The sequence below is a fragment of the Micromonospora sp. MA102 genome, assembly GCF_025460765.1.
Lineage (GTDB): Bacteria > Actinomycetota > Actinomycetes > Mycobacteriales > Micromonosporaceae > Micromonospora > Micromonospora halotolerans.
On sequence record NZ_JAMWEG010000011.1, the window covers coordinates 1 to 57,234 of the forward strand.

50 protein-coding genes and 3 pseudogenes (1 of these 53 only partly in view) are annotated in these 57,234 nt (G+C 70.5%); 24 read left to right on the forward strand and 29 right to left on the reverse strand.

The features are described from left to right. Positions 1-253, forward strand: a pseudogene (locus tag NFX44_RS21550) (hypothetical protein); the annotation flags it as partial. A gap of 130 nt (positions 254-383) precedes the next feature. Here NFX44_RS21550 and NFX44_RS21555 read toward each other — a convergent pair. Next, positions 384-866, reverse strand: a complete 483-nt coding sequence (locus NFX44_RS21555; protein ID WP_262285382.1) for an NUDIX domain-containing protein — start codon at positions 864-866, stop codon at positions 384-386. A gap of 483 nt (positions 867-1,349) precedes the next feature. On the opposite strand from NFX44_RS21555, the gene NFX44_RS21560 reads away from it, so the two are divergent. Together NFX44_RS21560 and NFX44_RS21565 are read left to right on the forward strand one after the other, a co-directional pair. Continuing rightward, positions 1,350-2,546, forward strand: a complete 1,197-nt coding sequence (locus NFX44_RS21560) for a M20 family metallopeptidase (protein ID WP_262285383.1) — start codon at positions 1,350-1,352, stop codon at positions 2,544-2,546. An 11-nt stretch (positions 2,547-2,557) separates the two neighbouring features. Beyond that, a pseudogene (locus NFX44_RS21565) lies at positions 2,558-2,773 on the forward strand (IS5/IS1182 family transposase); the annotation flags it as partial. 126 nt (positions 2,774-2,899) lie between these two features. On the opposite strand, the gene NFX44_RS21570 reads toward NFX44_RS21565, so the two are convergent. The 3 genes from NFX44_RS21570 to NFX44_RS21580 all read right to left on the reverse strand — a co-directional run bounded on the left by NFX44_RS21570 (position 2,900) and on the right by NFX44_RS21580 (position 4,745). Beyond that, positions 2,900-3,337: a VOC family protein gene (locus tag NFX44_RS21570; protein ID WP_262285384.1), complete on the reverse strand. Its 438-nt coding sequence runs from the start codon at positions 3,335-3,337 to the stop codon at positions 2,900-2,902. A gap of 55 nt (positions 3,338-3,392) precedes the next feature. After that, positions 3,393-3,692 (reverse strand): hypothetical protein, encoded by a 300-nt coding sequence (locus NFX44_RS21575; protein ID WP_262285385.1) that lies wholly within the window; start codon positions 3,690-3,692, stop codon positions 3,393-3,395. A gap of 378 nt (positions 3,693-4,070) precedes the next feature. Next, positions 4,071-4,745 carry an HNH endonuclease family protein gene (locus NFX44_RS21580; protein WP_262285386.1) on the reverse strand — a complete coding sequence of 225 codons (675 nt, stop codon included), beginning with the start codon at positions 4,743-4,745 and terminating at the stop codon, positions 4,071-4,073. Between the two features lie 265 nt (positions 4,746-5,010). On the opposite strand from NFX44_RS21580, the gene NFX44_RS21585 reads away from it, so the two are divergent. Further along, complete coding sequence (locus NFX44_RS21585) at positions 5,011-5,955, forward strand: endonuclease/exonuclease/phosphatase family protein (RefSeq protein ID WP_262285387.1); 945 nt, start codon at positions 5,011-5,013, stop codon at positions 5,953-5,955. 84 nt (positions 5,956-6,039) lie between these two features. On the opposite strand, the gene NFX44_RS21590 is transcribed toward NFX44_RS21585, so the two are convergent. Then, entirely contained in the window at positions 6,040-7,173 is a 1,134-nt protein-coding gene (locus NFX44_RS21590) for a DUF4236 domain-containing protein (protein WP_262285388.1), read from the reverse strand. Positions 7,174-7,423: 250 nt separating this feature from the next. On the opposite strand from NFX44_RS21590, the gene NFX44_RS21595 reads away from it, so the two are divergent. Then, complete coding sequence (locus NFX44_RS21595; protein WP_262285389.1) at positions 7,424-7,879, forward strand: lamin tail domain-containing protein; 456 nt, start codon at positions 7,424-7,426, stop codon at positions 7,877-7,879. Positions 7,880-8,939: 1,060 nt separating this feature from the next. On the opposite strand, the gene NFX44_RS21600 is transcribed toward NFX44_RS21595, so the two are convergent. The 5 genes from NFX44_RS21600 to NFX44_RS21620 are packed head-to-tail and all read right to left on the reverse strand — an operon-like array spanning position 8,940 to position 15,806. Beyond that, positions 8,940-9,767, reverse strand: a complete 828-nt coding sequence (locus NFX44_RS21600; protein ID WP_262285390.1) for an SMP-30/gluconolactonase/LRE family protein — start codon at positions 9,765-9,767, stop codon at positions 8,940-8,942. Continuing rightward, positions 9,764-10,486 carry an SDR family NAD(P)-dependent oxidoreductase gene (locus NFX44_RS21605; protein WP_262285391.1) on the reverse strand — a complete coding sequence of 241 codons (723 nt, stop codon included), beginning with the start codon at positions 10,484-10,486 and terminating at the stop codon, positions 9,764-9,766. Before NFX44_RS21605 ends, NFX44_RS21600 begins: the two co-directional genes overlap by 4 nt. After that, positions 10,483-11,379, reverse strand: coding sequence for a dihydrodipicolinate synthase family protein (locus NFX44_RS21610; RefSeq protein WP_262285392.1), 897 nt, complete (start codon positions 11,377-11,379; stop codon positions 10,483-10,485). Before NFX44_RS21610 ends, NFX44_RS21605 begins: the two co-directional genes overlap by 4 nt. Continuing rightward, positions 11,380-12,540 (reverse strand): mandelate racemase/muconate lactonizing enzyme family protein, encoded by a 1,161-nt coding sequence (locus NFX44_RS21615; RefSeq protein ID WP_262285393.1) that lies wholly within the window; start codon positions 12,538-12,540, stop codon positions 11,380-11,382. Next, positions 12,540-15,806, reverse strand: coding sequence for a hypothetical protein (locus tag NFX44_RS21620; protein WP_262285394.1), 3,267 nt, complete (start codon positions 15,804-15,806; stop codon positions 12,540-12,542). The genes NFX44_RS21615 and NFX44_RS21620 overlap by 1 nt, the downstream gene beginning before the upstream one ends. A gap of 114 nt (positions 15,807-15,920) precedes the next feature. Here NFX44_RS21620 and NFX44_RS21625 point away from each other — a divergent pair, with 114 nt between their 5' ends. The 6 genes from NFX44_RS21625 to NFX44_RS21650 are packed head-to-tail and all read left to right on the forward strand — an operon-like array spanning position 15,921 to position 21,974. Beyond that, a complete protein-coding gene (locus tag NFX44_RS21625) occupies positions 15,921-16,727 on the forward strand; it encodes an IclR family transcriptional regulator (RefSeq protein WP_262285395.1) in 807 nt (268 codons plus the stop codon). Further along, entirely contained in the window at positions 16,724-17,671 is a 948-nt protein-coding gene (locus NFX44_RS21630; RefSeq protein WP_262285396.1) for a carbohydrate ABC transporter permease, read from the forward strand. Before NFX44_RS21625 ends, NFX44_RS21630 begins: the two co-directional genes overlap by 4 nt. Continuing rightward, positions 17,668-18,513, forward strand: a complete 846-nt coding sequence (locus tag NFX44_RS21635) for a carbohydrate ABC transporter permease (RefSeq protein ID WP_262285397.1) — start codon at positions 17,668-17,670, stop codon at positions 18,511-18,513. The genes NFX44_RS21630 and NFX44_RS21635 overlap by 4 nt, the downstream gene beginning before the upstream one ends. A 31-nt stretch (positions 18,514-18,544) precedes the next feature. Further along, positions 18,545-19,828 (forward strand): ABC transporter substrate-binding protein, encoded by a 1,284-nt coding sequence (locus NFX44_RS21640; protein WP_262285398.1) that lies wholly within the window; start codon positions 18,545-18,547, stop codon positions 19,826-19,828. Beyond that, positions 19,825-20,790 carry a glycoside hydrolase family 88 protein gene (locus NFX44_RS21645; RefSeq protein ID WP_262285399.1) on the forward strand — a complete coding sequence of 322 codons (966 nt, stop codon included), beginning with the start codon at positions 19,825-19,827 and terminating at the stop codon, positions 20,788-20,790. Before NFX44_RS21640 ends, NFX44_RS21645 begins: the two co-directional genes overlap by 4 nt. Continuing rightward, a complete protein-coding gene (locus NFX44_RS21650; RefSeq protein ID WP_262285400.1) occupies positions 20,787-21,974 on the forward strand; it encodes a mandelate racemase/muconate lactonizing enzyme family protein in 1,188 nt (395 codons plus the stop codon). The genes NFX44_RS21645 and NFX44_RS21650 overlap by 4 nt, the downstream gene beginning before the upstream one ends. Before the next feature lie 65 nt (positions 21,975-22,039). On the opposite strand, the gene NFX44_RS21655 is transcribed toward NFX44_RS21650, so the two are convergent. Beyond that, a complete protein-coding gene (locus NFX44_RS21655) occupies positions 22,040-22,669 on the reverse strand; it encodes a bifunctional 4-hydroxy-2-oxoglutarate aldolase/2-dehydro-3-deoxy-phosphogluconate aldolase (RefSeq protein WP_262285401.1) in 630 nt (209 codons plus the stop codon). After that, complete coding sequence (locus tag NFX44_RS21660; protein ID WP_262285402.1) at positions 22,666-23,487, reverse strand: IclR family transcriptional regulator; 822 nt, start codon at positions 23,485-23,487, stop codon at positions 22,666-22,668. Before NFX44_RS21660 ends, NFX44_RS21655 begins: the two co-directional genes overlap by 4 nt. A gap of 77 nt (positions 23,488-23,564) precedes the next feature. Here NFX44_RS21660 and NFX44_RS21665 point away from each other — a divergent pair, with 77 nt between their 5' ends. Next, positions 23,565-24,554 carry a sugar kinase gene (locus NFX44_RS21665; protein WP_262285403.1) on the forward strand — a complete coding sequence of 330 codons (990 nt, stop codon included), beginning with the start codon at positions 23,565-23,567 and terminating at the stop codon, positions 24,552-24,554. A gap of 69 nt (positions 24,555-24,623) precedes the next feature. Here the strand turns inward: NFX44_RS21665 and NFX44_RS21670 are convergent, their stop codons facing one another. Then, positions 24,624-27,395 carry a hypothetical protein gene (locus NFX44_RS21670; RefSeq protein WP_262285404.1) on the reverse strand — a complete coding sequence of 924 codons (2,772 nt, stop codon included), beginning with the start codon at positions 27,393-27,395 and terminating at the stop codon, positions 24,624-24,626. A gap of 150 nt (positions 27,396-27,545) precedes the next feature. Then, positions 27,546-30,440 (reverse strand): TIM-barrel domain-containing protein, encoded by a 2,895-nt coding sequence (locus NFX44_RS21675; RefSeq protein ID WP_262285405.1) that lies wholly within the window; start codon positions 30,438-30,440, stop codon positions 27,546-27,548. Positions 30,441-31,133: 693 nt separating this feature from the next. Between NFX44_RS21675 and NFX44_RS21680 the strand changes: the two genes are divergently transcribed. Continuing rightward, positions 31,134-31,355, forward strand: coding sequence for a hypothetical protein (locus tag NFX44_RS21680; RefSeq protein ID WP_262285406.1), 222 nt, complete (start codon positions 31,134-31,136; stop codon positions 31,353-31,355). 84 nt (positions 31,356-31,439) lie between these two features. Here the strand turns inward: NFX44_RS21680 and NFX44_RS21685 are convergent, their stop codons facing one another. Beyond that, a complete protein-coding gene (locus NFX44_RS21685) occupies positions 31,440-31,859 on the reverse strand; it encodes a hypothetical protein (RefSeq protein ID WP_262285407.1) in 420 nt (139 codons plus the stop codon). 348 nt (positions 31,860-32,207) lie between these two features. On the opposite strand from NFX44_RS21685, the gene NFX44_RS21690 reads away from it, so the two are divergent. Then, entirely contained in the window at positions 32,208-32,654 is a 447-nt protein-coding gene (locus NFX44_RS21690) for a hypothetical protein (RefSeq protein WP_262285408.1), read from the forward strand. A gap of 159 nt (positions 32,655-32,813) precedes the next feature. On the opposite strand, the gene NFX44_RS21695 is transcribed toward NFX44_RS21690, so the two are convergent. The 8 genes from NFX44_RS21695 to NFX44_RS21730 all read right to left on the reverse strand — a co-directional run bounded on the left by NFX44_RS21695 (position 32,814) and on the right by NFX44_RS21730 (position 40,121). Beyond that, positions 32,814-34,121, reverse strand: coding sequence for an RNA polymerase sigma factor (locus tag NFX44_RS21695; RefSeq protein WP_262285409.1), 1,308 nt, complete (start codon positions 34,119-34,121; stop codon positions 32,814-32,816). Positions 34,122-34,143: 22 nt separating this feature from the next. Further along, positions 34,144-34,515 (reverse strand): YciI family protein, encoded by a 372-nt coding sequence (locus NFX44_RS21700; protein WP_262285410.1) that lies wholly within the window; start codon positions 34,513-34,515, stop codon positions 34,144-34,146. A gap of 13 nt (positions 34,516-34,528) precedes the next feature. After that, positions 34,529-35,188, reverse strand: a complete 660-nt coding sequence (locus NFX44_RS21705; protein ID WP_262285411.1) for a DUF998 domain-containing protein — start codon at positions 35,186-35,188, stop codon at positions 34,529-34,531. Positions 35,189-35,785: 597 nt separating this feature from the next. Then, entirely contained in the window at positions 35,786-36,682 is an 897-nt protein-coding gene (locus NFX44_RS21710) for a hypothetical protein (protein WP_262285412.1), read from the reverse strand. Positions 36,683-36,994: 312 nt separating this feature from the next. Further along, positions 36,995-37,669 (reverse strand): hypothetical protein, encoded by a 675-nt coding sequence (locus tag NFX44_RS21715; RefSeq protein ID WP_262285413.1) that lies wholly within the window; start codon positions 37,667-37,669, stop codon positions 36,995-36,997. Then, a complete protein-coding gene (locus NFX44_RS21720; RefSeq protein ID WP_262285414.1) occupies positions 37,638-38,183 on the reverse strand; it encodes a DNA cytosine methyltransferase in 546 nt (181 codons plus the stop codon). The genes NFX44_RS21715 and NFX44_RS21720 overlap by 32 nt, the downstream gene beginning before the upstream one ends. A 47-nt stretch (positions 38,184-38,230) precedes the next feature. Then, positions 38,231-39,217: a TRM11 family methyltransferase gene (locus NFX44_RS21725; RefSeq protein WP_262285415.1), complete on the reverse strand. Its 987-nt coding sequence runs from the start codon at positions 39,215-39,217 to the stop codon at positions 38,231-38,233. Further along, on the reverse strand, positions 39,210-40,121 hold the full coding sequence (locus tag NFX44_RS21730; protein WP_262285416.1) for a hypothetical protein: 912 nt from the start codon (positions 40,119-40,121) through the stop codon (positions 39,210-39,212). Before NFX44_RS21730 ends, NFX44_RS21725 begins: the two co-directional genes overlap by 8 nt. 745 nt (positions 40,122-40,866) lie before the next feature. Between NFX44_RS21730 and NFX44_RS21735 the strand changes: the two genes are divergently transcribed. Continuing rightward, positions 40,867-41,724 (forward strand): hypothetical protein, encoded by an 858-nt coding sequence (locus NFX44_RS21735; RefSeq protein WP_262285417.1) that lies wholly within the window; start codon positions 40,867-40,869, stop codon positions 41,722-41,724. Between the two features lie 62 nt (positions 41,725-41,786). Here NFX44_RS21735 and NFX44_RS21740 read toward each other — a convergent pair whose 3' ends face one another. Then, the gene (locus NFX44_RS21740) at positions 41,787-42,287 is read right to left on the reverse strand and encodes a dihydrofolate reductase family protein (protein WP_262285418.1); all 501 of its coding nucleotides are present in this window, start codon (positions 42,285-42,287) and stop codon (positions 41,787-41,789) included. Between the two features lie 698 nt (positions 42,288-42,985). Between NFX44_RS21740 and NFX44_RS21745 the strand changes: the two genes are divergently transcribed. The 6 genes from NFX44_RS21745 (at position 42,986) to NFX44_RS21770 (ending at position 50,757) form a co-directional block, all read left to right on the forward strand. Continuing rightward, on the forward strand, positions 42,986-43,363 hold the full coding sequence (locus NFX44_RS21745; RefSeq protein ID WP_262285549.1) for a pilin: 378 nt from the start codon (positions 42,986-42,988) through the stop codon (positions 43,361-43,363). A 2-nt stretch (positions 43,364-43,365) separates the two neighbouring features. Continuing rightward, on the forward strand, positions 43,366-44,286 hold the full coding sequence (locus tag NFX44_RS21750; RefSeq protein WP_262285419.1) for a hypothetical protein: 921 nt from the start codon (positions 43,366-43,368) through the stop codon (positions 44,284-44,286). Continuing rightward, positions 44,283-45,236, forward strand: coding sequence for a PrgI family protein (locus tag NFX44_RS21755; RefSeq protein ID WP_262285420.1), 954 nt, complete (start codon positions 44,283-44,285; stop codon positions 45,234-45,236). The genes NFX44_RS21750 and NFX44_RS21755 overlap by 4 nt, the downstream gene beginning before the upstream one ends. 104 nt (positions 45,237-45,340) lie before the next feature. Beyond that, entirely contained in the window at positions 45,341-47,032 is a 1,692-nt protein-coding gene (locus tag NFX44_RS21760) for a VirB4 family type IV secretion system protein (protein ID WP_262285550.1), read from the forward strand. A gap of 161 nt (positions 47,033-47,193) precedes the next feature. Further along, complete coding sequence (locus tag NFX44_RS21765; RefSeq protein ID WP_262285551.1) at positions 47,194-49,545, forward strand: DUF87 domain-containing protein; 2,352 nt, start codon at positions 47,194-47,196, stop codon at positions 49,543-49,545. Between the two features lie 282 nt (positions 49,546-49,827). Beyond that, positions 49,828-50,757 (forward strand): replication-relaxation family protein, encoded by a 930-nt coding sequence (locus NFX44_RS21770; RefSeq protein WP_262285421.1) that lies wholly within the window; start codon positions 49,828-49,830, stop codon positions 50,755-50,757. Between the two features lie 13 nt (positions 50,758-50,770). On the opposite strand, the gene NFX44_RS21775 is transcribed toward NFX44_RS21770, so the two are convergent. After that, on the reverse strand, positions 50,771-51,283 hold the full coding sequence (locus NFX44_RS21775) for a hypothetical protein (RefSeq protein WP_262285422.1): 513 nt from the start codon (positions 51,281-51,283) through the stop codon (positions 50,771-50,773). 357 nt (positions 51,284-51,640) lie between these two features. Here NFX44_RS21775 and NFX44_RS21780 point away from each other — a divergent pair, with 357 nt between their 5' ends. Next, the gene (locus NFX44_RS21780) at positions 51,641-52,213 is read left to right on the forward strand and encodes a hypothetical protein (RefSeq protein ID WP_262285423.1); all 573 of its coding nucleotides are present in this window, start codon (positions 51,641-51,643) and stop codon (positions 52,211-52,213) included. 67 nt (positions 52,214-52,280) lie between these two features. Here NFX44_RS21780 and NFX44_RS21785 read toward each other — a convergent pair whose 3' ends face one another. The 4 genes and pseudogenes from NFX44_RS21785 to NFX44_RS21800 form a co-directional block, all read right to left on the reverse strand. After that, positions 52,281-52,478: a hypothetical protein gene (locus NFX44_RS21785; protein ID WP_262285424.1), complete on the reverse strand. Its 198-nt coding sequence runs from the start codon at positions 52,476-52,478 to the stop codon at positions 52,281-52,283. Between the two features lie 449 nt (positions 52,479-52,927). Next, positions 52,928-53,935 (reverse strand): hypothetical protein, encoded by a 1,008-nt coding sequence (locus NFX44_RS21790; RefSeq protein WP_262285425.1) that lies wholly within the window; start codon positions 53,933-53,935, stop codon positions 52,928-52,930. A 542-nt stretch (positions 53,936-54,477) separates the two neighbouring features. After that, positions 54,478-54,834, reverse strand: coding sequence for a hypothetical protein (locus NFX44_RS21795; RefSeq protein WP_262285426.1), 357 nt, complete (start codon positions 54,832-54,834; stop codon positions 54,478-54,480). Then, a pseudogene (locus tag NFX44_RS21800) lies at positions 54,831-56,089 on the reverse strand (IS256 family transposase). Before NFX44_RS21800 ends, NFX44_RS21795 begins: the two are co-directional and overlap by 4 nt. A gap of 548 nt (positions 56,090-56,637) precedes the next feature. Here NFX44_RS21800 and NFX44_RS21805 point away from each other — a divergent pair. Further along, positions 56,638-56,994: a hypothetical protein gene (locus tag NFX44_RS21805; protein ID WP_262285427.1), complete on the forward strand. Its 357-nt coding sequence runs from the start codon at positions 56,638-56,640 to the stop codon at positions 56,992-56,994. A 169-nt stretch (positions 56,995-57,163) separates the two neighbouring features. Further along, on the forward strand, positions 57,164-57,234 hold the beginning of the coding sequence (locus NFX44_RS21810; RefSeq protein WP_262285428.1) for a hypothetical protein. It continues 145 nt past the right edge of the window; 71 of the gene's 216 nt are visible here — the first part of the coding sequence; the start codon lies at positions 57,164-57,166; the stop codon falls past the right edge of the window.

Here is a 57,234-nt window from a genome sequence, read left to right on the forward strand (position 1 = left end):
CAGGTACGAAGATCTCGTACGTGAGCCGCGAGCATCCGTCCAGCGGGTGATGGCGCAACTACTGTTGTCCGGGATCACGCCTCGGGTCGACGTGGGCATTCCATCGTTCGAGGAGTTACACGCAATCGATCCGGGGTTTTTTCGACGAGGACAGGCGGGCACCCATCTCGACGAACTGTCGGACGATCTTCATCAGCTCTTCTGGTCACGGCCCGACAATTGCGCCGCGATGACGCTCCTGGGCTACCGCTAGGGACCAGCGGGGATTTACGCAGGCGCCGGTGGACGTCCATGGCCGCTCGTACGCGTCCTCACCCGGTTGCTTACCCACCCACCAGGTGACACTCGACCGACGACAATCCAAACTTGCCTCGTCAGCCAACCTAGGTCTCCGGGGAGCGGACGAACCAAGCGTCAGGCTTGTCGGCCGACGCAAGAGCCAAGCAACGGGCCTGATGAGGGTCGAGCTCCGGTAGGGCGTCAAGGTCGAACCAAGCGACTTCCATCGACTCGTCGTCGTTAACATGAGCATGGCCGCGGCGAAGACGGCAGCGGAAGCCCACATTGAGCCAGTACACCTGGTCGCCGTTGGGCGCGATCGACAGGTCTAACGCTTCCACCGAGACCAGGCGCTCAACTGTGACGTCGACGCCGGCCTCCTCCATGACTTCCCGCGCCGCCCCGGCGGCGGGCTGCTCGCCTGGTTCAAGGCAGCCGGTCACAAGCGCCCATCGACTGTTGTCGGTTCGGCGCACAAGAAGGACGCGACCGAGGTCATCGAACACGACCGCTGTGACGCCCGACAATGGCAGCGGCGCTTGGCCGATCTTGCTACGCAACGCGACGACGAACCCCGGAATCGGCACGAGCAACAACCTACTGGTCCCCGAGCCACATCGGGCTCCCGCGCCAGCCAGACCCCTCGTTTGTAGGTTCTAGGCGCTTCGTCCGGTGGGGTCCGTCCGCGTCCGCGACCTCGGGCGACTGTCCGCGCTTGGCGGCTGGCGGTTGTTCCCGTGCCGAGCAGTTGCTGTCGCTGTTGCCGCCGGGGCCGACGGGCCGAGGCGTTCGAGGCGTGGCAGCGGGAGGTCGAGCACGCCCGCTCCATCGAGCGGGTGGCCGAGTCCCTCGACGTCAGCGCCCACCACGCGCGCTGGCCGGAGGACGTCTCGCTTCGGCTGGTCATGCTGCACGGAGTAAGCCCGGCACAACGGCCACGCCGACTTCCTCCGCGAGGCCGTCGACGGCGTTGTCGGCGTCTGAACAAGGGAGATCGCGCCCACTGTCGGAAGCCCGACCTCGCCGCGCGGGTCCTTGACCGGCCGGTCCGGCGTCGGAATTCTCGACCCATGGCGTCGCCCACTACCGATCGGCCGGAGCTGTTGGCGCACGCGGAACGCCGGCGCGGGTCGCTGACCGAGCTGTACCGGCGGCTGCACGGCCATCCGGAGTTGGGGTTGTGGCTGCCGCGTACCCAGGAGGCCGTGCTCGACACCTTGCGTCCGCTGCCGCTGCAGGTGCGCACCGGCACCACCTCCAGCGCCGTGGTCGCCCGGCTGGCCGGCCGGGGCGACGCCCCGCCGGTGCTGCTGCGCGCCGACATGGACGCGCTGCCGCTGACCGAGCGGACCGGCCTGCCGTACGCCTCGACGGTGGCCGGCGCCATGCACGCCTGCGGGCACGACGCGCACGTCGCCATGTTGGTGGAGGCCACCCACCTGATTGCGGGGGCCGATCCCGGCCCGCCCGGTGACGTGATCCTCATGTTCCAGCCCGGCGAGGAGGGCCACGACGGCTGCCGCACCGTGCTCGCCGACGGGCTGCTCGACGGTGACTTCGCACCGGCCCGCGCGTACGCCCTGCACCAGTTCCCGGGGCTGCCCGCGGGGACGGTGAGCACCCGTCCCGGCGCGCTGCTGGCCGGTTCGGACGGGCTGACCGTCACCGTGCACGGCGCGGGCGGCCACGTGGCCCTGCCGCACCTCGGCGCCGATCCGGTGCCGGTGCTCTGCGCGGTCGTGCTGGCCGTGCAGCAGATGGTGACGCGCCGGTTCGACGTCTTCGACCCGGTGGTGGTCACGATCAACCGGCTGGACGCCGGCGTCTCCGGCGCGGGTGTCATCCCCGACACCGCGACGGCCGAGGGCACCGTGCGAACGTTCAGCGACGCCGCCCGGTCCCGGGTGGCCGAGGCGCTCGCCCAGGTCGCCGCGGGCGTTGCCGCCGCGCACGGCTGCACCGCCGAGGTGAGCGTGCACCCCGGCTACCCGCCGACCGTCAACGACGCGGTCGAGGCGCGGTGGGCGCTGGCCACGGTGGCCGGGGCGCTCGGCTCCGACCGGGTGAGCGAGCTGCCCACCCCGTTCCCGGCCAGCGAGGACTTCGCGTACCTGCTGCACCGCATGCCCGGCGCGATGCTGATCCTGGGCACCCGGCCCGCGGCTGGGCCGGTCGCGCCGGTGCACTCACCGCAGATGCGCCTCGAGGAGTCGGCGCTGACCGCTGGGGTCGCCGCGCTCGCCGCGCTCGCCCTCACCCCGCGCTGACCACCGCGGGCGTCATTCCGTACCGCAAGCCCGCCGACGGCACCGCACTGGCGGCCTGGAAGGAGGGCCTCAACCGCGAACACCGCACCGTCCGCGTCAGGGTCGAGCACACCCCGGCCACGATGAAGAGCTGAAAGATCCTGCGCGACTGCCGCCGCGCCGGCCACACATTGGCCGATGCTGCTTCAGGCATCGCCAACCTGCACAACATCACCCTCGCCGCGTGAGCACCAACCCGGTACCGGGCAACGTCTTCACCGAGTTGCGAGACAACCCTTAGACAGCGGAGCAGAGTTTGTGTCTGGTCACGGGACATTCTTGACGCGCACGTCGGGCTGCGCGGCGGAACGAGCCTAGAGGACATCGAATTCGTTACCCTCGGGGTCGGCCATCGTGACGTGGTCAGGCGTACCGTCCGGTTCGTCCACCCGGAGCGCCGCCCCACCCGCCGCCACCAGTTTGTCGACTACCGCTTGGACTCGCGGCCAGCGGAGCTCGAACGGCTCGTGCCGGCCGCCGCCGACGTGGACGTCGAAGTGCATGCGGTTCTTGATTATCTTCGGCTCCGGCACCTTCAGGAAGGAGATACCGGGCCGGACGCCGTCCGGGTCCTCGATGAAGGCGCCGTCGTCCCACTCGTCCTCAGGAATCTTGAAATGGGTCTGCCATGCCTCCCAGGTGGCGAACCCTTCCGGTGGGGCGGCCAGGACGTACCCCAGCGCGAGGCACCAGAACGCAGCCAGTTCGCGCGGGCGCGCGCAGTCGGCGGTTAACGACCACTGCTCGGACATCGCCCCACCATAGGCCGCCGAACGTCTCACCGAGGGCCGGGCGAGTTTGGTCCGGCTACTCGCATTCACCCGTATGCAGCTGGGCTTCCTCCCACTCCCGCATGCTCGGGTACCGGTCGCGGCAGCACCGCCCCTGCAGGTGATCGACGAACTGGGCCCGCTCGGCGTCGTTTGCAAGCCGCAGTCCACGATCGTGGGCTCCAGCCTGCAACACGACAGCACCGTCGGGCTCAACCGTCATGGTGATCTCGTCGTTGCGCGGCTCAGGCGTTCGAGCGGCCAAGTACCCAAAGTAGATGTAGCGGTAGTCGAACTCGTAGTGGCGGTCGTGCACCCAGTCGAGCCATTGATCCACCTGCGCCAAGGTCCACCGATTCATACGCCCCTCCCCTAGATCCTCACCAGCTCACGGTCACCCCCAACGCCATAGAACCAAGGCTATCTATGTACTGCTATCTGGCCTCCGAGGGCCGGCGCCGCCACATGGCTCGGACCCCCACCTCTCCGCGTGCCGGCAAGCGCAACGCCGCCCGCCGATCACCGAGGTGGGCCCACGTGCGGCAACTGAGTGGTGGACCGGGCGACGAAGCCCGCGAATGAGCCCGCCGCCCGTTCCCCACGTCGATCCCAGCTGCTGCATCACCCCCTCGCCTCGGGCACCGGCACGTGCTTGTGCCGGCTGCCGATCCCTGAGCGGCAGAACGCCCGGCTGAGAGGCAAGCTCCGTGGGAGGTCAGGAGCTGCAGCTGTTCAGCATGCTTTGCAGGGCGGACTTCTCCGACGACTGCAGGGTCAGGCCCCAGGTGTACTTCACGGTGATCCACATCTTGCTGTAGGTGCACCGGTAGGACGACAGCGGCGGCTGCCAGGTAGATGGGTCCTGGTCGCCCTTGGCCTGGTTGACGTTGTCGGTGACGGCGATCAGCTGCGGGTGGGTGAGGTCGTTGGCGAAGCTCTGCCGCCGGCTGGTGGTCCAACCGTTGGCGCCGGAGCGCCACGACTCGGCCAGGGGCACGACGTGGTCGATGTCGACGTCGGAGGCAGCCGTCCAGGTCGCGCCGTCGTACGGGCTATACCAGCGTCCCGATACCGCGGCGCTGCTGCTGTCGGTGACGACGGAGGCGCCGTCGCGCTTGAGGACGGTCTCGCGGGTGTTGCAAATGCCGCTGATGGTGATCCAGTGCGGGAACAGGTCCCGGGAGTACCCGGTCAATGAGCCTTCGGCCCGGACGGTCAGCGTGTTGAGCTGCGACTGGGCGGTCGACTTGGAGGGGATGCCGGGAGGCGTCGCAAGGGCTGGCGCGGTGTCCACGGCGAGTAGGTAGGCGCCGGTCAGGGCTACGGCGGCTGCGGCGGTGACGACTCGCCGCCACAGTACGGGTCGGGTGGACTGTCGGGTGACGGGCATGAAGGCCTCCTCGGCAGGGCAATGGACAGCGACCATCTCCGTCGATCATGTCCATCGATGGTTGCCTCTGCGAGGAGGAGAAGAGCCTTCTGCGAATACTGGTCCCGTGCCAGCCTCCCGGCGCCACGCCAGCAGCCGGCGGGCAAGGCTCTTGGTACTGGCGCTCGCGCGTGTCGACATGGCGACGCAGCGGCAATAGCCGCATCGGCGGCGTCCTACAGTGCAAGTTTCAGGCTGGTAGCACACCTGGATGCAGGGAGCGGCGGTGGCTGACCTGATCGTCATGACCTGGAACGTGGAAAACCTTTTCCGACCCGACGACACCGACACGTCGGCGGCGGAAACCTACGCCGCGAAGCTCGCCTATCTGGCCCTGCTCATCTCTGGCACCGGCGCCGACGTGGTCGCCCTTCAGGAGATCGGCTCTCCGGCAGCCGTTGAACGCCTCCGGGCAGGCCTCGGCGAGCCCTGGCAGGCGGTGGTGTCCTCACACCCGGACGGGCGTGGCATCCGGGTGGCTGTCCTCGCCCGGCACGCCCTCACCGAGGAAGCGCAGATCCTCGCGCTGCCGCAGGCAGGGCTGCCTGCGGTCCCCGACGTCGACGGCGGGACCTTGACCCACCTGGGTCGCGGAGCGATCCAGGTGCACGTCGACTGCGGCGGACCAGGCTTGCGGCTGCTGACCGCCCACCTCAAGAGCAAGCTGCTTACCTACCCGGGCGGGCGGCGCTACCCGCGCACCGAAGACGAACGCGCCCGCGGCGCCGGCTACGCCCTGCTACGCCGCACCGCGGAGGCCGTCGCGTTGCGGGTGCATCTCAACGAGGTCCTTGCCGCGTCCGCCGTCGACGGGCAGCCGGGCATGCCGACGCTCCTGTGCGGGGATCTCAACGACGGACCGGACGCGGTCACGACCGTCCTGCTGGAGGGCCCGGCGGACGGGGACGTTCACCGGCCGGACAAGGGCGACGCGGTCCGGCTGTACAACCTCGGACGACGCCTGCCCCCAGCCCGCGCCTACTCCCGCATCTACCAAGGACGCGGGGAACTCATCGACCACATCATGGCTACCCGCGACCTGCAACTACGGCTGGTCAGCATCGACTCCCTCGTCGACGACATCACCTCCATCGGTGCCTCCACCCGCAGCCGGGAGGCGGTCATCGTGCCGGATCACGCCCCGGTCGTCGCCCGGTTCACCGGCCTGTAGCGCAGGCCGGTGCCCGCGCCAATGCTGGCAGCGTCCGTCGGTCATCCGGCCTGCCGCCTCTAGAGGTCGTTCCGGCTCATCGGCCTACTGCTCGCCGGTTAGCTCGGCGAGGTCGACGGCGCTGAGGAGTTCGGCGAGTGCGGGCTCGGTGGCGAGGTTCAGGGGCTGCAGGTCGCCGGTGCGGGCTCGTTGGTTGAGCACCAGCTCGGTGCTGGTGTCGTTGACGATCCGGGCTGCGTCGGCTGTCTGCCACTGGACGCCATTGAGTGCTCGGCGGTCGAACGTGGCGGCGAGTAGGCAGGAGACACGGGGCCGGCCGTAGCTGTCGGGCCCGTCGTGGCGCAGGACGGCGACGCGGGTGGAGGCGATCGCGGGTGCGACGGCAAGAGCTTCCCTTACGGTGACCAGGACTTGGCCGCACACGAATTGTTTGTAGTAGTCGGCGCGGTCGCGCTGCGGCAGTTTGCGTAGGGACAGGTTGCCCGCCTGGGTGGTGGTGGGCATGCGTTCAGGCACGACCTGGTCCATGTTGGGTACGAGCACCACGAGGGAAACCTCGTCATCGGTGACGCCGACCGCGGCGCTGGGTGCCTCGTTGTCCTCGAAGGCTTCCTCCAGCGTGTCCAGGACGACCTCGGGCGCGTTGGTGCACAGTTGCTGCCACCGCTGGTCGAGGTATTGCTGCCAAGCCGCCTGCTGTTCACATCGGGTCGCCCACTGCCGCTGCATCTCTGCCTCAGCCCACTGGGTGGCCAACTGCTTGGCCCGAGCTCGCTTCGCGCGCTCGAAAAGGCCGATATCGGCCAGGGCGTGCTGTTCGTAGTGCTTGTAGATGCTCGCCCGGTCAGGGGGTGCTGGTTGCGGTGCGATGGGTCGGCTGGCTGCGGGGAAATCGACCCTGTGCAGCTCCAAGATGCGCAGGAAGGTCTGGGCCAGGCGTTGGGCCTCCTCGACTCGCTGCGCGTGTGCCGCTTGCCTCTGCTGAGCCGCCACCTGCCGCTGATATGTCGCGGCCGACGTCGCCCGACCGCCGGAGCGGCTCGAGCGGCGACCACCCCCGAGGGAGGTGTAGAAGCCGACGGGACCCGCGCCAGTGGAGAAGCCGGTGCGACCGGCGCCGAAGTGAACCCGGGCCGCCCGCGGGCCGACGCTGGTGCGGATGCCGCGCGAGGAGGCCCGGATACGCACCCCGGGTGCCAGCTTGATGGAGAACCCCATCAGCCGACGGTAGGCCCCGACGCTTGAGGGACCGTTCAGCCTGTTGCCTGATCACTGCTCCGCCAACTGGCCGCGCCCGTGTCCCTATCGGCCATCCTCGGATGCCCGGCCCGGCACTATCGCCGATGTTGCCGGCTTCGGCTCCCGAAATTGTCGCCGCGCATCCTTACGATCTTGCACGCATGTAATGCCCATGCATCTGCCGGCGATGGGTTCTCGCCGGTTTCTGCCTTTGAGTCAAGGGGACCACTTGAAGAACAAGCCGATCGGTGCCGTCGGGGCGCTCGCCATCGCGGTCGGTGGGTCGCTCGCCGCAGCCACGCCGGCGCAGGCCGCCACTCCGGCCGTCATGATCACGTTGGCGTACTACAACTCTCCGGGCAGCGACACCGGGTCGAACACCAGCCTCAACGGCGAGTACATCCGGCTGACCAACAAGCGCACCTCCGCCATCAACCTGAAGTACTGGACCCTGCGCGACAAGTCCAGCCACATCTACAAGTTCGCCAGCGACTTCAAGCTCGGTGCCGGCGCCAGCGTCTACATCCACACCGGCAAGGGCACCAACACCAGCACCCACCGCTACTGGGGCTCCGGCGCGTACATCTGGAACAACACCGGCGACGCCGCCTACCTCCGTAACTCCGCCGGCACGGCGATCGACTCGTGCTCCTGGGGCAGCACGGGCAGCTACACCAACTGCTGAACCAGCACGGCATGAGCGCCGGCCCGCCATCAAGCGGGCCGGCGCTTCGCTTGCGCTCCTTCACCCCCGTCCCCGGCGTTCCCGGGACGCCCGGGACATGCTCCATCCCTTGATTGGCGGTGAGGAGCAGAAACAGGACCTGGCAACGGTCGGTCAAGATGCTGATACACATGGTGGCCGACCGGCTGGTGCCGAACGTTGACACTGGTCAGCACACCCGGACAGGTGACATACCAGCCTCCGTAGGACCCGTGGCAGGAGCCAACGCCTCCGCCACCCCCACCGCCGTACGAGCCGAAAGCCGGGTACGGCAGCCAGCTGCCGCCGTACCCGACGGCGCAGTTCCCAGCATCTGCCAGCTGGAACCAGGCGCCGCCGCGGCGGAAGGCGTCCAAGGGCAAGATCGCGCTCCTCAGCGCAGGGGTGCTGGTCGTGCTTTGCTGCGGAAGGCCCGGCATTGTCGCCCTTGTCTCCCCCACCAGTTCCGACAAGGACCCCACCACCCCGCCGGCCCCGACTGTCCAGGCCGCGGATGCCCCGTCGACTGCAACGGAGGCAGGCCTCGCCGCCACGCCAGCAGCACCGTCGCCGACTGCGGTGACCCCCGCGGCTGCCGCCACCCCAGTGGTCGAGACCCGAACTGTCGCTGAGACGCAGAAAATTGCGTACCAAACCAGGACCGTCAAACTATTGGACGGATCACGAGGCGGCACGCGGCTGGAAGCAGGTGGCCGCGCATCTTGTCGCTCAGCGGCGAGGTCGCGACGTCTGGTACGAGGACTACCGCGTACGAGTGGCCACGGTCGAGCATGCGTACAGCATGCAATCCTCATCCATCGACAATGACCGTTGATCGCGGCGGGCGCGGCTGGCGACATCGCTACCGGGCGCGTCGGTGACGTTGACGTCGCGCAGGACCCGCGCCCGTGTGGCGCCGGACACGGGAGGCTGAGCCCTCCCCTGCGACGCAGACGCGCGCGTCGGCTCACGGCATCCCGAAGCTCCCGACCCGCTCCCCCGGCATCGGCCAACCGGCTCACCGAGGCGACCGCAGCCGTCTTCAGCGCTGAACGGCGAAGCGGGCGGGCGGAAGGCCGGCTACGCCAACGTCTGCGGTGAGAACGGCTCCGGACAGCTCGGCATCGTCCGACCGGGCGGTCGTGACGAACATCCACCGATAGCCAGGACCGCCGAACGACACGCTCGTCACCAGCGGCGCGGGCACGCACAGCGCGCGGTCCGGTGCGAGGTCTGGCGTATAGCGGAACAGCCTGCCAGATCCCCACGAGGCCACCCAGACTCCGCCGTCAGCGTCGACGGCAATCCCGTCGGGGTGCGCAACTCGCACGGTGTAAACGGATCGGCCGTGCTGTCCGTAGGCGGTGACCGTGTCGGCGAAGCTGTCGGCGTGGTAGAGGAGGCTCCCGTCCGGGCTGGTGTCGACGCCGTTGGATGCCCCCACGTGCCCGGCAAGGACGTGATGGTTCAGGTCCGGCTCCACCACGTACAAGTCGGCGCGTTCGGCCCGGGTTCGGTCGATCGAACCGACGTAGAGGTTGCCGTCGCGCCCGCACACCGCGTCGTTCAGTGCCAGGTCGGACGGCCCGGGTAGGGACAGCAGGGGTTGGAAGGCTCCGTTGTCCGGGTCGAGGGTGCCGACGTCTCGCCCGGAGACGCCGAGCCATCCCCCGCCGGCCCGCGGCACCAGAGCGGTGATCGGCCGGTCGCAGGTCGCGCCGGAGGCGGTGCCGGTGGTGGGATCGAGGGTCCAGAGCCGTTGGCCGCTGATATCCACCAGGTACAAGCGGGCAGAGGTCTCGTCCCAGACCGGGCACTCCCCCAGCTCACAGCGCAGGTCGCCCAGCACCGACCAGTCCTCGGTTGTCACAGCCATCTCGCCCGCAGGTCGGGGCGAAGCCACGCCGCCGGGGAGGCGATCGACAGACCACCGTCAACGGGCAGGACGACGCCGGTGATGAAGTCCGCCGCCGGAGAGGCGAGGAATGTCACGGCGGCGGCGACATCGTCGGGTCGGCCAACCCGCCGCAGTGGATAGCCTTCGGTGACCGAGGGCAGGTCGGCCTTGCCGATCATGCCGGGGGCGACGGCATTGACGCGGATGCCCGCGGGACCGTACTCGAGGGCGAGCTGGCGGACGAGTCCTTCCACGCCAGCCTTCGCGGCCGCGTAGCCGGGCAGGCCGGGCGCGGCGAGGGTGGCGTTGACGGAGCTGACCGCGACGACGGCGCCGCCGCGCGGCAGCAGAGGCAGGGCCGCGCGGACGACGTAGAACATCGAGCCGAGGGTCGCGTCGAGGGCCACCCGCCACTGCGCGTCGGTGGTCCGCGTCGCCGCGGCGACGGGCATGACCGCGGCGGCGGGCACCACCACGTCGAGCTGGCCGAGGGTGCGGTGGGCATCGGCGACGGCGCGGGCCGCAGCGTCCGGGTCGGCGCAGTCGGCCATCAGCTCGGCCGCGAAAGCGGAGTCGCTGTGCTGTTCAAGGGAGACGCCCACTACGCGATCGCCGGATTCGGTGAAGGCACGGGCGATCGCGGTGCCGATCGGCGAGGAGGCACCGATGACGAGGATGCCGCGTCCGCTCACCGGGCAAGTCCGAGGTCAGCGAGGATCGTGGCGAGCGAATCACGGCTGGCCGGGTCGAGCGGGCGGGCCGGTGAGCGTACGGTGGCGTCGGCGATGAGGCCACGCCGCACGAGCACCTCCTTATGCACTGCCCAGGCGATGCCCTGCTGGAGGCCGAACAGGATCAGTGGCAACAGCCGGGCGAACTCCGCGCGGGCATCGGCGTGCCGGTCGGCCTGCCAGGCTGCGAGTACCGGGCCGAGCAGGTCGGGGAACTCGCAGGCCGGCATGGTGCCGATCGCTCCGCGGGCGTACTCCTCCAGGCAGAACTGGGCGTTCTGGCCGCCGAGCACGGCGAAGCGGTCGTCGGCGCGGGCGGCGACCACTGCGGCCACCTTGGGCGCGGTGGGCGGCGATTCCACCTTGACGGAGGTGATGCCGTCGAGCTTGCCGAGCTCGGCGATGAGGGTGGGCGGCATCGTGACGCCGGTGGCACCGGGCGCATCCTGGACCATGACCTCGACCCCGGCAGCGGCGGCCACGTCGCCGTAGAAGGTGAGCAGTTGGTCGGGGGTCGGCTTCACCATGAACGGAGGAAGCACCATCAGCGCGGACGCGCCGCCGGCCACTGCGGCGCCGGCCTGTTCGATCGCGGTCACCGTCGAAGTGCCGTTGATTCCGGCGACGACCGGGACCGCGCCGGCGACCACCTCGGTGACGGTGGTGAGAATCCTGGCCCGCTCCTCGGTGGTGAGCGCGAAGCCTTCGCTGGCCATGCCGAAGACGGCGACGCCGGTGACGCCGCTGGCGAGCTGGAACTCGGTGAGTCGGCGCAGGCTGGGCAGGTCGAGGGCGCCGTCGGGCCTGAACGGGGTGGCGAGGATCGGCACGAGGCCGTGCACGGTGTGGGGCACTCAGGACTCCTTGGCCAGGGCGCGAACCGTCTCGGCGTCGACGTCGACGCCGAGACCGGGTCCCGCGGGCAGACTGAACGCGGCCGGATGCACGGGCACCGGCCGGGTGAGGATGCGGGATCCGACCTCGGTGGAGGTCGGCTGGTACTCGAACGCGGCGAGGTCGGCGACCGCCGCGGCGACATGCAGGCCGGCGGCGAGGGAGACACCCATGCCGACCGAGTGGTGCGGCGCGACGGGCACGTGCCGGGCGGCGCACAGTTCGGCGATCGCCATCGCCTCGGTGATGCCGGTGCGGGCCACGTCCGGCTGGGCGATCCGCAGCGCCCGGGCGTCCAGCCACTGTGCGAACTCGTACCGGTTGCGCAGCGCCTCACCGACCGCGACCGGCAGCGTGCCGCGGGCAGTCAGCTCGGCGTGCCCGGCGATGTCCTCCGGTGCCAGGGGTGCCTCGAGGAACCAGGCACCCCGCTCGGCGAGCCCCCGGGCCAGCGCGACGGCGTCGTCAACCCCATACGCCCAGTGCCCGTCGACCGCGACCCGTAGGTCGGGGGCGGCGTCGCGGACCGCGTCGACGGTGGCGAGGTCGGCGGTGACGCCGTGACCGAGGTGCAGCTTGACCGCCGTCGCGCCCCGGTCGGCCCAGTCGCGGGCCAACGCCGCCCGTTCCGGGTCGGCGGGCCGGGGCAGCCCGGAGACGTACGTGGGCAGCCGGGTGCGGAACGCCCCGCCGAGCAGCTGGGCGACGCCGACCCCGGTGAGCCGGCCGGCGAGGTCCCACAACGCGATGTCGACGGCGGCCAGCGCGTCGGCCTGGTGGCCGACCAGGTGCCCGCGCTCGCGCATCAGGTCGCGCAGCCGGTGCCAGGCCGGCCGCGGGGCGGTGGCGTCCATGCCGAGCAGCACGGGCGCGAGCAGCAGGTCGACGATCGCGGCGGGCACCTCGGGCGCCACCGGTGCCAGGGCCTCGCCCCACCCCGTGGTGCCGTCGTCGGCCACCACCTCCACCAGCAGCGTCTCGTACCGCGACGAGTACAGGCTGCGCCACGGCTCGCGAACCTGGTATCCGTCCGCGATGGCACTTCCGTCGCGTAGCGGCCCCAGGTACGCCTCGTCGGCGCGCACCTTCAGCACATGGGTGTGCACCTCGCGGATGCGCATCAGGCTTCCTTCCCGCAGGCCAGCCGGATCGGTGGGCTCCACCGGTCACCGACCTGCACCCGGTAGGTGAACGCGGCGGTGAGATCGTCCACCGCCACGGTCCATTCGTTCGGACCGGTCGCCCGGTGCTGGTGCCGCCAGGTGACGCCACCATCCAGCGACCAGTGCAAGGTCGCGGGGGCGCGGGTGGCCGCCTGCACGTAGGCGTGGTAGCGGCTGCCGTCTGGCTTGGGGATCAGGATTCCCCGCACCGGGCCGACGGGGCCGTCGCCGAAATGGTGCGCGCCGACCGGGGCGGCGGCGGAATGCAGCGCTACGTGGAGTGGGCCGACGCCGTGGATGACGACGGCGGTGATGCCGTGCCCGGAGACGTTGACGGTGAGCCGGTGGTCCACCATGCTGGCCTGCTCCGCCGTGCCACCGTCGCGGATCACGGTCGCCCGGTACGGCACACCGGGGCGCATCGGCACCTGCGCGGCGTCGAGCGTCACGGTCACGGTGGTCGCGGTCGAGGCGGCGTTGGTGAGGCTGAGGCACAGTCGGTCACCGCCCTCGGCGGCGATCCAATTGACCTGCTCCGTGTCCAGTCGTACCAGGCCCTTCGGGAGCCACAGCCACACGCCGTCCTCGCCGTAGAAGCGGCCGGGTGCGTGGCCGTAGACGCGGTAGGCGAACCAGACGTAGTTCTGCTCGAACTCGCCCGGGAAGCGGATCGCGCCGCCGGAGCGGGTCTCGTGCTCGGCGATCAGATAGTCGATGGCCATGCCGAGCTGGGCCGGCGCGTGGTGGTAGTAAATGGTGGTGTTGCCGAACGGCCCGGTATGAGGGAAGTCCGGACGCAGATGGTGCACGGTGAACTGCCGGTAGTAGTAGCCGGGGTAGCTCGTGAACCGGCCGACCAGCGCGTTGTGCGCCACGTCCCGCAGCAGGTCGTCGCCGGTGTGCGTGGCGAGCCGGAGCAGGAACGGCGCCCACGCCGGGTTGAGCGTGAACCCGTTGAACCGGTAGGTGTTGAGGGCCTCGATGCTCAGCCCGGTCGGTGACACCTGCCAGGCCGGCACCTCCTCGTCGGGCACGTCGGTGACCGGATACGGGAACAGGGCGGCGGGATCCCACCAGCCGGTGAGTTCGATCTGCCGGTCGACGAAAAGCGGCCGCTGCGGCACCGTAACGGTGGCGTCGGGCACCGGTCGGGCGAAGACCATGGTGACGAACCGTTTCGCCTCGGCGTACGCGGCGTCCAGGTAGCGGCGTCGGCCCGTCTCCTCGTACATCTCGAGCAGGTCGACCCAGGCGCGGCAGTAGTAGATGGCGAAGTCGTGCGGGTCGGCCTCGCCGTCGTACGGCTGGTCGAGTTCCTCGGCGACGTACCGGTCGGCGGCTTCCTCGGCCTGCTGCCGCCACTTCGCGTCGCGGGTCATCCGGTACGCGGCCAACGGCGCGCTCATCGGGCTGCGCTTGAGCCAGTAGTCCTGTCGGTCGAGTGAGGACAGTGCCAGCTCGTGGGCGGCGGTGAGGGCACCTCGGGACAGCGTGTGCAGCGGGGCGAGAGCGGGCGCCCCGAACGGGGTGCCGCAGAGCACGTTCTTCGTCGGGTCGCCGTAGACCGTGGCGTCCGCACGCGGCGTCCAGCCGTACGCGTTGCGCGACAGGTGGAACTCGGCGGTCGGCAGCGCCCTTGTCTCGTACAGCTCGTCGTCGCCGGTCAGCAGGTAGGCACCGAGAAGCACCGAGGTGGTGGTAGCGCGGACGGCCTGGTCGTTCTCGATGTCGATGAACCCCTTGGCGCGGCTCCACCAGCCACTCGGCGAGCCCTGATAGTCGACCCGGTCGTCGGTGGTCGGGCCGGCCTTCATCAGGTCGATGAGGTGGTGCACCGTGTCGGTGAGCGAGGCGTGGACGTTGCGCCGGTACGCGGCATAGGCGTACTCGCCCCGCAGCAGGTCGCGGTAGGCGTCGTAAAGCTCAGTGCGGGCGGCGTACACCCCGACGGTGAACCGGTAGGGCTCGCCGGCGCGCAGGTCGGCCCGCCGTCCGTACTGCGGGGCGTAGAGGGTCGGCTGGACCCCGCCGTCGGGGGTGCGCAGCGCCATCCCGAACGGCTGGTCGTCGTCGCCGCAGGCCGACTCGTACTCGAACGGCAGCTCGGCGGCGGGGGCGAACAGGCCGGTGGTGACGGGGCCGCGCTGCACCAGGCACATCGGCGCGAACAGCTCGTCGCGGCCGACGGAGGCCGGCCCGCCGATCATCCGGGCATGCCGCAACGGCCCGCACAGCACCTCGTCGATGTCGTCCTCGGGCGCGGCGGCGAACGCTCGGTAGGCGACCACGAACCGGCCGTCGACTCGCGGGGTCAGCACGATGTCGACCAGGGGGCACGGCCCGGTCAATCGCCAGGTGACCGTGAGGGTGAACAGCTCGCCGCCGCCGCGCAGCCGCACCGTGTCCCCGCCGAGCGGTTCGACCGCGTCGAACCACACGGGGTGGGCGTCGAGGGTCCGCTGGAGATCGCGTCGACTGCCGCCGTCGCCGTGCAGCACCAGCCACCGCTCGCCGAGCGGCTCGGCGGCGGGTTCCCAGCCGTGTTCGCCCCGGATCAGGAGCTGCGCGGCGTACCCCGACCGGTCGTACCAGCGCACGGCCGCGACCTCGAGACGGTACGCGGCGCCCTCGACCGAGGTGTACGGCTCGACCAGTGCGGCGGCCGCGTCGACGGCGGTGGCCGGACGTCGGTTGTCGGGCGTCCTGCGGGGGCCCAGCGCGACCACCTCGACCGGGCCGAAGCCGGCGACGGTCCCGGTGGCCGCGACTCCGACGCCGCCACCCTCGAGCTGGTCGGGATCGGTGGCCGTCGCCGCCGTCCGTCCGTCGACCGTGACCGTGATCCGGCCGTCGACGACGGTCACCTCGACCGGGAGCCACCGGTCGAAGTCGAAGGCCAGGATGTCGTCGGCGAGCAGCTCGTCGCGGCCGTCGGCGTGGCGGAGCACCGACAGGTACCGCACTCCGGTGCGGACCCGCAGGCGGACGGCGTACCACTGCGCGGTGTCCGCGTTGAGCCGCAGTTCCGCAGTGCTGACGTCGGTGCCGTGCCGCGGCTCGGGCAGTCGCACTGCGGTGCGGATCGTGTGGTTGCCGATCATCGCCAGCAGCGGCGCCCCGAGCAGATGCCGCCCGTCCGGGTGGCCGCGACCGTCGAGTTCGACGGCCTGGTCGAACCGGTCGGCAGCTTGATCGACAGTTGGAAATGCGCGATCAGATGCCATGAGGGCACCTTAGCGGCACGGTTCTGCAACTCATATGCAATCGGCGGTTGACACGATGCAGCATGGGGGCCACTCTGGCACAGCAATGGATGGGACGTCCAGAAGGAGATGCCGGTGGCGAGTGATCAGGGCACCAACCAGAGCGTCGAGAAGGCCGCCGCCGTGCTGAACGCCTTCCTCGCCGGTCAGCCCGCGCTGCGGGTCTCCGACGTCGCCCGTCACGCCGGCCTCGGCCAGTCGACCGCGTCCCGCCTGCTGGCCACACTGGAGGCCTGCGACCTTGTGCAGCGCGACCAGGTCAGCGGTCTCTACCAACTCGGGCCCGCGCTCATCACGATGGCCGGCGTCGCCCTGAACAGCCACCCGGTGCACCGCGAGGCTCGCCAGCGGGCGCAGAATCTCGCCGCCGAGCTCGGCCTCGGCGCCAACGTGGCCGTCCGCAGTGGCGCGACGCTGTTCTACCTGTGCAACTTCGAGGGCACCCTCGCCCCGCGGTCGTTCGTCCTCATCGGCCAGCACAACCCGCTGCACGCCACGGGAATCGGGAAGTGCCTGCTCATCGACACCGACCCCGAACAGCGCCGGGCGCTCCTGCCGGAGCTGCGTGCATACACCCCGTCCACCATCACCGATCACGCCGCGCTGGACGAGGCCGTCGCTCAGGCCGCGCAGCGCCGATACGCCACCGAGGTCGAGGAACTGTCGCTGGGCCGTGCCTGCATCGCGTCCCCGATCCTCGACCACACCGGCACCGTCTGCGCAGCACTGTCGGTCTCCGGACCGCTCTCCGCGATCGCCCTGCACACCCGGGAGGCCGAGTTGTCCCGCATGGTCATTGAAGCCGCCGACGCCATCAGCACCGGTTTGGGCTACCTCGGCCCCGCCGACCGCGTCCTCACCCGGATGCAGGCCGCGCGATGAGCACCGAGACAGCCCGTCCCGGAACCGCCGGCCGCGCACCGGCGTCCCCGCCGGCCGGCGACCGGCCGCCGCGGCGGCTCGGCGACGGCGCGTTCGCCGCGTTGCTCATGCTTCCCGCGCTGGCGATGCTCGCCGCGATCGTCGTCTACCCGCTGGCTGCCTCCCTGGTCACCGCGTTCTTCAAGCAGAGCCTGGTGGAACCCGGCCGCACGTTCGTCGGCCTGCAGAACATCACCGAACTGCTCGGCGGCGACTTCTGGCGGCTGCTGCGGCAGACCCTGGTCTTCACCGTCGGCGCCACGATCGCACCGTTCCTCGTCGGCCTGGCCCTCGCGCTCGCTCTGAACACCCGCATCCGCGGCCGCGCCACCCTCCGCGGCCTGCTGCTCATCCCGTGGCTGGTGCCCAGCGTCGTCGTGTCGTTCCTCTGGATGTGGATCTTCAACGCGAACTACGGCCTCGCCAACGGCGTGCTGGAGGCGCTCGGCCTGATCGACGCCCCGCAAGCCTGGCTCGCCGGGTCGGGCACCGCGATGACCGCGGTCATCGTCGCCAAGACCTGGACCAGTTTCCCGTGGATCATGGTGATGCTCCTCGCCGGGCTGCAGACCGTACCGGTCGAGCTGCACGAGGCGGCTGAGACCGACGGCGCCGGCGCGGTGCAGCGGTTCTTCGCCGTCACCCTGCCGCACCTTCGCGGCATCATCGCCATCGTGCTGCTGCTGGAGCTGATCTGGAACTTCCAGCACTTCGACCTGATCTACGTGATGACCGGCGGCGGCCCCGCCGGCGCCACGGAAACCTTCGCCACCGCGGTCTACGAGACCGCCTTCCAGGGCTTCGACCTCGGCCGCGCCGGCGCGCTCGGCCTGCTCTGGATGGTGCTGCTGCTCGCCATGGTCGCGATCTATGTCCGTCGGTCCGAGCGGGAGGAAGAGCTGTGAGCAAGCGCTCCGCGCGGGAGAGCCGCGGTTCCCGCGCAGCGGCGTGGACCGCCGTCGTCGTCCTCGGCGGTTTCGGACTGCTGCCGGTGTACTGGATGCTCGTCACCGCGTTCACCCCGGCTCAGCAGACCTTCCGCTACCCGCCGTCGTTCGTCCCCACCGAGCTCACGCTGGAGAATTTCGCCCGCCTCGCCGACGAACCCGACCTGGCTCGTTACCTGGTCAACAGCCTGATCGTCTCCGTCGTCACCGCGGTGCTGAGTGTCATCGTCTCCGCGTACATGGGCTACGCCTTCTCCAAGTTCCGTTTCCGCGGCCGGCGCAGCCTCATGTACTTCGTCCTGTCGTCGCAGATGTTTCCCCAGGCGCTGCTGCTGGTCACCCTGTACGCCCTGTTCAGCGCCTACCACCTGCTCGACACCTACACCGCGCTGGTGCTGTCGTTCACCACCTTCACGCTGCCGCTCTGCGTCTGGATGCTCAAGGGCTTCTTCGACACGATCCCCGACACCCTCGTCGAGGCCGCCCGCGTTGACGGCGCGTCGCGGCTGCGCACCATCCACTCGGTCATCCTGCCGCTGTCGGCACCCGGCCTCATCGCCGCCGGACTGTTCGCGTTCGTCCGCGGCTGGAACGACTTCATCTTCGCTCTCACTCTGGCCGGACGCGAGAAGACGACTCTGCCGCCCGGCCTGGTCAACGCGTTCCTCGGGGAGGCGACCGCGCAGTGGGCCGAACTCATGGCCGCCTCGCTGCTCGCGTCGCTGCCCGTCGTGGTCGCGTTCATCGCGTTGCAACGGTTCCTGGTCGGCGGCATCACCGCCGGCGCCATCAAGGGATAGCTCACCCCCACCCCGTCCCGGAGGTCCAGCAATGAACAGCAACCTTTCCCGCAGGGACATGCTCCGCCTCGTCGGACTCGGCACCGGCGCCATCGGCCTTGGCGGCCTGGCCGCCTGCGCGCCGAGCGCAAAAGGCCCCGAGGAGGACACCGCCAAGTCCGCCACCGACTTCTCCTTCGCGTCCTGGAGCCTGGCCGACAACGCCTCGAAGGCCAAGATCGAGCAATTGATGAGCGGGTACGGCAGCAAGGCGGGCGTCACCGTCAAGGGCGCGCCACTGGCGTACAACACCTACCTCAACCAGCTCACGCTCCAGGTGCGCGGCGGCCAGTTCACCGGTGCCGCGCAGATGGACATCGCCTGGCTCGCCGGCCTCGCCGCGCTCGGCAAGCTCCGCGACCTGGGCGCCGTGGCTAAGGACGGCGGCTACACGCAGGCAGCGCTCACCTCGGGGCAGGTCGAGGGAAAGCAGGTCGGCCTGCCCTGGACCACCGCCGCGATCGGTCTGATCGTCAACCGGGGCCTGATGCAGAAGGCTGGCATCACCACTGCCCCCACCACGATCGCCGACTTCGAGGCAGCGCTGCGGGCGCTCAAGGGCACGGGCGTCATCCCGTACGCCGCGTCCACCAAGGTCGCCCAGCTCAAGGACATCCTCATCTGGATGCAGACGTTCGGCAGCCCGCTGCTGGAGGGCGGCAAGGTCACCGTCGGCGACGACGCCAGCATCGAGGCGGTCACCTGGTACAAGAAGCTGTACGACGAGAAGCTGATCGCTCCGGACGTGGAGCGGGTCGACGCGCGTACCCTGTTCGCGCAGGGCAAGGCCGCCATGTACGACGACGCCATCGTCGGCCGCGACTTCGTCGTCAAGGGCTCCCCGGACAAGTCCATCGCAGACAAGCTCGACCCGATCGCCCGCCCGGTGAAGAACGCCGGCGACAAGCCGCGGGCCGTGCAGTGGGGTCACGCCGTTGTCGTGGTCGAGGGCGAGGGCGCCAACACCGCCAGCGACTTCGCGAAGTGGCTCACGTCCGACGAGCAGACCGTTCTCGGCTACTTCAAGGACCTTTCCCTGCCGCCCACCACCACGACGGCGCTCGCCTCCGAGCAGGTGAAGAGCGACGCCTTCACCTCCCGGTTCAGCGAGCGGATCACCGCCACCGCCACCCCGAACCCGTTCTGGAAGTACCCCCAGTACGCCCAGATGGAGACCGCGATCTCCGAGCAGGTCCAGGCCGTCCTGGTCGGCAAGAGCAAGCCCGCGGACGCGATGCGCGAGGCCGGCCGGGCGGTGCAGGCCCTCATCAAGTGACCACCACCGCAAACGGCACCCGGCTGGTGGCGGCGATCGCGGACGCGACCGCCGCCACCACGCCGCGGATCTGGGGCTTCGGCGTCGGCGGTACGCTCACCGCCCTGCTCCGCGCCGGCGACGCACTGCACCGCCCCGACCTCAGCCAGCGAGTGGTCGACCTCGTCACGCCGTCTCTTACCGCACCGCCGGACCCCACCGACCACCTCATCGCGGTCGAGGCGCTGCTCGCCCTCGCCGAGCGTCGACCCGACATCGACGTGACGGACGCCTGCCGCCGCTGGCTCGCCGCCGTGCGGCACGCTCGACCGGCCCGTCCGGGCGGGCCCCGCCTGCACCGCCCGGACCTGCCACCCTGGTCGTCGACGGTCTGGGTCGACTGCATGCACACCGACGGGCCCGGCCTGGCCGCGCTGGGCCACCCCGACGAGGCCGTCACCTACGCCACGGAGTACGCCGGTGCGCTGCAACTGCCCCACGGCCTGTTCCAGCACGGCTACGACGCCCGAGCCGAGCGTGGCAACGGCGTGGCCTGGGGCCGCGGGCAGGCGTGGGCGCTGCTCGGCCTCATCGACACCCTGATCCACGCCCGCGACGACGGGCTCGCCGAGCGGCTCACCCGCCTGGTCGACGCGTTGGTAACGCACGAGCGCGACGGCGAGTGGTCCACGGTGGTCGACGATCCGGACGCCCCGGTCGAGGCGAGCACCTCCGCGTACCTCGCCTGGGTCGTGCCCCACGCGATCGACGCCGGGCTGGTCGACCCCGACCACCGGGCGATGGCCGACCGCGCCTGGCACGCCACCCTCCGCCGGCTCACCGGCGGGGCGCTCGCCGTCTCCGAGGCGACGCCCGTCGGCGCCGTCCGCGACTACCACCACCGCACCCTCGGCGTCTTCCCGTGGGGTCAGGCCCCGGTCCTGCACGCCGCCCTCGACCGCACCACTGAGGAGAACGGATGAAGGTCGTCGATGTCCGCAGCTATGCGGTACGCGCCAAGCCGGCCGAGACGTACTGGGGCGCCCGCGCGTGGAGCGCCGACCACGGCAGCGCCCTGGTGGAGTACCCGCCGATGGAACGCCGCCGCTACGTCTACAGCGACACCATCGACGCCGTGCTGGTGCGGGTCGAGACCGCCGATGGGGTTGTCGGCTGGGGCGAGGCCAAGGCACCCGTCGGGGCGCGCGCCACCGCCGCGATCCTCGACGACCTGATCGCACCGCTCGCCGTCGGCTCCCGCCTCGACGAGATCGGCCGCACCTGGGACCGCGTCTACACCGGCATGCGGGTGCGCGGCCACGACAGCGGATTCTGGGTGGAAGCCCTCGCCGGCCTCGACATCGCCCTGTGGGACGCGTTCGCCCGTACCCTCGGCCAGCCTCTGCACGTCCTGCTCGGCGGCCGCTACCGCACCACCCTGCGGCTGTACGCCTCGGGCGTACCCGCGGCTCCCGCCGGCTCCGGGGCGGACGGCCAGCGGAGGGTGCGCCAGGAGGCGGAACGGCTGCGCGACCTGGGGTATGACGCGGTCAAGGTGGCGATCGGCGCCCGCCCCGAGGACGACATCGCGTCCGTGCAGACGGTCCGCGAGGTGTTCGGCGACCAGGCCGCCGTCTACGCCGACGCCGCGGGCCAGTACGAGGTGCCGCAGGCGTTGCGGGTCGGCCGCGCCCTCCAGGAGGTCGGCGTCGGGTTCTTCGAGATGCCGCTGCCTCCGGAGGACCTCGACGGGTACGCCACTCTCGCCGCCCGCCTGGACATTCCCCTCGCCCTGGACTCCCTGGCCACGAGGCACCGGGCGCTGGAGTTCCTCCGCGCCGGCGCGCTGCGCGTGCTCCAGCCCGACGTGTGCCGGGCCGGCGGCATCACCGAGACGATGCGCATCGCCGCGCTCGCCGACGCGTTCGGCGCGCAGGCCACCCCGCACGTCAGCATCGGCTCGGCCGTGCACTGGTACGCCAGCGTGCAGTGCGCGGCCGCGATGCCGAACTTCGCGGTGCTGGAACACTGGATCGGCACCAACCCGCTCACCGCCGTCGCCCCGGACGCGGTCACGCCGGTCGGGGGGCGATGCGACGTGCCGCGCGGCGCCGGCCTCGGCATCGCGGTCGACGAGGACGTCGTTCGGGCCCTGGCGGGCGCCTGATCAGGGTCCCGACGCCTGGTCCGGGCGGCGAGCGGACGGTTTTCCGAGCTGAGCCGAGGGGGACGTCACATGGGCCAGGGTGCCGCTGCGGCGGCGTCCAGGAAGGCGCGGGCGCGGCGGCGGAGCGCCGGCCAGTCCCCGGCAGCCACGTCGCTCGGGTTGACCAGTGCGCTGCCGGCGCCGACGGCGACCGCGCCGGCTGCGGCCCACTCCCCCACCGAGCCGGGCGTGACTCCGCCGGTCGGTGCCAGCCGCACGTCGGGCAGTGGGGCACGCAGTTCCCGCAGGTACTCCGGGTCGACGTGGCTGGCGGGGAAGAGCTTGACCAGAGTGGCTCCGGATGACCAGGCGACGTCGACCTCGGTCGGAGTGAGGGCCCCGCAGACCACGGGCAGGTTGGCGGCAGCCGCCTCGGTGAGCACGTCGACGCGGGTGGTGGGGGTGACGAGAAACTGGGCGCCGGCGTCACGGGCGGCGCTCACGTCGCCGGGGGTACGGACGCTGCCGGCTCCGACGGCGCAGGTGTCGGGCAGCGCGTTCCGCAGTTCGGCGATGGCTTCCAGCGCCGTGGGCGTGGTGAGGGTGACCTCGATGCTGTCCAGGCCAGCCTCGGCGAGTTCGCGGCCGGTGCGGACGACGGCCTCGGGGCCGGGGAGCCGGATGATGGCGATGACGCGGCCGAGCTGGATGGTCATGACATGACCACGGGGGCGACGGCCTGCTGGGGTACGACGTGGGCGGGCCCGACGTACCCGAGGTTGATGCTGACGGAGTCGGCCGCCTCGATCACCGACCGGACGAGTTCGGTTTCCCGGGCGGGCAGGTCGATGGCGGAGAGCGCGCCGGACACCGAGAGGGCGGCCACCACGGCGCCCGAGCTGTCGCGGATGGCGGCGGCGACGCAGGCGCGGCCGAGGGCGAGTTCCTCGATCTCGGTGGCGTAGCCCCGGGCGAGGGTGCGGGCGATTTCCTCGTCGAGCTGTTCGTGGCTGGTGATGGTGCGGTGGGTATAGGCGCCCAGGGCCGCGTCGGGTAGCAGGGAGCGCCGCTCGTCCCCGGTCAGTCCGGTCAGGAGTGCCTTGCCGAGCCCGGTGGCGTGGAGTGGGTTGTACTGTCCGGCGAGGACGAACGGGCGGGGTGCCTGCCGGCCTTCGAAGTTGAGCAGGTAGAAGAGCCGGTCGCCGCGGCGTACCGCGACGTTGACGCCGAGGCCGAGTTCGGCGGCGAGGTCCTGGGCGGTCTGCCGGGCCTCGCGGTGGACGGGGTGGCTGTTGAGCACCGCGCCGCCGAACGAGACCATGTCGAGTCCGAGTCGGTAGAGACCACTGACGGGGTCGCGGTCGGCGAAGCCCATGCCTTCGAGGGTGGCGAGGAGCCGAGAGGCGGTGGAGAGTCCGAGTCCGGTGGATCGGGCGACGTCGGAGACGCGGAGTTCGGTGCGGCCGGCCGCGAGGGCTCGGAGCACGGTCAGGGCCCGTTCGACGCTCTGGTTACTGCCCGGTTCGGCCGCCATGTTGACCCTCCCTGGAAGCTTCTTGCGACATGTGGCATCTTATTCTGCACTGTGCACGATATTGACCATGCTGCGGGGTGGTGCGGGTGACGCGGGACGGGCATGGTGAGCCGGCCCTGGAGATAGTCGGGCTCGGCGAGGCGATGGCGTTGTTCCAGCCGCCGCCCGGCCAGTTGCTCGCCGACACCGCAGCCGTCGAGGTGCACGTCGCGGGCGCCGAGCTGAACCTCTGCACGGCCGCGGCGCGGCTCGGCGTCCGCGCCGGGTTCTGCAGCCGGGTGGGCGCGGATCCGCTCGGCGTCCGGGTCCTGGCGGCGGCCCAGGCGGCCGGTGTGGACACCTCGCTGGTGGCGGTCGATGCGGCATACCCGACCGGCCTCTACCTCAAGGACGTGCTGCCGGACGGGCAGCGTCGGGTCCACTACTACCGGGCGGGGTCGGCGGCCGCGCACCTGGACGCGTCGGACGGGGCCCGATTGCTCGCCGCGCGGCCGCGGCTGGTCGCGCTTTCCGGCATCACGCTCGCGCTGGGCGCCGGCCCGCGGGCGGCGGTCGACGCGGTGCTACGGGCGGCCGGGCCGGCCGGCATCACCGTGGCGTTGGATCCGAACCTGCGTCCCGCGCTCGGCGACGTCGACCGGCAGGCCGCGGACGTGCGGGCACGGCTGGCGTACGTGGATGTGCTGCTGCTCGGCACCGACGAGGCCGGTCCGGTCCTCGGCGTACGCGATCCGGACGACCCGGAGGAGGTGTTCGCCGCCGCGGCCGACGCCGGGGTGCGGGAGACCGTGCTGAAGGCCGGCGCGGACGGTTGCTACCACGCCCGTGCCGACGGCACAGCGATGCACCTGCCGAGCACGGCGACAACGGTGGTGGATCCGGTAGGCGCGGGCGACGGATTCGCCGGCGGCTACCTGGCCGGCCGGCTGCGCGGCGCCTCGCCGGCGGGCGCGGCCGGCCTGGGCACTGCGCTCGCCGCCGGAGTGGTCGCCGCCCCCGGTGACACCACCGGCCTCCCCGACCGCGCGACCGCGGCCGCGCTGCTGGCGCGGGCCGTCGCCGACTGACGGGCGACCGAACGACGGCACGGATCCGTACGGTGCCGGGCGGCCCGGCCGCCCGGCACCGCGCCCGGATCAGGCGTCCGGGCCGTCCTGGTCGATCAGGTCGGTCCCGCCGCCGCCGACCACCACGTCCCGATCGGAGCCGCCGTGGAGCCGATCGTCGCCGGGGCCGCCGACGACGACGTCCGTGCCCGGCCCGCCGAGCAGGGTTCCGCCGCCGGGTCCGCCGACCAGCCGGTCCGCGCCCGCACCGCCGCAGAGGACGTCGTCACCGCCGAGGCCGACGATCACGTCGTCGCCGCCCCGGCCGACGATCACGTCGGCCCCGGCCGTGCCCCTGAGTCGGTCTGGGCCGTCGGTGCCGACGATGGTGGGCTCCCGACCTGCGCACAGCGGCGCTGCGACGGTCACGGTGGCCTGACGGGTGAAGTAGCCCAGGCCGTAGGAGACGGTCACCGTGTCGCCGAGCGTCGCGCCGAGCGCGGCCAGGTCCAGCTCCGCGGTGTACGTGGTGGTGTTCGGCCCGTCCTGCACGGCGGTCAGCCGCTGCGGTGCGCGCTCGCCGACCCGGACCTGAAGGTCGGCCCGGTCGAGTGCCGCCGCGTCGAGGTTCAGCGGCGCGGTCAGGCGAACGTGCACCCGGCCGCCCTCCGGCACCCGGTGCACCGGAGTGCCGGCGGCGTCGGCCACCCGTACCGCGGTGGCGTCGACGGCCCGCCACGCCAGCGTCTCGTTCCAGGCGGTGTTGAAGGTGACCCAACCCTCGGAGTGGCCGACGTTGCCGACGCCCGGGTTGTACGGGTAGTGGGCGTTCTTGGGGCTGCCGTCGAGCACGCCGCGGGCGCCCTGGAGGCGACCGGCCCCGCCCTGGAACTCCGAGTACCAGCCGCGGTCCACGCCTTCGAAGCCCCACTCCTCCGTCGGCCCGCGGTACGAGGCGTGCCGTCCGGTCGGGTTACGGCCGAAGATGTTGTCTACCTGGGCCACGGCAACCTGCCGCAGCCGCGCGGCGAGCGGATCGTCGCCGAGCACCCGCGCGGCGGCCAGCGCCGGGGCGGCGAAGCCGGCCACATTGCCCGTCTCGTTGGGATCGCTGGCGGACCCACCGCCGGTGAAGGGCGGAATGGTCCACCGGTCCGCGGAGTACCTGCGGAAGTCCCACAGGTTCTCCGAGCGTTCCGCCGCCACCTCGGCCCACCGGTGGATGAAGTCCCGGGTGCCGGGCGGCGCCTGGTCGGGGTAGGTCAGCAGCAGCCGCGCGAGGCCGGTGATCAGGTGGTACTCGCCCTGGCGCTGTCCCTTGGTGACGCTCGGGTCGGCGACGTCGAGATTGCCGACCAGCCAGGTGGCCTGGGCCTTCGCGGCGGTCAGGTACCGGTCCGCGTCAGCGCGACCCTCCCGCTTGGCGACCTCGTACATCATCACGTTTGGCCACACTGAGTGGCCAGGCGGCAGCTCCCCCTTGCCGGAACCCACCTGCGTGTAGACCTGCAGCAGGTCGGCGGTGTGGGGAGTGGTGTCGTACCAGGCGAAGCGGTCCTTCGCTGCGTCGTCCCAGATCGGGAAGAGGTAGTCGCGCGCCCGCTCGTAGACGCTGCGGGGAATGTAGTCCGCCAGGTACGGATAAGCGTAGAGGAAGGCGGCAAGTTGCTCTTTGAGCAGCGTGTGGTTCACCCGCCCGCCCAGGTACACCTCGACGGCCCAGTGGATCAGCCGGACGATCTCCGGGGTGTCCGCCGGCAGCTGCACCGGCAGCCCCACGTACCGTGCCTGCGGGTCCTTGATCTGCACGAACGCCGACGGGTTGGCCAGGTACATGTCAATCAGCGACGGCAGCTCGAAGGACATCTGGTGCGAGTCGCGCCAGCCGACGCCGAGGTAGCAGTTCTGCGGATCGGTGCCGCCGTAGACCATCCTGCTGAAGTCGCCGTAGTAGCAGCGCACGTCGGTCATGAACTGCACCGCCCGGCGGTAGGAGACGCGCTCGATCCAGTCGGCGCCGATTCCGAACGGGACGGACCGGCCGGTCCCGGCCGCGCCCTGCACCTCCACCGTGTACGGTCCCAGCTCGGCCGGGTCGAAGTCGGTGAAGTCGCCGATCTGGCCGCGGACGGTGCCCTCGTGGCGGACGGTGCCGGCGGCGTCGATGATCCTGAACCGGTCGCCGTCGACGGCGCGGGGTGCGGTGAACCGCTTGACCTGGCCGAGGTTGTAGCCGCTCTGGTTGACCAGGATCGGCTGATCGGCATCGGGCTCGCCAGGTTCGGTCCAGGAACAGCCCGACGCGGTGGCGGGGTGGTCGGCGGGAACGGTGGTCAGCGCGGTGACCGCGACGGCGGCGAACGACGCCTGGGCGTGGTAGACGCCGAGGCCAATGGTGCCACCGGCCGCGGGTGCGTCCACCACGGCGACCCGTTGGGCGTCGATCTCCACGACGGAGATGTTGTTGGCCCGGCGGATGACCAGCTCGTGCCATTCGCCCTGCCGCAGCGGGGCGGGGCCGCGGCACACCGTCTGCGTCACCGGACGGGAGACCTGAACTCCGGACCAGCCGGTCAGCTGCGCCGCGAGATTGTTCTGGGTGACGGCGTACGGTTCCCGGAGGTCCGTGAGCACGGAGACCGCGGGTGAGTCACTGGCCGCATCGACGCGGACCCTGGTACGCAGCTCGTACGCGTCGGGCAGGCCCACCGGCGTCACCGGGGCGATGTACCGGCCCGATGACTGGGTACGGGTGTCGATCGAGGCGTAGGGGAACTCGGCGGTGGTCGCCGTCCACTCCGCGAGCGACCCGGTCAGCGCCCGCCACCGGCCGAGCCCGGCGGTGAAGTCGTCGGTGAACATCGGTGCCGCTGCCGCTGCCGCTGTCGGGGACGGGGCGGCGACCGCGGCGGACGTCGCCGTCAGGCCAACGGTCGCCATCAGGATCGACGCCAGTGCAGCACCGGCCCACGCTCGTGCAGGTGTCGTCAACAGGATCTCCTTGTCAGCGTGTCAGGTGACGTTCACGGTGAAGTGCGCCAACCGGCGCCCGCCCGCCGCCTTCACGACGACGACGTAGGCTCCCGCGACGCCGGCCCGCGTCTTCAGGACGGTGTGGACCCGGTTCTGGTCGTCCGTCTCGAACTCCAGTTGCCGTTCGGCGCCGTCCGGTGCCGCCTGCACCACCTCGGTGACGGCGCGGCCGGCGGGGGACCCGGTCTGATCCACCAGTTCGAACTGCGCGGGCAGCGCCCGGCCGGTGACAACCGGCCCGGCCGGCTGGACGTTCACGATCTTGAGGCCCCACTCCGGAGAATCAGCGTCTGAGACCACGTAGTCCATCCCCGCCTTCACTGCGAACTCAATCGCCCCTGTGACCGGGTTCCTGCTGAAGGCGATGTCGGCGCCCGACGAGTCCCGGACGACGATGTCCTCTGCCGACCACGAGGTGTTCTTCGCGGTGATCCGGCTTCGGGTGTGTCCGTCGCTGCTGGTATAGGTGAGGGTGGCGCCGGGTGCGGCGACGGGGTAGATGCTGGCCCGCAGGTCTCCGGCGGCGACGGTGTCGCCCGGATCTCGCGCTCCGGGGTCGTGGACGAGGATGCCGGTACCGCCGACGAAGGCGGGAATCTTGCCAAACGGCTGCTGGTAGGCGGTGAGAGTGGTGGGGCCGGAAAACCGCTGCCCGGTCTCGATGTCCATCCATTCGCCGGCCGGAAGGTAGACGTCACGGGACATCGCCGTGTCGGTGTCACCGCCGTACAGCGGTGCGACCAGCAATGACGGGCCGAGCATCCACTCGTACTGCTTCCTGGCCGCGGACGCCAGGTCGCGGACTCGGGGGTCGTCGGGGAACGCCACGGGAAGCGGCGTCGCCGTCGAGGGGAATCGCGTCTCGTACGCCGTGATGGCCGCCGAGTAGATGTAGGGCTGATACTCGGCATGCCACTGTGCGGCCTTCCGGGTCGCCGCTACCAGGCCGGGGTCGTTCATCCGCCACGGCTCGTTGCCGAAGGACATCGCCGGCGACATGGCGGCCATCATGGCGTTCCGGGTCAGGTACCGCTGCTTCGAGGTGTTGGTCTCCAGGTCGCCGATGATCCGACCGCCGACGATGTCCGGATAGAAGTTGGGTTGACCGCTGGCCGCGTAGGCGAGCCCGTTGACGACCGTGCGGTCGCGGTCCCCCGGCCCTTGGTTGTAGTCGGTGTCGTTGATCCGCAGGATGGAGCCCGCCACCGAGAAAGCGCTGTTGCGCACCATCATGAGCTTGCCGTCGTCGTCGAGGCCCTCGTTGATCGGGTTCACCAGCGCGTTGTTGACGTATCGGTTCCCGGTGCCGTCGAACATGTGGTCTTCCTTGAATCCGTCCGCTCCCCACTCCCGGCTGCGGGCCACGAACCACCGGACAGCCTCCTCGTTGTTCGGATCGATCAGGTACATCGCGGTGTTGGGAAACGACACCGGCCGGAACACCCGCGGCTTGCCGTTCGCGTCCTTGATGAAGTAGCCCCGTTCGATGCCCACGGCGGTGCCGTCACCGTCCAGAGCGGGGTCGTACGTGCCGCCGTCGGCCGGCAGCGCGCGGAAGGACTGCCGGGCTCCGAGCAGCAGCTTGATCCCGTTGTCGTGCAGGAACTTCTTGTACCCGTCGGGATCCGGGTACTTCGCGCCCCAGAGGCCGAAGCTCGAGGTCGTGCCCTGGGCGCTCCCCGAACCGTACGGCCAGAATCCCGAGCCGGTCACCACCCAGCTGAGGGGGAAGCCCTTGTCCAGGTACGTCGTCACCGAGTCGGTGATGGTCTGCTGGTTGGTGTTGTAGCCGAGCGCCCCGTAGGACTCGTATCCGACGCCGAAGAGCGTGTAGTCCGGCTTCGCGTCGACATAGCCCGCGCTCCGCCGGACCTCGGCGTAGCGCCGGTAGATCGTCTGCATGTCCCCGAAGAAGTAGTGCAGCCCGGACATCTGCGGGCCGTTGACACCGAGCAGGGTGGCGGCACTGTCGACCTGCACGGCCAGGCTCTCGTCCGAGAGCACGACCTGGGCGAGCTTCCGGCCGGGGAAGACGGTGAACGTCGAGACGAAGCGCTGGTTCGTCGTGCCCGCGCTGTTCTGGGCGTAGTAGTCGAGGTTGCGGATGCCGTAGACGTTCAGGTCGGTCCGGAATCCGCCCAGGTCACCGAGCCCGTACGCGGGGTTCATGCCGCCGGCCACCTGCGCCCGCACGCTGCCGGTGCTCGCGTCGGCGGCGGTGACCCGCAGGTTGACGGAATTGTCCGCCGGCACCACCGTGACGTCTGCCCGGCGGCCGTTGGAGAAGGTCACGGAGAACCGCGCGCTCGACGCGTCCGCCGCCGTGAGCGTCGCCGCGACGGCGTCGCACGGCGCACGGTCCGGGACGGCCAGTTGCAACCCGGCTGTCGGGTGCGGCGCCGCGGCCGGCGCGCCGTCGACCGCGAGTCCATAGCGGAAGCCTCGACGGTCGATCGACATGGTCCAGCCGTCGCCGGCCAGCGAGACCATGGTGCCGTGCTGAGACAGCCGGTAGGAGGGGAAAGGTTGTTCCGGCGCGTCGACGATCGGTGCCGCAGTGTCGTCTGTACCGCAGTCGGCGACCGGTTCCTCGTCGCCGGCCACCTCGAGCAACCGCACGGCGTTGGCCCGGGTGATGACGTTGAGGTTGGGGGTGGTCACCGCCGGACCCGCGGTAGCGGTGACGGTCAGGGTGAAGGTCTGCCCCTCGTCAAGGTAGGTGGAGCCGATCTGGCGCCAGGCATTGCCGCCGACGGCCTGGTTGACCACCGTCGGGGTGTCCGGCCCTCCGGTCCAGGCGTACTCCACCTTGGCGTTGTCGACGCTCGCGGCGTAGTAGACGGCGAGGTCGTACCTGGCGGAGGCGGGTGCCACGACGGTCCAGGTGGCCGTGGAACCGGGGGTCCGGCTGTACCGCGACGGAGAGCCGTCGTAACCGGGGTCCCGGGCGTTCGCCCAGGTTCCGGTCTCGGAGTAGGCGCCGGGAGTCGAGGGAGTGATGACCATTGTCTCGGCGGCCGTCGCCGGGGAGGACGGGACAACGACTGCGGACGGCGTCAGGACCGCCGTGATCGTCGCGAGAAGGACGCGAAGTGGCGGGCGGGCGAACATCTGCTACTCCATCCTCGGCGATGGGCTCCTGCCAGGCGCGCCGCACCGCGACGTGGCACCCAGGGCCCGGTTCGGCGGCGAGGTGATCACCACTCGATTCCACTGCCGGGGTGGATCCTGTTTGGAATCTTCTTGCACGATACGGCACAGTATCCCGCATGTTGCATGTGGTCAATCAGTCGCCGGGTCAGCGGGGCGGTTCAGCGAGCAGCCACGGCACGAAGACCATCCGGCCGTGGTAGGGCGGACCGCACCGGCGCGGGTGGTGTCTGCGCGGGACGTCAGATGACCCCGGAGCATGCTGCATCCGCCTCGCCTCCCCGCTGCCTCGGGGCCGGCGTTCATCCGGTGGCGGCTGTTGGCGTCGTACTGGGTCAGCTTGGGGTCAGAGACTGTCAGCTGGGAATCGGACAAGATCGGGCTCTGGTACGGCCCCGGGCGTGGCTTGGGGATGCGGTGAGTTGGGTCGCCAATGTGATGCTGTCGGTGGGTCCGGAGGACCGCCCCAACGCCGAGGCGTTCAGCGAGTGGCTCGACGTGGAGCGCCCCCGTCTCGAAGGCATGAGGCCGGGCGGATGCGGCAACCTGAGGCCGATCACCGATGCGGACAACCGGTGGGGCGGCTACAAGAACCCCGAGTGCGAGGTGTACGCCGGGGCGCTCAACCTCGAGGGTTAGCGGACATCGACAGGCCTAATCGACCGCGTGCCTCGCGGCATGTCGGTGCGTTTGCCGAGGCTTCCCGAGACGTCACACCGGCTCCTATCGAGGACCACTGCGACATCGATGGAACAGTGCGGCCGCCGCCGGTCCGGTCAGGTACGGCATGAGGAGCTGTAGAGCTCGGGCATGCTGGGTCAACCGCTTGACAATGGTGTGTCCGCCGCCGAGGTTTTCGGGGACGTGCTGTGGCGGGCCGAGGCCGCACTCGACATAGAGACGGTCTAGCCCGGCGGCCTGCTGCTCGCCGGTCGCCGGGTCCACCCGGCGCACCCCTGTGGTGAAGCCGGCTTCGTTCTTCCACGCCCAGATCTCGACATCGACATGCAGGTCGGGCCGATGGAAGGCGATGCCGGCATCTGTTAGCTCAGGACCGGTGAAATCCCACTCCTCGGTCAGGAAGGCGAAGGCCTCCGCCCCATGCTGCCACATGATTTCCACTGGCCCGGGTCGGCTTCCCATGGTTGACAGCTTCCCACCGCGTGGCCTTCTTCCGAGGTCGCGCCGGCCCGAACGTCGGAAGCAGTCGGGGCAGGCCTGCGGTTTCCTCGGCACCTCGCGGAGCCCGCCGCTGGGCGTCGCGCCGGCGGCGCCGCGAGGCAGCTCGGGTGTGTCATCCCGCCGCCTCAACCGCGGGGTCGGCCAGGTTTTACGCCGCCGCCCCAACCCGGGCTGGCATCAGCACTGGTATGGCGAAACCAGCGGCTTCAGCCGATGGATGCCGATGCCGCGCGTGCGCTCACGGAGGCACTGAGCCCGCCTGTCGACACGGGCTTTTCGACGTCTGCGGTGAGCGGGTACGTTGCGCCGATGAGTCGACAGGATCAGGTCTCGGCCGCCTTATTCGGCGGACGCGTAGTGGTGTCGGCGCAGTTGCTGATGCTGGCGGTATACCTGGTCGGTAGCTTCGGTGTGCTGCTCGTGGCCGCACTGCACACCGGTGACCTCCCGGCTGTGCTGGACCCGCGATTGGAACGATTGGGCGACCCGAAGGACTCCCTTCCGCCGGCCGGTCCGGACTCAGTGTGGAACCCGCTGGTCTGGGTGTTCGGGGTCAGTCGCGTGGTGGCGATGTTCGTCTACCCGCTCGCCTCCGTGACCGTGGTCCTCGGGGTGGCAGCCCTCATCTGCACCTGGCGGACCGACGACCGGAAGGTGTTCGGCCGGCTCATCGTCAGCACGGGGGTGTGGTGTGCGCTGGCGGCGCTCGCCCTGACTCCGTACGGCACGCAGCTACACCGCTGGTTGCTCGACTGAGCCATGAATCCCGCCAAGAAGGCGCAGTCCGAACGCCGGTCCTCCGCGACCTTACCTTCAGCCGGTGCGTCCACACGTCGGTCCGGCCGAGTGGCAGCCGCAGACCCTCGCCTCCTGCCGGACTCTAGGCAGATTGAGCGCGTGCGGCTGGGCCAGCGGTCACGGTCGGCAGCGGAAAAGTCTTGGTTCTGCACGGTCCGCCGGGTGCGACGCAAGGGCCTCTGCGCGAGCCTGGAACAGCGTTCGCTCGTCCTCGTTGCGGGTCAGTTCCGCGGCCTGCTCGAATTCCGTCCGGGCCTCCGCGATCCGCCCGACCTGTGCCAGCAGCTCCCCGTGGACGGCCGGCAGCTGCGGGTACCCGCGGAGCGCCCGTTCTGCGCTCAGCGCTTCCACGATCGTCAGGCCGCGCACTGGATCGCCGGCCCTGCTGACCGCGACCGCCTGGTTGAGCCGGACCACCGGTGAGGGCCGCAGGTAGGCGAGGACCTCGTACAGGGCCGCAATCCGTTTCCAGTCGGTGTCAGCGGCGGTGTGCGACCGGGCGTGGCAGGCCGCGATGGCGGCCTGCACGGTGTACGGGCCACCGCCGAGCGACTCGGCACGTTCCAGGGCGGTCAGCCCGCGCCGGATCAGCAGCCGGTCCCAGCGGCGCCGGTCCTGATCGTCGAGCAGGACCGGCCGGCCGGCGTCGTCGGTGCGGGCGGGTAGCCGCGACGCCTGCAGCTCCATCAGGGCGAGGAGCCCGTGGACCTCCGGCTCGTCCGGAAGCAGCCCGGCCAGCACGCGCCCGAGGCGCATCGCCTCCCGGCAGAGCGCCGGCTGTGTCCAGTCGGCGCCGCCGGTCGCGGCGTAGCCCTCGTTGAAGATGAGGTAGAGCACCCCGAGGACCGTGCTCGTCCGGTCCGTGATCTCGGCCGGTGTCGGCATGGTGAACCGCACGCCGGCCGTCGCGAGCGTCCGTTTGGCACGCACGATGCGCTGGGCGGCGGTGGCCTCCGGGATGAGGAAAGCTCGCGCAATCTCCGTCGTACTCAGCCCGCCCAGCAGGCGCAGGGTAAGCGCGACGCGCGCCTCGGTGGACAGGACCGGATGTGCCGCGGTGAAGATGAGGCGGAGCAGGTCGTCGCCGATGTGGTCGTCGAGGGAGTCCAGGAGCTCGTCCTCGCCGTCGCGCTCCTGCCGGACGGCGTCAGCGCCCAGGACGGCGAGCTTGCCGGCGTACTGCTGGCGGCGCCGCACCGTATCGATGGCCCGGTGCTTCCCGGTGGCTCGCAGCCACGGGCCCGGATCGGTGGGGACACCGTCACGGGGCCACTGCTCAAGCGCGACCACGAAGGTGTCCTGGACGAGCTCCTCGGCGAGCCCGACGTCGCCGACGAGCCGGGCGAGGCTCGCGACGAGCCTCGCCGACTCGATCCGCCACACCGCTTCGAGCACGTGGCGCACTGCCGCAGGATCGGTGCTCACGGGTGCGGTCCTCCGTCGATCGTCACGCCGGTGCCGGGAAGTCTTCCGGACCGAACAGTTTCAGGATGTCGACCTCGCCCTCCCAGCCGGGCCACAGATCGCGGTGCGCCTTGAGGAACCGCGCGGCCCATTCGACCACCTCCTCCTTCGACTGCACATCGTAGATCGCGTAGCTGATGACCTCCTTCGACTCTGCGAACGGCCCGTCAATCGCCGTGAGTTCACTCCCGACCAGACTGAGCCGGGCGCCGCTCGCGCTCGGTGCCAGGCCCGCGGTGTCCAGGAGGGCGCCTGCCTGGGTGGCGTCCTGTCCCAAGGTCATGATGGCCTCCATCAGCTCGGGCGGTGGGGGCGTGGTGGAGTGCCTGCCGCGGAGCAACGTCAGGTAGCGCATGTCATCTCTCCTATCAGAGGGAACGGCGATAGTAGGCGAAGATCGTCGAGAGCCAGACGGAAGCCAGGATCACAGCGGCGGTGAAGGTCAGCAACGCCCAGGAGGCCCCACCGGTGGCGGCCATAGCGACGAACAGGACCAGGAACAGGGTGCCGGTGACGTGCGAGAATGCCGCCAGCCTTGGACGATTCTCCCGGCGCAGGCGGCGCCCGAGGAACTGGCACGCCCCGAACAGGCCGACGAAGCCGATGCCGCCGACGACGAAGTGCAGGATTCCGTGCCAGCTCACCGGCACCACCTCCGGCGTGCCGGCCGGGAAGCCGCGGCCCGGATCCGCGCGAAAAATTCCGGCACCTACCATGCCGGCGCCGTACAGCGCGAGCAGCGCTGCCGCCGTCTGACTCCTGAGCGCCTGTGACAGACCGGTCGCGCCTGCGACGACGAGCGCGCCGGACACCACCAGGTTCGCACTGTGCACCCAGCCGAAGGATCCGTTGGCCAGCATGCTCCACGCGTGTCGGGAGGGATCGAAGCCGTCTCTGACCGCGACCTCGATCAGGGACACCACGACGTACAGCGGTCCCGCGACCAGGCCGGCGGTCAGCAGCTTCCGCCGTCGCCCAGGATCTGACCTGCCCGGGGCCGTGATAGGTAGGTGCGCGGTCGACAGCATGGTGGTCTCCCCACAGAACGGGCCGCTTCCCGGCCTTCAACCTGTAGCTCGAATGGCAGGACCCCGTTTCGACACGCTGTCCGGAAAATCTAGAAGGAACTTCGCCGCATGCAATCGCGCACCAGCTCCACAGATGCGAGTAGGCGATCATGCGCGGATCTGCCGCGACCCGCGTGGGCGTGGATAGGCGGCAAAGCCGAGCAGCGCCTGCGGGTCCGCAGCGGCCGGCACGCGCGATCGTCGACAGCCATCACGCGGATTGCACGGTGCTGGCGAACCCGGAGGGCGGCCTCACCGACACGGTCGCCTTCGCCGCAGCTTCGGCGCTACCAGAGCCTCACCGCACCTGTTAGCCGCAGTTGGCGAGGATCTCCACCAGATCGCCGTCCGGTTCCCAACGAGCTCGGCGTGTCAGAAGTCGGGCGACGTCATCAGCGGCTGCAGCGCTCTCGGCGGGGCCGCGGTGCTAAGGCTCCACCCTGGGCAGCCGCCTCCTCGCGCTGCCCCGGCCGCGTACCTGTGCGACAACGATGCCACTCGCGCCTCCACTGTCGCGCTATGCGCAGCTGGTCGGATGAGGGTGACGCGGCGCCGGTGTCAGCGGCCCCGCAGCTTGTCCCACACTGTCCGTCTGGGCTGTGGCTGCGCCGAGGGCAGCACGTCTTCGGCAAGCATCCGCCGGGCCGCGTCGCGCGTGGCGGCGGACAGGTCCGGAGTCACGCACGCAAGCTGCGCCAGCGACGTCGCGATGAGCACGGGCCGGGTCTGTTGCGCCGTAAACGCTTCCTCGAAGCGCTCGGCCACCAGCGCGGCGACGCCGGCCCGTTGCGCCGGGTCCGTCCACGCCGAGGCCACCAGCGCGTAGACGGCCGCCTCGGTGGTCCAGTCCTCGACGCCGAAGACGATGTCAGCCAGCAGCCCCGTTTCACCCCGGTGCAGCAGGCCAAGGCAGCACCACGCCTGTACGGTCCGCTCCCACACGGACATCCGTGTGCGCACCGGCGACTGCGGCGGGTGGACGAGCAAAGACAACAACTCTTTGACGGGTACCTCGCGCAGCCGCGCCGCCGCATGCAAGGTGACCGCAGGCGGGCCCCAGGACCGCTGCGCGGCAAGCTCCGTCACCACCCCTGCGGCGTCCGGGTCGGGCGGGGGCAGGGCCGCGGTCTCCCGGGTACCGTCGTAATGCCACAGCATGGCGCCGCCTGGACGCAAGGGTTGGCGCGGATCGGGTTCGCCTGGGCGGCCCATGGCGATGACGATGCCCGGGCAGCGTCGCCGTACCAGGGCGATCGCGCTCGGCGGCTCCATCGCGGAGATCCCGATCTCCGTCGCCATCTGCTGGGGACCGAGTCCGGCGACGGCGTTGATGCTCGACGCCTTGCCGGCGGGCACAAAGCCTAGCCACGCAATGTCGCGGGCCTCCTCGAAATAACCGGCATTGACGCGCTCCATCAGCTGGCCTAGGTCGCGTGCGCCATGATCAGCAGGCATGCGGGCCAGCCTAGACCGCCACCGCCGGCGACGCTGCCCGAGCGGCGATCCGGCCCGCGTCTCGCGACTGTGAAACATGTTCACCGATCTGGCCGTGCTCGCGGTAACGATGTCGCTACGGTGCTGATGAGGGCCGCGCCGAAAAGTGGCTCGTGACAGTCAAGCCGTTCCAGGGCAAGATCACCCTCGATGTCCGCGACTCGCTACCGGACTGGGCAGCGCTGCGCCTATCTGGATGTGGCCGGGGCTGACGCGGGCTCTTCGCGGGCAGCCCTATGGGGCGCCCGCGAAGAGTTCCGGGTGGTGTGGTGGTCAGCGGTGGCGGCAGAGCAGGAGCCGCAGGGCGGTCGCCGCTTGGGTGGGGACGACGCCGTTGCCGAGGAGGCGTAACGCGCCGGTGCGTGGGAGGTCGAGCGTGGGGTCGGTGACCCAGTGGGCGGGTAGGCCCATGAGCCATTCCACGAACGGCGGTGCGAGCACGGGTTTGCCGTGCTGGCCGGGTTGGGTGGGCGCGGGAACGGGCCGGCCGATCAGAAGCTCCCAGCGTGCGATCGCGGGCGCGTAGATCCCCCAGGTCGCCTCATCGGGTGTTCCCAGGCTGCTGGTAGCGAGCTGCGCGACGGTGGTGCGTAGGTCGGGGCCGCCGTCGCCGTGGTGGCCGGGGCCTCGCGCGTCGGAGGCCCGGGGCGTCGGTAGGGCAGGCGCTGCACATCGCACGGCCGCGGACGGCAGGGTGAGGTCGCCGTGCGAGCCCCGTTGTCCCGGGCAGCCTTTCTGCCCGTCTGTCGCCCGCGGCGTGGGCAGGAGCACCTGTGACAGCGGCGGCCGGAAGCCGTTACCTGCGCGGCCGGGGGTGCCGGTGTCGCTGGCGCGTGGGGTCGGCAACAGGTCGTGGCGGGTGTCGTGGGGTTCGATGACGTCGGGCAGCCCGTTCTGGTGTCCGGGTCCCTTGCCATCACGGGCGCAGGGCGTGGGCAGCGTCCGCATCCTCTCCCCCGCCTCTGGTGCTGGCGAGCAGGAACAGCCGGTCCCGTCGGTGCGCGGCGCCGATGTCGGATGCGCGTAGGCACATCCAGCTCGTGTCGTACCCGAGCGCGGCCAGGTCGGTGTGGACGACGTCGAGTCCGCGCCTGCGCAGGGCGGCGACGTTCTCCACGAACACGAGCGGGGGTCGAAGAAGGCGAAGGCCTTTGGTGATGTGCTGCCAGAGGCTGGAGTGGGGGCCGGTGATGCCGGCGCGCTTGCCGGCGTTGGAGATGTCCTGACAGGGGAAGCCTGCGGTGAGGACGTCAACGGGCGGGACGCGGGTCCAGTCGACGGTGCGAATGTCGCCGAGGTTGGGCACGCCAGGCCAGTGGTGGGCGCAGACGGTGCGGGCGTGTCGGTCGGTTTCGGCGTACCAGGCGAGGTGGCCGCCGAGCACCAGTTCGACGGCCAGGTCGAGGCCGCCGTAGCCGGTGCACAGCGAACCGATCCGCGGCCCGGGAACGCGGTCACTCACGCCACCTCCCGCGCACCGGTGCGGACGTTGGCGCCCGGCGGTGGTCGTCATTCATCGGCGACCTCAGCGGGTAGTTCCGGCCGGCGGAAGATCAACACATCCTCGTGGGTGATCAGGTGCAGCGGGGTGCCGGCGGTGCGGGCCTTGCGCACGGCTTGAAGTTGGAAGAACGACGGCCGGGCGACGAGCCGCCCGTCGCGGACCGCGGCGAGCAGGGCGACGCACCGCTCGGTCGGGGCTAGGCCGGCGCGCAGGCCAGCGGCGATGACCGCGGACGGCAGGTCCACGAGCTGGCCGTTCTTGCGCCAGGGACGGGCGGTGACCACCACGGTGCCGCCGGGGCGCAGCAGCACCGCGCAGCCGGACAGGATCTCCTCGAACCCGTCGGTGAGACCGGTGAGGTCCCGGTAAGCGAGGTTCCCGCGGTCGGTGCCGTCGTTGTAGGCGTTGTCAAACTTCGCCACCCCGTCGGCGCCGGGCCGGACGAGGCCGTGAACGGTGGGCCCGTACGGCGGTGAGGTGACGACCAGGGCGACCCGCCCAGTGAGGGCGGCGGGCAGCAGCGATCGCAGGCGGGTGGCGTCGCCGCGGACCACGGAGGCCCGGCCGCCGGCGCCCTGTTGCTGTGCCTGGGTGATGTTGGCGTCCGCGATGTTCGACCATCGCGGCTCGTATTCCACCCCGATCGCGTCGCGGCCCGCGTGGATGGCCTCGACCAGGGTGGTGCCGATCCCGCACATCGGGTCGAGGACCAGGTCGCCGGTCCGGGTGTAGGCGTGCACCGCGTGGGCGGCGATCGCAGGGAGCATCCGGGCGGGGTGCTTGACCGACTCGGCGACGTACCGGCCGCGGCGCTGCACCGGCCCGGTCTGCTGCGCGGTCGCCCACACCGACAGACCCTCCGGTCCGTCCGGCGCCCGGTGACGTCCGCTGTCCTCGCGGTGACCGCCGTCGTACCTGTGCTGGCCGGGGTGGGCGTCCTCGGCGTCGCCGGGCCGGCCCTGGCCGAGTGGGAAGGGTGTGTGATCAGCCACGACCCTCACCGCCCTCGCACCGCCGCCGATTCGCCTGGCCGGTGGCCGGTCCGGGTACAGGGCTGAAGACCAGGAGGTCCGAGTGGACTTTCAGGTGCGCCACGGTCCACCGCTCGGGGCTGGCTTGCTGGGCGATCGTGAGGAGTTCCTCGTCGGTGACGTGGTAGATGAAGGTGTCCCCCTCGGTGTCGGCGACGACGGCGACGATGTGTTGCAGGTAGCCCAGGCCGACGGACGCGGCGGCGGTGGCCACCGGGGTGAAGTCCTCGGGCCCGACGGCCGTGGTGGTGGGGACGGTGACGACGAGGACGAGACAGCCGCCGGGGCGCAGGAGGCGCGCGCCAGCGGTCAGCAGCCATGCCAGCCGGATCCGGTTGGTGGCGTCTGCGGTGTCGAGGGGCCAGCAGGCCACGACGAGGCTGGTCGCCTCCTGCAGTGATGTGCCGTGGCGGGACGGGGTGGTCGGGTCGGTGGACGGGGGCAGGTCGGGGTCGGTGAGGTCGTCGCCGAACCAGGTGACCAGGTCCGGCAGGTCCCCGTCAGCGGGCGGCGCGGCCGGGTCGGGCGGGGTTCGTGCGGTGGCGGGGCCGATGATGAGGCTGGAGACGTCGGTGAACCAGCCGGGGTGGTGCCGGCGGCGGCCTGCGTGGCAGACGGCGGCCAAGGCGTGGTCGAAGGTGAGGTCGACGACCGGGTCGCCGGGGCGGCTGTAGGCGGCGACGAGCCGGTAGGCCAGCCGGGCACCGATGCTGCGGCCGGTGTCGGCGTCGGTGCGGGCGGTGCGCCACACGGTGACCGGCACCGGTGGGTCACCAGCGACCACGTCGGTCAGGGTCGGGTCTGCCTCGGGTGGGTCGACGGGCTGGACAGGGTCGTGGGGGTGCTGCGGTGTGTGCTCGCTCATGTGGATGTGGCTCCACGCCGCGCCCGTGGTGCGCTGACACCCTCAAATCGGCGTGTGTCAGCTGTGGCGGACACCCCTTGGCTCTGACGGAAGTCTGACAGCACCGCCGGGCGTGGCAGCGTGGTGCCCTGGCTCGGTCACACGTGCCCGGATGGTGTCACGCCCGCCCTGACCGAAGGTGACGGACAGCCATGGCGGCAGCGGTGGGATCCGTTGGAGGGCCGCCGCTGTCAGACATTCACCGCACCGGCGGTTGCCGCGCGTGTCAGGTCCAGCGCGGTGAGGCGATTTCATCGATGACCGCCATGTCTTTCACCCGTCGGTGCCGCTGTCAGACCTGGTGCGGCCGCCGTGTCGGGCGCCATGCCATGTTTCGCTACATCAGCGCTGTCCGTCAGCAACAGCCTGAACGACGGCCACGGCAGACGCCGTTGTCAGGCCCTCGCTAGGTTCGGTTGAGAGGACGACATGGCTGTCAGGTCGGCCGGCGCGGCTACTGTCACCGCCAGGCCGCCGATGTCCAGCGCGCAGGTCAGAGCCGGTTTGTCAGGCCGTTGCCAGGATCCGACACGGACGACGGCAGCCGTCTGCGTTGATCCGTGGCAGTGCGGCGGCGTAGCGCTGTCGTACTACTGGCCTGGGCTGTCAGAGGTCTGTGAGGGCGTTGTGGCCCGATCGATGTCTTCCGCGCCGGTGTGACACCACCCCGGCGCGTAGCCGACGATCGCCTCTGGGAGTGTGTGACATGACCGTGTCCGACTCGGATTGGCCGGACTCGCCGCTGGACGCTGTCGAGGCCGCCTTCGCGGCACTGACCACGGGCCCCGCCCCCCTGACGCTCGACGTGGACAGACTCGGACCTGGCACCGGCTTGCCGGCCGGTGTCATGACACTGCCGGCGCTGCGGGACTGGCTGCTGCGCCATCCCCGCGCCTACGCGGCGCGTGACGCGGTGTGGCGGGACCTGGTTCGCCGCGCTCGCCTGGGCGGACCGTCCTGGGTAATCGCGGCGGTGGCGATGGCGATGCCAGCGCTGCGCCGGCATGCCGGACGGCTGCACGCGGGGTGGTCCGGTGACGGCGCCGACCTGGACGCGGAGATCCTCACCGGTTTCCTCGCCGCCTTGCGCGACCGCGTCGACCTGGCCAAGCCGGCCCCGTACGCCGCGTTGTGCATGGCCGCCTGGCGGGCCGGACACGAGATGCTGCGCCGCGCGGGCACCGCGGTGCCGGTGCAGGATCTGGAGCACGTCGTCGGCCCGCGCACGCCGCACGTCCCCTACGGCCACCCCGACCTCCTGGTTCGGCGGGCCGCGCGGCTCGGTCTGCTGGAGGCCAGTGACCTCGAGCCCTACATCGACCTGCGGCTCGGGGGCAGAGCGATCGAACCGATCGCCGCGCGTCTGGGCATCACCGTCGACGCGTTGCGCAAGCGGATGAACGGCATCGACCAGCGCCTGGCTGACGCCCTCGCGATGGGTCTGCTCAGCGGCGTCGTCTCGGCCAAGGCTCGCGAGTGGCTGCAGCACCAGGCCGCGCACCGCGCGCGCACTCGCGCCGGCCGCTCCGGCGCCCTGCGGAGCGCGCCTCGGGCAGCCGCCTGACCCGGAAGGCTTGCCTCTGCCGCCTGGCGAATAGCAGGGACCGGAGGCAGGGCGTCGCGTGGTCAGCCGGCGGGTACGGTCACCCGCTCTTTCACGATCCGGAACCGCAGGTGCGGGACCGCGTCGGAGGCGATCACCCGCGTGCGCTGCAACTCGATGTGGCCCAGGTCGTCCAGTAGCCGGGTTCCCGCGCCCAGTACGACGGGCACGAGGTTGATCTGCAACTCATCCAGCAGCCCGGCGTGCAGGAACTGCCGTCCCGTCTGGGCGCCCATCACGATCACGTCCTTGTCGTCGGCCGCGTCCTGGGCGGACGTGAGGGCGGTCTCGATGCCGTCGGTGACGAAGGTGAACGTCGCGCTGTTCATGCGGAGTTCGTCCTGGGCCTGGTGGGTGAGGACGAAGGTCGGCGCCGGATACGGGGTGTCGTGCCAGTGGGGCAGTCCGACGTCGAACGTGCGCTTGCCGACCACGACCGCGCCCACTGAGGCGAACGTGGCAGCGATGATCTCCTTGTCGCGCGGGTCGGGTCGGTCGGTGAACATCCACTCGTGTAGCCGCATGCCGCCCTTCCCATGGGATGTTCCGCGCCGATGTCGGGACCGGCGACGAAGCCGTCCAACGACATGCTCTTGTGCAGCACCACCGTGCCCATCGAGACCTCCTAACCGTTGTCTTCAGGGTTGGACCGGCCCGCCTCCCAGAACTCATCGGCGGTGCCAGGCCGGTGCCAGATTCCAGGAGACGGAGCACCGAAGACGACCCGTTCCAGCGCGGCAGGGGCTGGATTCGCGGGACGGGACACGGGTCACCTCGACAGGGAGAACCTGCCAGACGGCGCAGGAAGATCAGGTCAACTGACGGACGTCGCCCTCGCGCCACGCACCTCTACCGAGCCGGCCGGGCATCACGATGCCGGTGGCTGTCAGAGCGGTGTCAGCTCCGGGGGCGTCCGGCAGAGCTGACAAACGCCGGTTTGAGGGTGCGGAACTCTTCCGCCGCGCCACACGAGGCGCTGGGAGGTTCCGCCCGCCGCCGGGCCTGAGATGGGGCTGACGCGAGCCGGGCGCCTCGGGTGCCGTGCCGTGTTGGTGCGCTGACACCTCACCGATTCCCGCCACACCCGACAGGGAGGACGCGCTCCTCCCGAGGGACTGTCGCGACTCGCCGCCGCTGCCGTCTGCAGCGTCCGGCGGCGGCCCATCCGTTTCGACGCCCGCCCCTCGCTGGGTCGAGAGGTGGGCTGGAGGTGAACCGGTCCATGTACCGCATCCGCGCGCGTCTTCGTGCCCTCGCCAATGTCCACGTCCTGCGCCGCCTCGTCACGGTGGCCGTCACGATCGCCCTGGTCGTGGCGGTGCCGGCCGCCGCACACGCCGATCCTGGTGCGCCGGTGACCGTGGCGGTGAACTCGCTGCCGGTGGTCATCGCCAATCTGCGGGCCTGGCTGATCGGCGTTCTCGCCGCCCTGGCCACGTTGTTCCTCGTCCTGGCCGGCGTCTACTGGGCCACCGCCGGCGGCGACCCGGCGCAGGTCGAGCGGGCCAAGGGCGCGCTGAAGAACGCTCTGGTCGGCTACGGCCTGGCCGTTCTCGCACCGGTCCTGTTGCAGGTCGTCCAGGGCATCGTCGGAGGCTGACCATGAGCTGGCTACTCGACCAGATCCTGGACTGGCTGGCCACGGCGATCCTCGCGAGCCTGGACGCCCTGTTCGGGGTGATCAGCAACGCGCTGCTGATCACCCCGAAGGTCACCGCCCTGCCGCAGGTGCAGGCCCTGACCGGCCGTTCGGTGCTCGTCGTCGACACCGTCTTCGTCCTCGCCTTCGTGGCCGCCGGGGTGCTCACCATGACCGCCGGCGGCAGTGAGACCACCCGCTACACCGCCAAAGACCTGATTCCGAGGCTGATCGTCGGGTTCGTCGCCGCGCACTTCTCGCAGCTGTGGTGCGGCATGCTCATCGACCTGGCCAACGCCCTGACCGGCGCGCTCACCACACCCGAGGGCGACAGCGACGGCGCGCTGCGCGCCATCAAGACGCACATCCTCGCCGGGCGCGACACCACGGCGGTGCTGCTGTTCGTGATCTGCGTGGCGATCATCGCCGTCCTCCTCGCGGGCACCGCGTTCAGCGTGATCGTCCGCTTCGCCGTCGTCATCGTCCTGACCGCCTTCGCGCCGCTGGCCCTCGCATGTCACGCGCTGCCGCAGACCGAACCGGTCGCGCGCATGTGGTGGCGCTCCTACACCGGGGTGCTCGCGGTGCCCGTGGTGCAGGGCTTCACCCTCTACGCCGGGCAGTGGATGCTCACCGACCCCGAGCACCTGCTGCCCGTGCTCGGGCTGCCGGTGGATCCGGGCGGCGCGATCAACCTGTTCGTGGTCATGGTCATGCTCTGGACGACGCTGCGCGTGCCGTCCCTGATGCGCCGCTACGCGGCCACGGGCAACAGCGGCCGCGGGGTGAACATGCTCGGCGCGGCAGTGCGGGTCCTCGTCGTGCAGCAGGCCACCCGTTCCGTTCCCGGCCTCGGCCGCGGGCTGAAGGCGGTGGGCCGATGAGCCGCCACGATGACGGCGCAGATGCGGGCCGGGTGCGGATGCCGGCGGACGTCGACGCTCCCGACAAGGTGCTGTACGGGTTGACGTTCCGGCAGCTGGCGTTCCTCGCCGTCGCCGCCCTCGCCTTCTACGGCGCCTGGCGGACCCTGCACACGTTCGTTCCCGCGCTGGTACTGGTCGGCGCGGCTGTCGTGCTCGGCGGTCTCGTGTTCGGCGTGGCCGTGGGCCGGCGGGACGGCCTGCCGCTGGATGTGTGGCTGCTCGCCGCCGTGCGGCACTCTCGAGCGCCGCGGGCGTTGTCGACGACCGACACGACAACCGAGGTGCCCGACTGGGTGCAGGTTCCGGCGTCGAAGGTGACCCTGCCGGCGCCATTGACGCTGCCTGCTGACGCGATCGACGGGGGCGGGGATATTCGCCTGGCCGGAGCGCGGGCGGCGATGGTGGCCGCCACCAGCGTCAACCTCGCCCTGCGCACCCCTGATGAGCAGGCCGCGCTGGTGGACACGTTCGGCCGGTGGCTGAACTCGCTGTCCACGCCAACGCAGATCGTCGTGTCCGCGCAGCCGGTGGACCTGCAGGGCGCCGCCCGCACCCTCGCTGAGGCGGCCGAGCAGCTGCCGCACCCCGCCCTGGCGGACGCGGCGGCCGACCATGCCCGTTTCCTCGACGACCTCGCCACCCGGCGGGATCCGTTGCGCCGGCAGGTCCTCATCGTCACCCGAACCACCGTCGGCGAGCGTGCCGCCCGCCGGCGCGCCGAGGACACCGTCCGCGCGCTGGCCGGCCTCGGCGTCACCACCCGGGCGCTGGACGGCGCGGCCGTCACCGCCGCGCTCGCCGCAGCGGCTGACCCTTACCGGCCGCCCCGGCCCGGCGGCCTCGCGGCCCCCGACGCCGTCATCACCGCGTCCGCGCCCCACCGGCGCCGCCAACCCGAAAGGAGCTGACAGGCATGAAGAAGCGCACGCGATCCCACCCGGGCGGACCGGGCCACCGGGCGCGGGGGCTGACCGCGACGGTCGCCCCCACTTCGGTGGAGGTGACACCGCGGATGCTGCGCGTCGGCGACGGCTACGCCGCCACCCTCGTGGTCACCGGCTACCCGGCCGAGGTCGGCCCGGCCTGGCTCGAGCCCTTGCTGTCCTGGCCGGGCCGCCTCGACCTCGCCCTGCACATCGACCCGCTGCCCGCCCCGATCGCCGCGGCCAGACTGCGCACCCAGCGGGCCCGCTTCGAGTCCTCCCGGCGCGCGGACGCCGAGCGGGGCAAGTTACCCGACCCGAGCGTCGACGCCGCGGCCGATGACGCGGCGGACCTCGCGCAGCGGCTCGCCCGCGGCGCGGCGAAACTGTTCCGCGTCGGCCTCTACCTGACCGTGCACGCCCGCACCGAAGACGAACTCCTCGAAGCGTGCTCCCAGGTCAAGGCCGCCGCCGCGTCCACCCTGATCGAGGTGCAACCCGCCACCTGGCGGCACCTCGCGGGCTGGAGCACCACCCTTCCGCTGGCGACGGACTCGCTGCGGATGCGGCGCACCATGGACACCGCCGCCCTCGCTGCCGCGTTCCCGCTCGCCTCCGCTGATCTGCCGGCGCCGCTGCCCGGCGACCCGCCTGCCGAGGGTGGGGTGCTCTACGGGGTGAACCCGGACTCGCAGGGCATCGTGTGGTGGGACCGGTGGGCGCAGGAGAACCACAACAGCGTCGTCCTGGCCCGCTCCGGCGCCGGCAAGTCGTACTTCGTAAAGCTGGAGATCCTGCGCAACCTCTACCAGCAGGTGCAGGTCGCCGTCATCGACCCCGAAGACGAGTACCCGCGCCTGGCCGACGCGGTCGGCGGCACCGTGGTCCGCCTCGGCGCGTCCGGGGTGAAGATCAACCCCCTGGATCTGCCGGCCGGCGACACCCGCCCGGACGTGCTCACCCGACGCGGCCTGTTCCTGCACACCCTCGTCAGCGTGCTGCTCGGGCAGCAGCCGCCGCCCGCCGAACGGGCGGCCCTGGACCGGGCGATCCTGGCCGTCTACCGGGCCGCGGGCATCACCGCGAACCCGGCCACCCACCACCGGCCCGCCCCGCTCTTGCGCGACCTCGCCAACTGCCTGCAGACCGACGACGACCCCGCCGCGAGGCAGCTCGCCGCCCGCCTCGCGCCATGGGTGCAGGGGTCGTTCTCGGAGCTGTTCGACGGGCCGACCACCACCCGACCGGATGGGCATCTGGTGGTGTGGTCGCTGCGGCACCTGCCCGACGAGCTGCGCACCGTCGGCACCCTGCTCGCCTTGGACGCGATCTGGCTGCAGGTCGACGCCCCCGGCCGGCTGGCCACGCGGCGGCTCGTCGTGGTGGACGAGGCGTGGCTGCTCATGCGCGACGGGGAGGGCGCCCGGTTCCTGTTCCGCATGTCCAAGGCGGCCCGCAAACGCCACGCCGGCCTGACCGTCATCACCCAGGACGTCGCCGACGTCCTGGGCACCGACCTCGGCCAGGCCGTCGTCGCCAACGCCGCCACCCAAATCCTGCTCAAGCAGGCCCCGCAGGCCATCGACGCCATCGGCGAGGCGTTCGGGCTCACCGCCGGCGAGCAACGCCTACTCCTCGCCGCCCGGGTCGGCACCGGACTGCTGATCTCCGGCACCAACCGGACCAGCTTCGACGCCGTCGCCTCCCCCGCCGAGCATCGGCTCTGCACCACGAGCCCGAGCGAGCTGGCCGACCTCGACGACGAAGGAGACGAGCTGTGAACTGGTCCCTCGCCAGCTTCCTGGCCTTGCTGGCAACTGCACCCAGCCCCTCCGCGCCCGGCACCGATGTCCTCACACCATCGACGGGTGCCGCGCGGTGGGTGCTCGACGCCGCCGGCTGGGTGGCGCAGCGGCCATGGCTGCTCGCCGTCGCGGCGAGCATGCTGGTCGCCTTCGTCGCCGGCCGCAACCTGCTGCAGCTGTGGCGGCACCGCCGGCACGCCGCCGGCGCCCGTCTGGTCACCATTGCTCCGCCACCGGAGGTCGACCCGCACGGCGCCGCGGCGTTGTGGGCCAACCTCGCGGGCACCCTCACGCCGTCGCGCCGCCGGAGGCTGCTCTACGGCAGCCCGCACGTGGTGTGGCAGTACTCGTGGACCGGTCGGCGGCTGCTGATCTCTGTGTGGGTGCCCGGCACGGTCGCGCGCGGCGCCCTGGAAGCCGCCGTCCGCGCCGCCTGGCCCGGCGCCGCCTGCGCCGTCGAGGACAGCGCTGCCCCGCCGATGCCGTTGGGTGTGCCGGTGGCGGTGGGCGGTCACCTACTGCCCGCGGCAGCGGAGTGGCTGCCCTTGCACACCGGTCACGACAACGATCCGGTGCGGGCGCTGATGTCCGCCGGCTCCCAGCTCAAGGCTGACGAGTACGCGTGCGTGCAGGTCCTGGCCCGGCCAGCCGCGCCCCGTCGCGTGTCGCGTGCCCGGCGGGCCGCCGCCCGATTGCGCGACGGCAAAACCGCGGTCCCTGGGCTCAACCCGGCCGCTCCCCTGCTGTGGCTCGTCGAGCTGTTCCTGCCCGGCAGCACCGCCGGCCCCGCCCGATCAGCTCCGGCCGGGCGGCGCGACCCGGGCGTGGAGCGCGATGTGCGGGCGATCCTAGACAAGACCTCCCACCCGCTGTGGGAGACCGCCGTGCGCTACGCCGTCGGCAAGGACAGCCGGCGCGGAAGCACGAACCAGCGGCCCCGGCTGCTAGGCGTCGCCGACACGATCGCGTCCTCCTTCGCGATCTATTCGGGCCGCAACCGCCTCGTCCCTCGTACCCCCATGTCGTCGCCGGTCGTGGTGCTGGCGTCGCGGCGTCTCGGCGGCGGGTTCCTCACCTGCACCCCGGAGCTGGCCGCGCTCGCCGCGTTGCCCCGGGACCTGGCCGTGCCCGGGCTGGATCGGGCGCGGGCGAAGTCCATGCCCGCCCCGGTCGCCGTGCCCAGCGGCGGGCGCGGCACGAAGGTAATCGGCAACGCCCAGGTCGGCGGCCACACGGTGGCCCTGGCCGTGCCCGACGCCCGCTACCACCTGCACGTCGTGGGGGCCACCGGCTCCGGGAAGACGACGTTGCTGGTCAACATGGCCGTCGACGACATCACCGCCGGCCGCGGCACGGTGGTCATCGACCCGCACGGCGACATGGTCCTGGACATCCTCGACCGGCTCCCCGCATCGGTCGCGGACCGGGTGGTGCTGTTCGACCCCGACCAGCCCAACCCGCCGACGATCAACCCGCTGTCCGGCGACGACCCGGATCTGGTCGTGGACAACCTGGTGTCGATCTTCGGGAACATCTTCGCCAAGGCGTGGGGCCCGCGCATGGACGACGTGATGCGGGTGGCGTGCCTGACCCTGCTGCGGCACGCCAACGTCACCCTGCAGCACATCCCGCCCCTGCTCAACTCCGCCCAGTTCCGCTCGGCGATGACCGTTGACCTGGACGACCCGGCCGGCCTGTCCGGGTTCTGGCAGTGGTACGACGAGCTCAACCCCGCTCTGCGCTCCCAGGTCATCGGACCGGTGCTCGCCCGTCTCCGGGCGTTCCTGCTGCGGGACTTCGTCAAACGCACGATGCGCTACCCGCGCTCGAGTTTCGACATGGGTGAGGTCCTCGACGGCGGCGCACTGCTCGTGCGCATCCCCAAGGGTCAGCTCGGAGAGGACACCAGCAAGCTGCTCGGGTCCCTGGTGCTGGCGCAGGTGTGGCAGGCCGCCACCGCCCGCGCGCGCATCGCCCCCGACAAGCGGCGTGACGCCACGCTCATCATCGACGAGGCGCAGAACTTCCTCACCCTCGCCAACAGCCTGGACACGATGCTCGCCGAGGCCCGCAAGTATCGGCTGTCCCTGGTTCTCTCGCACCAGGACCTCGCCCAATTCCCGAAGGACCTCCTCGCGGCCGCGTCCGCGAACGCCCGCAACAAGATCTATTTCTCCTGCGCGCCGGAGGACGCGCGGGTCCTCGCGCGGCACACTCTGCCGGAACTCGACGAGCACGACCTGACCCACCTCGACGCCTACACCACCGCCACCCGCCTAGTCGTGGGCGGCCGACAGACGCCGGCGTTCACCATGAGGACCCGCCCACCCAAGCCGCTAATCGGCGAGGCGACCGCGATCCGGCAGGCCGCCGCGCGCGCCGTCCCGGCGCAGGACACCGGCGCGATCGACGCCCTGGTCGACCGCTACTCAAAGCCACCCCAGCAAACCCGCGCGCCCCATGTGGAGAGCGACAAGGCCAGGCCTTGAGGCCCGGCTGACCGCAAAGGGGTCGCCCGGTGTGACCAGGTGGCCGGGCTGACAGAGGTTCCTTCGGCGTCTGTCAGGCGCCTGGCGGGGGTTTCCGTCGCCCCTTCCGCAGACGCTTCCTCCGCCCTTCACCACCAAGGGCTGACTGCCGTTGACCGATCAGCGCGGGCAGGCCTGTCAGTGCAGCACACGGCGACGCACCGGCACGGTCACCACCACCTCTGAATCCAGACACCCCTCCAGCGGAGGGGATCCACTTCCTCCCTGAAGGGATGTCCGCTCATGTCTACCGATCGACCTGTCTTCCCTCCTCGGTCATCCAACCCCCGGCTTCTCGCCTCGCGCAGCAACACCAGCCGCCGCTCCCGTCTGGAGCACCTGCGTCGACTCACGCTGCGCGACCGTCAGCTCCTCGCCTGGCTGGCCGAGCACTATGTGCTCTCGGCAGACCAGATCACCGAGGCGGCGTTCACCTCTCGCCGTTCTGCCCGGCTACGGCTGGCCACCCTGCACGGCATCGAGGCCGTCAGCCGCTTCGTCGACATCACCACCGGCGACGGCCAGTACCTCTACGCCCTCGGTCCCCTCGGCATGCTCGTGCACCCCACCGCCTACAACGACCCGGACCGGCCCGACGCCCGGCCCCCGCGCAGCAGCATCGAGCGCACCGAACGCATCGTCGGCAGTTGCCGCCTCGCCCACCTGCTCGGCACCAACCAACTGTTCGTCGACCTCCTCGCTCACGCGCGCAGCCACCAAAACGCGTGGCTGGCGAGGTGGTGGTCCGAGCAGCACGCGACCGCCGCCTACGCCGTCGCCGGCATCCGGCCCGACGGGCACGGCGTGTGGTGCGTCGGGGAGCACCAGCAGGTGGGGTTCTTCCTGGAGCACGACAACGGCACCGAACCGCTCGCCGTCGTGCTGCGCAAGCTGCGCGGCTACGAACGCCTCGCCCAGTTCGGGCCCCGCTACCCCGTCCTGCTGCGCGTGCGCAGCCGACGCCGCGAAGCCAACCTCCTACGCGCCCTCGCCGGCGTGCCCACCGCCATGCCCGTCGCCACCGGCATCCACGACGAGCACCCCGCCGGACCGGCCTGGACACTGACCACCGAGCCCGGGCTGCGCCGCTGGCTACACGAGCTGCCCAGCGACCACGGCCCCGACAACCCCGCCACCAACCCCCACCGCTTCACCCACCCCGACGACGACTAGCCAGGTGTCGCAATCAACCCTGCTGGCGCGGGTCACCGCTCGACAGCGCCTGCAGCCACGGGTCGTCCGGCCCACTCGACAGGTGCTGAGCGTAGCCAGGGCCGAGGATGAGGTAGTCGATGAACCCGGCAAGGTCGTCCGCCAGCTTCGCGAAACTGGCCAGCTCAACGTCCGTGTACCACACGACGTTCAGATCGGAGAACCACCACACCTCCCCCGTTGCACGTTCGACCAGAACGGGATTCTCCAGCAAGTCCGCGACCGCGCACCACCGCGCGGCACCGCCCGGCAAGTCGTCGGCCACCCACGGCGTCTGCCGCACGGAGGCTGCTGACCACAGCCGGATATCGCCGGTGCCTCCACATACAGCCCCGTCGGCAAGGCGCAGGAACTCGGCGTAGCCGGAGGCGATGTCGTCGAGTGGCTCGTCTGGCGAGATCGGTGGTGGCAGCTCCAGGGGCCCGTACGGTGGTGGAAGACGCCCCAGAACCACGGCGATTCGACGGACCGAGTCGGTCAAGGGCATGGGCCTCATTCTCTAGTGCGTGTTCGCGGACGCTCACCAGACGTGCGGTGGTTGTTATGAATCCCGCATGGTGGGTGAGCGACCCCCTTCCTGAAGGTGGTGGGGCAGGACTCCGCGGACCAACTGATCCTCGGGCCGCCCGGTGTGGGCCGGAGGCTCGGGCTCGATGGCTCGATGGCTCGATGGCGCGGATGTACGGGTGTAGCGCCAGCGTCAGAGGGCTTGTCGTACACCCGTGGTACTCGTAGTCCGCAGACCTGTGCGCTTGGCCGACTGGATCGTCCACTCATCTCGGTCTCGATCAGGTCGGCGCGGTGGTCGAGATATCGAGGCATGCCCCCGATCGGAAGGTAGACGGTGACGACCTACGAGGCGACGTTCCAGCACTGCGAGTTGATCCGCCGAAAGATCAATGATCTGAGTGTGCGACTCGTGGAAGCCCAGGCACAGCTCTACACCGCCATCAACCGCGAGTATCGCGACGGACGGTTGGACATGGACGATCTCGCGCTCATCTATGAGCGGGCGCGTGGGCTGGGACCTGGGTTCACCACGAGGTGGGATGAGCACATGTCGGTCCCCGCAGGCACAGTGCAGTATCACTGGCGCAACCGAGTCAAGACACGACCAAACGCGCCCGGGGGTACCCACTGGCAAGGGTGCTATCCGTACGAGCCGGACACGATTACACCTCCTCGTGGACAGGCGGTCGTCTACGTGCTGTACGACGTCGATGCGCGTCCAATCTATGTCGGAAGCACGAAGGTGTTCAGAGATCGGATGCGGAGCCACCGGAGGGACGGCAAGCCCATGACCTCCTGGTTGGCGTACCCGTGCGATAGCCGGGAGGCGGCATACCTGCTCGAGAGCAAGCTCCTCGACGAGTGTCGGCCCTCTATGAACCGGACGGGCCGCGGTGCGGCAGCTTGAGCGTCCGGCAGGTTGTTCCAAACCGATCGGAAGCCGCTCGACAGTGACCCGGCCTGAGCTCCCATGCCTAGAAGACAACCACGTCCAGGAGCTGACCGGTGTTGGCCCCGGCTTCGACCCCATCGGGCACCAAACCGTCCTCCCGGAGCACGCAGATCCAGGTCACCTCGGACCATCCCTCCGGCAGTTCCTTAGCAAGCGACGACTCGCAGATCTCAATCAGCGGCCAAGGCACCCTGAGCTGGCTGGGCGGCCGCTCGTCCATGGCCACCTAACGGCAAACGACCTTGAGCCACACCAACCAACCCGGCGGCCCGGAACACCATCCAGACACAGGGACCCTAAGGAACGACCTTGGCCCATCCGGGGAGGCTGGTGGCCCTTGTGGTGCCCGACGAGGTGATCCCGCGGCGTCTCTGAGGAGGACCGGGGTTCGGGGCGGAGGCCGAGGTCTTCACAGGTTTTGTCGTCCTGTCAGGGTGGCCGGCCGGTCCGGCCGATGCCGGCCGGAGGTTGCCAGCAGGCCGGGGCCGGAGCGGCGCGGCCGTTTTGCGGGCCGCCTAATCCTGCAGAGAACAATGCGGCAACCGAGGTGCAAGACAGCGGTCCTGTCACGACACGTGCTCGGCAGTCGCCATCAGATGCTTCACCCGCATCGTGGCTTGCTGCTTGGGCCGGGACGAAATTATCGCCAGTCCAGAAGTGATGCAGTCATCATCCTGGGCCACCCGCCTTGGCTGGCTCCTGGTGGCCTTCTCCCGGATCCCGTGTCAAGACCGCAAGGCCTCTTCGTAATCGTCCGATCATCGCTGGATTCTTTGCCATGAACGTCGCCGCCGCCACACCCCCGCTGATGACGGCGGCTCCGAGCAGGACATTGCCGTCAAGCATTTGGGTCACGCCCACACCAATGACTGCCATCCCGTCAGCGAAGACCGCCACCCCGAAGAGGACTTCGCTCCTCAGGAGCCGAGCGACGCCGCCAGCGCTGAACGCCACGCCCGCAGCCGTGGCTGCCGCCCCAAGCAGGGCGTTGCCGTCTACCAACTGCGTCACGCCCGCGCCGATGACGGCCACACCCCCGCCGATGACCGCCACGCTGAACATCATCTTGCGGCGGAGCAGCCGGGCCACACCCGCACCGATTACTGCGAGCCCGCCAGCAATACCCGGCACGCTCCCCTCGATGGCCAATGCGCCGGACGGGGCTTTGCCGCGAATGAGCTGGGCAACACCGATACCGGCCATAGCTGCCCCCGCACATATCAACGCCGCGTGAAACAGGACTTCCCTCCCCAACAGGCGCGCCGCACCCGCACCGATGACAGCCGCACCGGCGGCGAGGACCGCCATTCCGAGTAGGACGTCACCGTCGATCAGCTGGGCCACACCCAGACCGATTGCCGCTACACCCCCACCGATGACTCCCGCCCAGAGCAGAAGCGCACCGGTGGCTTCGTGCCCCGCAGGAATCAGGATGGCGATGGCGCACATGGCAGCAGCGGCGAGGGTTACAGAGGCTGCCCAAGCGGCAGGGCCGAGGGCGGCTATTATCGTGCATGCCAGGGCCAAGGCCAGCAGGATCCGAGGGGTGTACCGAACGAGGGGGGCCCGAGGAGGCAGCCTTCGTAGAAATGAGGCTGCGGCCAGGACAGCTGCGCCAGCAGCCACAGCCGCCGCCCCCTGATACCCGAAGTCGTTGCTCAAGACGTTGATGCCCATACCACCCGCCGCGCCACTCAGCGCGGCAGCAAGCTGGCGTCGCCAGTCCACCTGAGGGCGCTCACCCGCATCGTGGCTACTCATCGACTGCCAGTCGTCTCGGAGTGAGCATCGCGAGCATAGCTTCGGCGCCCGCCTGGATGATCCTCTTCCGCTCGGCGCGCCGGCGTGCGGGTGTGCGGGTGTCCTCGCCGATGATCTGTCCGGGCCACCGATACAGCAGGCCCGGTTCGGCAAAGTAGCTGCGGCTGGTGATGTGAGCGCGAAGATCAGGCCGGTGGCCTCGGAGCCTCATGCGCACTGGCCCTTGCCACGACCAGCCTCGGCGGTCGCATTCTGCCTTGGCGGTCCTGCGCACATCGGCCAGCGAGGCGTGCCACCACTTCATGCCAGGGATAGTGCCAGCAGTGCGACCGTCAGGGAACCAGTGGCACGCGATGGCGCACGAGATTCAACACAGAGAAGAGGTGGGAAGTGCCCAGTGCGACGATCACGCGGTCTGGATGAGCCATCATGGTTGGAGCGGGCGACGGGAGCAATTGTCAAGACTTGTGGGTCGGCCGGTTGCTGGTCTTGAGACGGCGGATCTCTGCGATCAACCTGGGTATGTCTTCACGGGCGTGTGCGATGAACAGGGCGTTCTCGTCCCAGCGCTCGTCGGCGCAGTCGATGTAGCGGTTGGGGAACTGGACGAGGGTGGCAGCGACCATTTCACCCGCGGCGAAGTCCGGCCAGCTCTCACCACGACCTGTGTCGGATGTCGTGCTGACCGCGACCAAATTGGCGGCGTGGTCGTCGTCGAGGAGCCGAACGTGCCAGGGGCCAGGTGTAGCAGCTGCCGCTCGCTCTTCGATGGCGGCTAGCTCTTCCTCGGTAATGGCATTGTCTCGCTGATTCACGCTGCCACCTCCTGGTAGGGGCGCTCAACGAGGTGGCCGTTGCGGAAAGTGGCGCCGGCGCGGACGAGGGCGACCAGGTGCGGGGCGTTGACCGCCCGCCATCGCTGCTGCGCGGACTCGATGAGTTTGAACGCCATGGCCAGCCCGGCGGCGCGGCTGCCCGGCCCTTTCGTGACGCGGGTGCGGTGGCGAACCGTGGCGAAGGTTGACTCGATCGGATTCGAGGTACGCAGGTGGATCCAGTGCTCGGCGGGAAAGTCGTAGAACGCCAGCAGCTCGTCGAGGTCGTCGACGACCTTCTTTATCGCCTTGGGAAACTTGACGCCGTAAACCTCGGCGAACCGCTTCGCCGCGGTGCGGGCATGCTGCTTGTCCTCGGCGTTGTAGACCTCGGCAAGAGCCGCCTTCACGCCCGGATGGGCATACTTGGGCATCGCCGCCAGAACGTTGGCGACCTTGTGCACCCAGTCCCGCTGGACGCGGGTGTCGGGGAAGACCTCCCGCAGCGCGGCCCAGAACCCCAGTGCACCATCGCCGACGGCCAGGACTGGGGCCCGCATGCCTCGCCGGGCGCAGTCGCGTAGCAGGTCCGCCCACGACCCAGTCGACTCCCGATAGCCGTCGGCGAGAGCGACCAACTCCTTGGTGCCATCGGCGTGCACACCGATGATGACTAGCAGACACAGCTTGTCCTCGTCCAGGCGCACGTTGACGTGGATGCCGTCGGCCCACACATACACGTAATCGACGCCCGACAGGTCTTGTTGGCAGAAGACGTAGTAGTCGTCGGTCCACTGCTTGGTCAGCCTCGTGATCGTCGCCGAGGACAGCCCTGCGGCCGAGCCCAGGAACGACTCCAGCGCCGGTACGAAGTCGCCGGTCGACAGCCCGTGCAAGTACAGCAGCGGCAATACCTCGGCCACCTTCGGCGACCTACGGCACCACGGAGGAAGGATCACCGACCGGAACCGCTTGCGCTCACCAGTGTTCGCATCGATCCGCTTGTCGTCGACCCGAGGGGTCTGCACTCCACGACGCCGGCCGAGGTCATCACCTGTCGCGGCTGCGCGTGACCGCTTCGCACCACCATCCGCCGGCCCCGCTGGTCACGCTCGTCGGCCAGCTCGGCCAGATACGCGTCGACCTCCGCCTCCAATGCGGCGGCCAGCATCCGCCGCGCACCTTCCCGAACCACATCATCCAGCAGCGAGACGCCCTCGCGCCTCGTCCCGTCCTCCGCGACTACAGTCAGCACCGGGCGTGCCTTCCCGACCGACGCGCCAACGTCGGCCTTGCTCGAGACCTATCCGATCATCGGGAAGGTACGCCCTTCCCGACCGATCCACAGGTTCTGAGCATTGCTCCCAAACATGTGCCAGGGCTCGAGAGCCCCTATGGCCGAGAGGATAGGGTCCCCTTCGCAACACCGCTGTCCCCTGCGAGCCTCAGTTCGGAGGAGCGTGCTCAAGCGGTCGTGTTGCCCGAAACGCCTGCGGGCGGCGGCTGGGCCGGTTGCGTCTCGTGCCCGCTCGCGCCCGCTGCGCGCCACGGTTACTGGCCCATGGATGGCCCATACCGGCATTGGGATTAGAAGAAGATCGCGGATGGCTGGTTGAGCGGCCGTACGCCTGGCCAGTTCGTCGGTAGTTGTCGGGCGAGGCAGCGTAGGCGGACGGGCTTGGCTGTACGGATGGGTGTGCCGATCCCCTAGCCTGGCATCGTCTGAGGGAGGCGTATGGGTACCTGGGGCGAGGGTCCGTTCGATAGCGATGGGGGGAGGACTTCCTGGACTCGCTTGAGGAGTTGACGCCGGACGCCCGCCTTGGCGTGGTGTCCCGGCTTCTCCGATCCGCCACCGTCCCGCTCTCCGAGTGGCCGCGCGATCTTTGGGACACCGAGGTCATCGCGGCCGCAGCCGTCATGGCCGTCAACATCTCCGGCGATGATCCGTTCGATGCAGAGCAGGAAGTGACGGCGTGGCTTCCGAAGCCACTGCCAGCAGAGCTACTGAGCCTTGGACTGCGCGCGATCAAAGAAGCAACCGCCGAAGGTGGCCCTTGGGCTCAAAGTTGGACGACTGATAAAAGCCGCGCGGACGCCCTGGGCACCATCGCGCGCATCCGCAGCGTCCTTGCCAGCGGGATGCGGCCGTACGAGTAGTGCCCACCCCTCCGGCAAGTGGCGGCCGCCAGTCTGCCTCCATCCTCCGGACAGGTGCTAAGTACTACGGCGCGCGGTCGGGGTCAAGGGTGGCCGTAGGCCATCGGTGTGCCGACGCGCAGCGCCCTTGACGCCGGCCGGGTGGCGTAGAGAATCGGGCACCCGGTGGATGAGTTACGCCCTGGTCCTCGTCGTCATCGAACGGACCCTCGCCGCAGCCTCTGGCGCGAGCACTCGCGA

Excerpts from the sequence above, each read along its gene's own strand:
- NFX44_RS21705 (WP_262285411.1), bottom strand. The coding sequence starts at position 35,188 with ATGCTGTCGACCGCGCACCTACCTATCACGGCCCCGGGCAGGTCAGAT.
- NFX44_RS21760 (WP_262285550.1), top strand. The coding sequence starts at position 45,341 with ATGCTGCGCGTCGGCGACGGCTACGCCGCCACCCTCGTGGTCACCGGC.
- NFX44_RS21655 (WP_262285401.1), bottom strand. The coding sequence starts at position 22,669 with ATGACCATCCAGCTCGGCCGCGTCATCGCCATCATCCGGCTCCCCGGC.
- NFX44_RS21710 (WP_262285412.1), bottom strand. The coding sequence starts at position 36,682 with ATGCCTGCTGATCATGGCGCACGCGACCTAGGCCAGCTGATGGAGCGC.
- NFX44_RS21790 (WP_262285425.1), bottom strand. The coding sequence starts at position 53,935 with ATGGGCATCAACGTCTTGAGCAACGACTTCGGGTATCAGGGGGCGGCG.
- NFX44_RS21700 (WP_262285410.1), bottom strand. The coding sequence starts at position 34,515 with ATGCGCTACCTGACGTTGCTCCGCGGCAGGCACTCCACCACGCCCCCA.
- NFX44_RS21640 (WP_262285398.1), top strand. The coding sequence starts at position 18,545 with ATGAACAGCAACCTTTCCCGCAGGGACATGCTCCGCCTCGTCGGACTC.
- NFX44_RS21745 (WP_262285549.1), top strand. The coding sequence starts at position 42,986 with ATGTACCGCATCCGCGCGCGTCTTCGTGCCCTCGCCAATGTCCACGTC.
- NFX44_RS21685 (WP_262285407.1), bottom strand. The coding sequence starts at position 31,859 with ATGGGAAGCCGACCCGGGCCAGTGGAAATCATGTGGCAGCATGGGGCG.
- NFX44_RS21735 (WP_262285417.1), top strand. The coding sequence starts at position 40,867 with ATGACCGTGTCCGACTCGGATTGGCCGGACTCGCCGCTGGACGCTGTC.
- NFX44_RS21560 (WP_262285383.1), top strand. The coding sequence starts at position 1,350 with ATGGCGTCGCCCACTACCGATCGGCCGGAGCTGTTGGCGCACGCGGAA.
- NFX44_RS21650 (WP_262285400.1), top strand. The coding sequence starts at position 20,787 with ATGAAGGTCGTCGATGTCCGCAGCTATGCGGTACGCGCCAAGCCGGCC.
- NFX44_RS21770 (WP_262285421.1), top strand. The coding sequence starts at position 49,828 with ATGTCTACCGATCGACCTGTCTTCCCTCCTCGGTCATCCAACCCCCGG.
- NFX44_RS21750 (WP_262285419.1), top strand. The coding sequence starts at position 43,366 with ATGAGCTGGCTACTCGACCAGATCCTGGACTGGCTGGCCACGGCGATC.
- NFX44_RS21730 (WP_262285416.1), bottom strand. The coding sequence starts at position 40,121 with ATGAGCGAGCACACACCGCAGCACCCCCACGACCCTGTCCAGCCCGTC.
- NFX44_RS21690 (WP_262285408.1), top strand. The coding sequence starts at position 32,208 with ATGAGTCGACAGGATCAGGTCTCGGCCGCCTTATTCGGCGGACGCGTA.
- NFX44_RS21740 (WP_262285418.1), bottom strand. The coding sequence starts at position 42,287 with ATGCGGCTACACGAGTGGATGTTCACCGACCGACCCGACCCGCGCGAC.
- NFX44_RS21620 (WP_262285394.1), bottom strand. The coding sequence starts at position 15,806 with ATGGCATCTGATCGCGCATTTCCAACTGTCGATCAAGCTGCCGACCGG.
- NFX44_RS21785 (WP_262285424.1), bottom strand. The coding sequence starts at position 52,478 with ATGGACGAGCGGCCGCCCAGCCAGCTCAGGGTGCCTTGGCCGCTGATT.
- NFX44_RS21660 (WP_262285402.1), bottom strand. The coding sequence starts at position 23,487 with ATGGCGGCCGAACCGGGCAGTAACCAGAGCGTCGAACGGGCCCTGACC.
- NFX44_RS21615 (WP_262285393.1), bottom strand. The coding sequence starts at position 12,540 with ATGCGCATCCGCGAGGTGCACACCCATGTGCTGAAGGTGCGCGCCGAC.
- NFX44_RS21765 (WP_262285551.1), top strand. The coding sequence starts at position 47,194 with ATGCTGGTCGCCTTCGTCGCCGGCCGCAACCTGCTGCAGCTGTGGCGG.
- NFX44_RS21775 (WP_262285422.1), bottom strand. The coding sequence starts at position 51,283 with ATGCCCTTGACCGACTCGGTCCGTCGAATCGCCGTGGTTCTGGGGCGT.
- NFX44_RS21630 (WP_262285396.1), top strand. The coding sequence starts at position 16,724 with ATGAGCACCGAGACAGCCCGTCCCGGAACCGCCGGCCGCGCACCGGCG.
- NFX44_RS21580 (WP_262285386.1), bottom strand. The coding sequence starts at position 4,745 with ATGCCCGTCACCCGACAGTCCACCCGACCCGTACTGTGGCGGCGAGTC.
- NFX44_RS21715 (WP_262285413.1), bottom strand. The coding sequence starts at position 37,669 with ATGCGGACGCTGCCCACGCCCTGCGCCCGTGATGGCAAGGGACCCGGA.
- NFX44_RS21590 (WP_262285388.1), bottom strand. The coding sequence starts at position 7,173 with ATGGGGTTCTCCATCAAGCTGGCACCCGGGGTGCGTATCCGGGCCTCC.
- NFX44_RS21755 (WP_262285420.1), top strand. The coding sequence starts at position 44,283 with ATGAGCCGCCACGATGACGGCGCAGATGCGGGCCGGGTGCGGATGCCG.
- NFX44_RS21570 (WP_262285384.1), bottom strand. The coding sequence starts at position 3,337 with ATGTCCGAGCAGTGGTCGTTAACCGCCGACTGCGCGCGCCCGCGCGAA.
- NFX44_RS21670 (WP_262285404.1), bottom strand. The coding sequence starts at position 27,395 with ATGTTCACCGACGACTTCACCGCCGGGCTCGGCCGGTGGCGGGCGCTG.